Raw genomic sequence first — 46,425 nt, 5'->3', positions numbered from 1 at the left:
CGACAGCAAGCTTCGAGGCTGCGATTTGGTGAAAATCAAGATCGGCACACTCGTAGCTGGCCCCGCCATCCGCTCGCGATCGATGGTGATCCAGCAAAAACAAGCAGACCAGTCCAGTTCGAGATCACTGCTGACACAAGAGCCAGCCTGCTTGGCTGGCTCGAGCGACGCGGCGGTACGATCGATGACTACGCCTTCCCGAGTCGAGTCGTGGCCAATGGCCACCTGAGCACCCGCCAATACGCCAGGCTTGTGGACGAGTGGGTCACGGCCATTGGTTTGGCGCCAGAGGAGTATGGCACCCATTCTCTGCGTCGGACCAAGGCATCGCTCATCTACAAAGCAACAGGAAACCTGCGGGCCATCCAAATCCTGCTTGGCCATAGCAAGATCGAAACCACAGTGCGGTACCTTGGCGTAGACGTCGACGACGCTCTCTCGCTATCAGAGGCTACCGAGATCTGATCAAGCGACTTCGCCGACGGTCGCTTCTGCACCGTCGGCGAAGCGCCCCATTTCCGACGTCAGGGATCTTTCGCCGATCCCTAAAGAGCTGCCATCGCTCTCTGGCGCACTAGGCGAGGTCGAGCCAAGCTGCGTCGGAACATCTGTCAACTGTCGACGCCTTTGCCCGGCCTCGATCTTGCAAGGGAACTGGTCCGCCCGACCGGACGCGCTTCAGTGCGAGTTGAAGACAGCCTGATACTCGGCAACGGCGGCGATCGTTGCCTGCTTTTCGGCATCCGTCGGAGCGCTTGGGTCAGCGGCAATCGGCAAAGCGCCAAATTTCATGAGCGACGCCATAAGCAGGAGCCGTGCCTTGATAGCGGTCAGATTGGATCCGGCAATGACGAACGGGTAGGGGTCCGCGAATCCCTCCGGTGCTCCGCGACCGACACGCACTGTGGGAATGCCGCTGAACGTGGCTTTCAGGACCAGCGCTTCGCGGGATGCTGACGGCAACCTACCATAGGGGACCAGCCCTTCGGTGATGAAGCCGGATAGCCGGCCAAGCTGCAACTTGTGTTCCAAGTGCGCCACGAGCTCCGTCACATCATCGGGTTCAACGGTATAGTCTTCGTCGGAATAGCTGCCTTCTTTGAGAATGGAGACCGAAGGGATCGCGTTTTCGGTCAGTTTGCCGTCAGCGCCCTTGATGGTGACATCGATGTGCTGAAGTTGGCCGTCAATGCGCTGTGCCGCTTTGGTGGAGGTGGGCAGCTTGGTGATGTTCACGTCGGACAAGTAAGTATGCTTGTAGGCCGGAACGTACATCAGCGAGATGTCACCGTTGTGGCTCGTCTGTCCCAGAATGCCGCCATGCCCGCCGGTTGCAGCATACCCGCCGGGCCGGGCGTCGACCTTCGTAACTTCGCGTGCGGCAAAGTACTGCTGCTCCTGCACCACGACGGTCCCGCACCGATTGGCCCCACTCTCGTCTTTCCAGATGCCGGAGCGGATGAACGCGATCGAGTCTACAATGTTCTTTGGCCCGTCATTGCTAATCTGGCCTTGTGGTCGCTGCGCGGCGTTTCCACAGATCGGTAGCTTTGTGTCGATCAACAGGTTGAACCAGTAGGCGGTTTCTTCGACCTGAGGGCTGCCTTGCGTCCACACCAATCCGTCGTACTTGCCGCTATCGGCGATGGCTTGAGTGTCGTTGGTGATTTTTGCCAAAGCAGGACGGGCAGGGGCCGTCGATAAATGATGCGGTTTGTAGGCGTTGAAGTGCAGGCCGCGTTGCTCTGGGGGAATATCGCCCTCCCCAACATCTGTGCGTAGGTGTGCCGGTACGCCTTTCTTGAACCCTCCCGGCGGCATCACACGATAGAACTCGACCTCTGCCTGTTCTGAAATGGCGTTGGCCACCCCTTGAACGCCGATCGATAGCCGGTCGATTTCTTCGAAGCTGCGCGAGCCATCCGGGAAGAATCCCTGGCGTGCCTTTTCTTCAGGTCCGCCTGGGACCGCCATTTCTTCTTCCCAGGCGCTGCCGTCCGCCTGCCTGGCCATATAGGGCAGAGGATACAACCCGTCTTCGGGCAAAAGGTCGATCTTGTAGACCGGCCGATCGTCCGGCGACTGCCGCTCAGCATTCACGGCCCCAGAGGCATCCATAAAGCCATCCGGCGGCCCATATAGTTCGGCGGCATCGGCTTCAAGCGGATGCGCTGAATACTGCTCGACAAAGATCGTCGCCGGTGCGGCAAGGCGTTGCGCCCGCAGAGCATCGAACTTCATTTCGCTGCCATCCGGGTTTGTGCGTGCCGGCAATCCATGAGCCTTGCGAGCCTTGTTGGAAGTGACCAGCGGGGGGGTGTTTTGAATCGTGGCGGTGGGACCAGCCAGGTGAGCAATGCGCACTTTTGTATTTTTAGGGTAGTGGACAGTCATGCGGGCCTCCGTTGACAAGCAAATGCGGACTGCAGACATCAATTGTATACATCCAACTTTTGGACCCTTTTTCAGCGATCGCCGAGTTATAGCGAGGCGGAGTTTTGATGTCGCTCAACTATCTGGACATAGTCGAATTTATTCTGCAAGCCTAAAGAATGTGCATAAGTGTGAAACGATTAGCATTTAGACAAATGCTGAGGGCAGGGAAAACAGCGACTTAGATTGTATACTTTGACTGCGTAATGAGAGCTGTGTACGCAAAATTTCAGCAGTTTCCGGCATTTAGCTTGTAGACTGCTAGGCGAAACATCGCGGTGAGGGAGATTGGCACGCCGGTTGCACTGAGAATGCCAGCCACAGGCAATCAAGCAGCACAGTGGAGGCATGCACATGCGATTAACACAATCAACTCTTGGCCAGATGAAGGCGCTGGTCCTGGCAGGGGCGGCCGCCCTCATTACCACTATGTCGGCCAACGCTCAGTCGACTGTGACTGTGGCGATGACCGCCGGTGATATTCCCGACTGGTCGGGTCAACCCGACCAAGGGTTCGAGGGATACCGATTCGTCGGCTATTCGCTGTATGATGGCCTGCTTGCCTGGGATCTGTCCTCAACGGATGAAGAAGTTGATGTCGTTCCTGGCCTCGCTACTAGCTATGAGGTTGATCCGGACAACCCGAAGCGCTGGATTTTTGATCTGCGCCAGGGTGTTACATTCCATGACGGGTGCGAGTGGAACGCTGATGTCGCCGTGTGGAATATCGAGCGCTTGATCAACGAAGCGCATCCCGCCTTTAACCCGGCGCAATTCGCACGCGCCCGCTCTCGCACCAGCAATATCGCAGGCGCTGAAAAGATCGACGAGGCTACGTTCGCGATCACGACGAGCGATGAGGAATCACTGTTTCCCTACAATCTGCCTTACGTCTTCATGGTGTCGCAATGCGCCGTTGAGGAGGCGGGCAATGATTGGGCGGCATATTCGGACAATCCCTCAGGCACTGGGCCGTATGTGTTTGAAAGCGTAGTCCCTCACGAGCGGCTGGTATTGGCAAAGAACGAGAATTACTGGAACGAAGATCGCATTCCAAAACACGACAAGCTCGTGCTGATGCCGATGCCAGAAGCGACGACCCGCGCTTCGGCACTGCTCTCGGGACAGGTGAACTTCATCGAAGCGCCATCGCCGGATATGATTCCGGCTCTCGAAGGCGCCGGCATGAACGTTGTCACCAATGTTTACCCTCACACATGGCCCTATCTGTTCAACACTATGGAGGGCGCCTTTACCGACAAAAGGATCCGTCAGGCCGCCAACTATGCTGTTGACCGTGAGGCCATGCTAGCCATGCTCGGCGGCGTCGCAACCGAGAGTTACGGTGCCTATATCCCCGAGCAGGAAAACTATGGCGATGTGTTCGTGTACGAACACGATGTCGAGAAGGCTCGCAGCCTTCTCGAAGAAGCCGGATGCATGCCATGCGAGATCAAGGTCGCGATCTCGACTTCCGGCTCGGGCCAGATGCAGCCGCTGCCAATGAATGAGCTCGTCAAGGCGCAGCTTGAGGAGGCTGGCTTTGAGGTCAACTTCGAAGTCATCGACTGGAACACCATGATCACGATGTTCCAGCAGGGCGCTGTGGCCTACCCGGATTACGACGCCATCAACTTCTCGTCCGCCGTCATGGAGCCGTTCAGCTTTGTCCGTGGGTTCATGTCGCGCTACCAGTCGCCAAATGGCGGCAATTGGGGCGGCTACAGTAACCCCGAGGTCGATGACCTCCTCGAACAGGCGCTCACTACCTACAACATTGACGAACAGAACGAGCTGATCCGCGAAGCCCACGAGATGATCACCGAGGATGCGGCGCGTCTGTTCATCGTGTCGGACCTCAACCCGCGGGCCTTAGCTCCAAACCTCTCCGGGTTCGTTCAGGCCCAGAGCTGGTTCCAGGACATGACGCCGATCATCGTCGAGTGATCTCCCTGCCGCCGCGCCGTAGGCGCGGCGGTCCTCCCGGCACAATCGCAGCCATGCCGGCCTAGACCGAAAGGGGTACACGCCATGTGGATCTACGCAATACAGCGCACCCTCTACGCCATTCCGATCGCTGTCGGGGTTTCGATCATCTGCTTCGGGCTAGTTTATCTCGCCCCGGGTGATCCCATTCAGTCGCTGCTGCCACCTGACGCGACAGTCGAGGATGTGGCGATGATCCGGCGGCTCTACGGGCTCGATCAACCTTTGCCGATCCAATATCTGGAATGGCTGATGCGCGCGCTGACCGGTGACCTTGGCACATCGCTACAGACCAACCGACCGGTTTCATATGAAGTTTTCAACGCGCTTGGCAATACGCTGTCGATTGCCATTGGCGCGGTGCTTTTGGCCTTTATCCTGGCTTTCGCGCTCGGCACGCTTGCGGCCTACAATCGCGGCAAGCTCATAGACAAGTTCGCCACAGGCATTTCCGCCGTCGGCATTTCCATTCCTAATTACTGGCTGGCGATCGTTCTCGTCATCGTCTTTGCCGTCACCTTTCGAGTGCTGCCCGCCACCGGCATGGGCAGCGGCGGTTCGGAGACGTTCAATTGGTTCGATTGGAACCAGGTCAAATACGCCGTTCTGCCAATGCTGACGCTGGCCATGATCCCGCTTGGCGTCGTCACGCGCAGCACGCGCTCTGCGGTCGCTGACACGCTGGGCCAGGACTTCGTGCAAATGCTCAGGGCCAAGGGGCTCTCCAATGTTGCGATCCTGACGCACGCCGTTCGCAATGCTCTGCCGCAGATTCTCGCGGTGATGGGCTTGCAGCTTGGATATCTGATCGGCGGATCGATCCTGATCGAGACCATCTTCACCTGGCCAGGCACCGGCTTTCTTATGAGCAAGGCGATCCTCACCCGCGACATTCCGCTGTTGCAGGGCACTATTCTCGTTCTCGCGCTCAGCTTCGTTCTCATCAATCTCGTCGTCGATCTGCTGCAGACGCTGGTCGACCCGCGCATCAAGCGCGCTTGAGGAGGCTCGCCATGACAACCGAAATCGGTCCCGTTGCAGCCCGAAGGGCAGACGCGGTTACTCCTGCCTACAAGCCAAAGGGCTATTGGCACACCGTTGCTGAGCGCCTGAGCGACGATAAGGCGACCATTGTCTTTCTGACGATCATCATCCTGGCGATCCTTTCCGCAGTGTTCGCGCCGATCATCGCACCGCATGATCCCTACGCCACGAGCATGATCGCGCGCCTTAAGCCGATCGGAACAGAGAGTTACCTGCTGGGCACCGACGAACTCGGGCGCGATATGCTCAGCCGTCTGCTGTACGGCGGGCGCATGAGCCTTGCCATGGGGATCCTGCCGGTGCTGTTCGCAGTGGGAATTGGTGGATTGCTTGGCGTACTCGCGGGCTTTGCAGGCGGCGTCACCAATACGCTGATCATGCGCACCATGGACGTGTTCTATGCCTTCCCTTCCGTGTTGCTGGCCGTGGCTATTTCCGGAACCATGGGTGGGGGCGCCGCCAGCGGCCTTCTGGCTCTCACTCTGGTCTTCATTCCCTCGCTCTGCCGTATTGCCGAGACGGCAACGACACAAATTCGGTCGCTGGATTTCGTCGAGGCGGCGCGCGCAACCGGCGCGTCGAGTCTGTCGATCATCAGCCGGCACATCATCGGCAACGTTTTGCCACCGGTTTTTATCTACGCCTCCAGCCTCGTCTCGGTCTCGATACTGCTCGCCGCCGGCTTGTCATTCCTCGGGCTTGGCGTTGAGCCTCCGACGCCTGACTGGGGGCAAATGCTCTCTAATCTGCGTCAGGCCATCTACATCCAGCCGTTGGTTTGCGCGCTCCCCGGCATCGCCATCTTCATCGTTTCGCTGTCGTTCAATCTCGTCAGCGACGGGCTACGGCATGCCATGGACGTGAAGTCCTGAGGAGGACCGAAATGACATCTGTTTCAAACAGCAAGACCATTAAGCCGAATACCTTGAAGGCGGTCCCGCCCGGCGACCCGCGTGATCGTGGCGGGGCACTGCAGCCGCTGCTTCTGGTCGAGAACCTCAGGAAGCATTTCCCGATCAAAGGAGGGATTTTCAACCGCCGCGTCGCAAGCGTCAAAGCCGTCGATGATGTGTCGTTCGAGGTGCTCAAGGGCGAAACACTCGGTGTTGTCGGGGAGTCCGGTTGTGGAAAATCTACGCTCGCCCGGCTGTTGATGAACCTGATCGACCGAGACGAGGGGGCTCTCGTTTTCGATGGCGATCAGGTCGGCGATCAAGGCGGAATCAGCCTGCGACAGCTTCGTCGCAACATGCAGATGGTGTTTCAGGATTCGTCCTCCTCACTCAATCCACGTTTACCGATCATGGATAGTGTCGCGTATGGGCCTCAGGTTCATGGCACACCATCCAAAGTTGCGCAGCAGACGGCTCGTGAACTACTGGAAAAGGTTGGGCTAAGCCCGGACCTGTTCGCCTCGCGCTATCCGCATGAACTCTCCGGTGGTCAGAAACAGCGCGTGAACATTGCGCGGGCACTGGCGCTCGATCCGCGCCTGCTGATCCTTGATGAAGCGGTTTCGGCACTCGACAAATCTGTCGAGGCGCAGGTGCTCAATCTCCTGCGCTATCTCAAGACCCATCTCAGCCTGACCTATCTGTTCATCTCCCACGACCTGCACGTGGTGCAATACATCTCGGATCGAGTGCTGGTGATGTATCTCGGCGAGATCGTCGAGATTGGCCCGGTAGACGACATCTATTCCACTCCGAAACATCCCTATACCCAGGCGCTGCTAGCCTCGCAGCTCAGCATGGACCCGGCCGAGCGAGTCACTGAAGCTCCGCTGTCGGGTGACCCGCCAAACCCGGTCGATCCGCCGAGTGGCTGCCGGTTTCACACGCGCTGCCCTTTTGCCGAGACTGTGTGTTCGCAAAACACGCCATCTCTCGGAAAGCGGAACGATCCGCAGCGGCACTCGGTCGCCTGCCATATGCACGAGCCAGGCTCGGGTCACAGCCGAACACAGTCGCCGCCCGTCTACGTCCCCTCCCACGGTGCAGCGACCCCAAAGAATGAGCGGCGTCTCCAGGGAGCACTCTGATGTCCAGCACCGCGATCCGCGAACCCGGAACAAGCCTTTCGACCGACGAGCTTCTCAATGTCTCGGATCTGTCGGTCGAGTTTTCCACCCGCCGAGAGTCCGTCCAGGCGGTGAACGGCGTGTCCTTCTCTCTCCAGAAAGGAGAGGTGCTGTGCATCATCGGCGAGTCAGGGTCCGGCAAATCGGTGACGATGCGCTCGCTAATGCGGTTGCTGCCGGAAAGCCGCACGCACATTGGCGGGAATATCACGCTTGATGGTCAGGACGTCCTGGCGATGCGCAACCGTCAGTTGACCGCAATGCGCGGTTCCAAGGTTTCGATGATCTTTCAGGAGCCGATGACCGCTCTCGATCCCGTCTACAGCATTGGAGATCAGATTGCCGAAGGTGTCATGCGCCATCTCGGCAAAACCCGGAAAGAGGCGACGGCGCGCGCTCTCGAACTTCTCGAGCTGGTCCGGGTCCCATCGCCCGAGCGGCGACTGCGGGCGTATCCGCATGAGCTTTCCGGCGGTTTGCGTCAACGCGCGATGATTGCCGTGGCACTGTCCTGCGCCCCAAAACTGCTGCTAGCGGACGAACCCACCACCGCACTCGATGCCACCGTACAGATCCAAGTGCTCATCTTGCTCAAGAAATTGCAGGAAGAGATGGGCATGGGGATCATTTTCGTCACCCATGACCTCGGAGTCGCCGCGCAGATCGCTGACAAAGTGGCGGTCATGTATGCCGGTCGGCTTGTGGAATACGGGCTTGCCCGCGACATCCTGCTGAACCCACGCCACCCCTACACGATCGGCATGCTGAACTCGACCGTTCGCGGTCAGGATCGCAGCGTCGACATAGAAGCCATACCGGGCAACCCGCCCGATCTGCGCAACCTGCCGCCGGGATGCGCCTTCGCACCCCGCTGCGGCTTCGCCCTGGAGCAGTGTTCGGCTGCCCAGCCAGAGCCGGCGGCGAGACCCGATGCCGGCTATGCGCGATGCATTCGGCTCGACGAGACCGCCAAAGTTGCAGAGCGCCACCCAATCAAGGCCTAGGCCTCACAAGGAGAAGTCAAATGCATAAGGTTTCCATTCCCCAGCACATCGTCGACCGCGTAATCGAACGTCGTGGCGACGCACACATCCATGCCAATCTCGACCCATCGCGGACCGCACTGATCGTTGTGGATCTTCAAAACGCCTTCATGGTCGAAGAATACGCAGCCGCGTTCGTACCGGAAGCGGTTTCCGTCGTGCCGAACGTCAACAAGCTGGCTACGACCGTCCGCGAAACCGGCGGCAAGGTCTTCTGGATTCGCAATACCATCACCGATGAAAGCCGCGAGAGCTGGTCCCATTGGTACGACATGGTAGCCTTTGACAAGAGCCGCGCCGAAAAACGTCAGGCAAACATGGTGATGGGCGCGATCGGACATGAACTGCACCCTGATCTCATCGTCGAGCCGGAAGACGAAACCGTGTTTAAGCATCGCTTCAGCGCCCTCATCCAGGGATCATCCGACTTGCATGAGCGCCTTCAAGCTGCCGGTATCGATACCGTGTTGATTACGGGCACGGTCACCAATGTGTGCTGCGAGTCGACCGCACGCGACGCGATGATGCTGAATTACAAGACCATTATGGTGAGCGATGGCAATGCTGCATTGACTGACGAAGAGCACAACGCGTCGTTGATCAGCATTTACTCCACATTTGGCGATGTGATGGATACCGAGATGCTGGTCGGTTGCCTCTACGGCGCTTCCGAGCGCAAGGTTGCCGAATAATCACGTCCGTTCAGCGGCAAGGCGGATCGCCTTTAGGCGGTCCGCCGATGGAGGAGAGCCTTTCATGACCACACGCAGTCAAATGATCGTCAGGCGGCTTCGAGATGCGATTCTCGAAGGTGACTACCGCGGCGGCACCAGAATGAACGAGATCGACCTTGCGGAGAGTCTCGGCGTATCTCGCACCCCGGTGCGAGCTGCGCTTTCGATTCTCTCAGCGGAGGGTCTATTGATCTACACCCCGAACAGTGGCTTTGTGGTCCAGACCTACACCTCCAAGGATATTGAAGACATTTACGAACTTCGCTCGACGCTATCGGGCCACGCAGCACGGTTGGCTGCTGAAAAAGGCCTCGCGGACGAGCATATCCAACAGCTGCAACTCAACATTGCCAATACTGCCGAAATTGTCGAGTCGCACGAGTGGGGCCCCGAGAGTGTCAGGCGCTGGGAGCAAATGGCGCACGAATTTCATGACGTGATCTATGAAGCAGCGGACAATCCGCATCTTCGGGCTGCCATCCAGCGAACACGCGACATTCCGGTGATCAAGGACATCCGCTTTCGCTGGCTCAGTCCTGATTACATGCTGCGCAGCCACCAGGATCACGTCACGATCTTTGATGCTGTACGGCGCGGCCAGCAGGCAAGGGCAGAGGCACTCAGCCGCGAACTGATCTACCGAAACGGTCAGCGGATCGTTCAGCATTGGCGCAGGATCGAGAAAGTCACGTCCCCTGAATCCGAACTCTCGCGCGAACTTGAAGATCAAAGTCCGTCATCCATCGCGATTTGATTCCTTGATCGCAAGCTGCAGCAAGAAATCCTGACATCGAAAAAATCGAATGAGCGTTATTCCTGCCGCCGACGGCGATCTGACTCCAGCTGATGGTCTCCCAAAACCCAGAAGAACGTTTGCGTTCCTCACCATCGCGATAGCAGTCGTGATGGCCGTGCTCGACGGAAGCATCGTCAATGTAGCTTTGCCTGCAATCGCGGCCGATCAGAATGTTTCGCCGAACGACGCAATCTGGGTTGTCACCATCTACCAGCTTGCCGTTGTAGTCTCGCTGCTACCGTTTGCTGCGCTCGGTGAGGCGATCGGTTTCAGGCGAGTCTATCTTACGGGAATAGTGATTTTTTCCGGAGCATCTCTTCTTTGCGCCATGGCGACTGACCTCACGTGGCTTGCTGGAGCCAGAGCCGTCCAAGGCCTGGGTGCAGGCGCTTTGATGAGCATCAATGCAGCGTTAGTTCGGCATATTATGCCGGCCAACGAGCTAGGCAAGGGCATTAGCGGCATAGCTCTCGTCGTTGGGGTGTCGGCTGCTGCCGGGCCAACCATTGCGGCAGGAATTCTCGCCGTCTCATCATGGCATTGGCTGTTCCTCATCAATTTACCGCTATCGCTTGTTGTCATTGCAACTGGGCGATTGACCCTCCCGCGCACGCCTCTCAACGGCGCACGATTTGATTTTCTGAGCGCACTTCTCAACGCGGCGACCTTCGGCTTCTTGCTATCGGGCCTAAGCAGCATCGGAGACAACATTGCGCTTGCTCTCGTCGAGTTGGCAGTATCAGTTGTTGCAGCGGTGTTCTTGGCGCGCCGTCAGTTCAGTAGACCGTCGCCCATGCTACCTATCGACCTACTGCGCTTGCCGCGATTTCGCCTGTCAGTTCTGGCTTCGATATGCTCGTTCTGCGCCCAGTTTCTGGCTTTTGTTTCCCTTCCGTTCTACTTTCACGATGTTCTCGGCCGCAGCGAGGTCGAGACTGGGCTACTACTGACCCCGTGGCCCGTCGCGACAGCTTTGGTAGCTCCCATTGCCGGAAGGCTTGCTGACCGGAACGGCGCCGAGTTACTTGGCGCCGCAGGCATGGCGGTGTTCGCGCTCGGCCTGTTTGCCGTTTCGTTTGCCGAAAGTTCGATATCAATCTGGGCCACGATCCTGCCACTGCTAGTGTGCGGAGTAGGCTTTGGAATGTTTCAGGCGCCAAACAATCGCATCATGCTGATGAGTGCGCCGCGAGAGCGAAGTGGCGGGGCGAGTGGCATGCAGTCTACCGCCAGACTGCTTGGGCAGTCGATCGGTGCCGCGGCTGCTGCTCTTCTTATCGGATACAGCACCGGCTTCCATCTAGCTTCCCTCATGTGGGTGGCCGCCGGGTTTGCGGTACTGTCGGGGCTTTTCACGATAGCACGGGCAAGAGACTGAGCGACGCTCGGTGAGTTCAGAGTAAATTCGACTCCGGGCGGCGCACCAACTCGCGTGGTGAGCGATACTCGAGCTCAGCGTGCGCTGAGACATGTCTCATGCGTCCGTCGCCAGATTCCTGGCAATTTAGCTCACGTGGTCAGATTTCCCACCTTCCTACATATCTCGCCCACGTGCTTGTGGACTCAAACCGACCACTGCAACGTAGCCTTGCCAAGCGGCTGCTTTCCGTCATGCCGCAACCAAGAGCGGACAGTCCGGGATCGGCCTCGCCTCTGTCGCTTATCGACAATTAGCAACTGCCAGAAGCGGACAATCAGCCTCGTGACAAGTTGTGTCGGCAGAGCTTACATGACGGGAACCCGAAACTCTGCCTGATGCGACCGTCGCTGCGACGCCTCGACTTTTGTCTTGCTGATCGTGGGCTTGGTTGGACTGGCTCAAGCTTGTGTCTGATGTGCGCCTGCAACAACGACAGTGCCTAGGATTACATCATCCGCCGGCGTGGTTCCTGTCCTTGCGGCCATTCTAGTCGAAATCGTCCGCAGCCAAGGCGAAGTTGGTTTTGACGTCGTTGCCGCGAAATGAGCCAGCTCCTACCCCGCATATCGCGAACCGCTTATGGCCCGGCTTACCGATCGCTACTCGCTTCTGTTCTTGCGATACGCTAGTCGTAATTATCCAGAGATTTCGCCTTCACTTTTCGAAAGCGAAAAAAAGGTTTTCGACTGCCCCTCGAACACCCCCGTTACTCCTTCAGGTAATAACTTTTTCTCAGAGCCGTGTGGCAAAAATCCAGAATTATGTAACGGATTTCCAGACAACCGATGTTCTTGTTATGTTCCGTCGTCGCCATCGGACCAAAAGTCTGATGGATGACCCGCAGTTCCGTTTTTGAGCGCCATGGACGATGGAGGGAAACAACTCCAACGAAAGTCTCCCATTGAGATTCGCGTATCATATTCGTCAACTACGCAGCGCCACCGCCCATTAGTCGCTCAGCTCGACGATCGTGATGACTTGGCCTACCAATCTTACAACGACCGTCGATCACTATTCTTCCGCTTCAAGCTCGAGATGCGTGCTCTATTTGGGTGCAGTCGGATCAGAGCAGAGCAACGAGGACCATCGATGTCCGCGCAATCGTTAACCATGACAGTCGACAAGTTCGGGAGACGTCTTCTCAGGATCTTGACGGCTGCTTTTTCTTCACCAAGTGTTACCCAGCGACGCGGAGCCTCCGCGTCTCCGGTCAACCGCCTGAGATTTCCGTAGGGAAAGGCGGCCCCCGAAGGTGGTGGAACACGCTTCGAGGACCTGACCGCGAACCTGTACGAGAGGATCACGGCTATGAAGAGCCATACCAAGACCCGCGTGCTGCGGGAACTCCCCTTTTCGATCGTTTCGATGTTGTCCGATCACGTCGGCAGCAATTTCCGCGTGAACGACTGGCCCACCCAGTTCCAGATGGCGAGCGCCACGTTGAGCTGATTTTTGTCTTCGGCGGTATGCCGAAGCATGGATCGGTCGCGGGTGCGTTAGGTCGGCTCGGGTTTCTGATCGAGAGCTAAGGGTCACGTTTCTCCTTGATCTCGACAGGTGCTCGCAGACCGCAGCGGCTGCTGCAGAGGCGCAACCCGTATCATCGCATTTCAGTCGATCTGCCGGTAGCTCGTGCCCCGGTGAGGATGTCTGTGTGCCCGCGTCCCAGCTCGGATCCGCCTTTCAAGTATTCAATAGAAAGGCCCTTTCCATGTCGACTATTTCAAATGCGCCTATTCCGGTCCTGCCGGAGCGCTTCGCCGATCTCACAAGCAGCCTCGAGGCACTTGCACGCGACGGCGTCGAAGGCATCGTCATTGCTGCAGACCGCACCGATCCGACATTCGGGACCTTTGGCCCGATCACATCTTTCATACGGTCAGCTGTGAGTGTCGAAGGTGCAGTTCTCGAAGCTGGTCTGCGAACCATACTTGAGCACGACGGCGGTTTCACGCTGATGCCCGTCGACTTCAAATTGCCGATTATTGAGGCTGCTCAGGCTGCGGTTCGAAGCAATGAAAAGAACGCGCTTGTCGCTCTGCGGCTCGATCCAAGGGTATATGCAGTCGAGCATTACACGCCTGATCTCTTTGCCGTTCATCGAGAGAGCGGTGTGGGTTACCTCCTCGAACTGAAGAGGACAACGGGCAGCTACGGTCGCGCGGTTCTTGAACAACTCGAGCAGAAAATGCTCGCTGCAGGCCTCGTGGCACGCGATGCGCTTCTCATGGGCCGCAGGCGACTGCTGGTTTCGAGCGTCGAAATGGCGATCGTTGATTGTTCCGAGGACGACAGACGCGACCGTGTCATCGGCCTTGCGGCTCTCGATGAGTTGCTCGAATGCCCCGGTGTCGGGGACAGCCTGCGGCACCTCCGGGCTCGCTATGCCCATCACATCCAGATTGCCCTCAAAGGCATGGTCGAACCCGACGAAAGCCGGAGGGGGCCACAACGCGTCGCGACGTCGGAGCGTCAGGAGGACGTGCAGGTGAGCTTTGTCGATGACGAGGGTAGTGGCGCGAACGAGAGTCCGGTGGCGATCAGTTTCGCCCGCAAATGCCGTTTGGCAACAGCTTGAGGGATGATGGACATGATCAAGACCAGTTCGAGCGCGAACGAGGTGCACTTCCCTCAGCCTGCCAACGAGATGGGCTTTGCGCCCCTAGAGCGGGACTGCCCGCCGCACATGGACCCGGCTGCAATGGTCGCGCTGGGGATCCGCTTCGGCATCATGGGCCGGGTGTCTCGCCAGGGTGTCCCTGCACCGGTTCGTGAAGGTCTGCGCCACCATGCGAGAAATGGCGAACCAGCATGCGCTCTGGTTCTCGACTGGCTCGACGGTTTGCTGCTTTCCGATCTTGAAGCAGTTGCCCGCGCGTCGGGGCCGCGGCAGTAGCCCCTGCTCGAGGGCGCGCCTTTGGTGTCCTCTTCTTTTCCCAGTTTCGATTTTGACGTGGCCGAGCGCCGCGATGGAGAATTTGCATGTTTGAATCCCTCAATACGGCCAACGAAGACCCCTCCGATCGTCCCCGGGCCGCGATCGCGCTGCCTGTCGCCATTGCCCAGCATGCGCTGGGCAAGGACATTCTCGGGGTGATTGACGACCCTCGCCTTCCCGCGATGGCTCTGATCATCAAGGTACCGTCAGACAGCTGGTGTGATCCGCTCGAGCGCGCACTCGACCGGATGCTCAAAACTGTGGAAGTGCATTCCTACAAGCGTGGACGTCGGAGCAGCTCCCGAAAAGATGAATTCGACCTCCTCGGGTCACTTGGTAGCGGACTCTCAACGATTGCAATCAGTGCCACCCCCGAAGATACCATCGGCACGGAATACCACGCGGTGGCCGATCGTGTGATCGAGATCACAAAGCTAGATGTGAAAGTGGTTCGGAAAGTCATTCGGCAGGTGACTGGGGGCAGCTCCGGCAAGCTGACCCAGGCTGATCTAGTCGGGATCGGTCTCCATGAAGCCGTTGCCGCCATCGGTGCGGGCGGATCGGCCACAGATTGTATCGCACGTCTGGCCCGCATTCGCGCGCGCAAGTCCGCCCCTGCCGATCTCTCTCACATTGCCACTCTTGAAGCCCTTCCGCTGGTCGCGCCCGTGCGCGACTGGGCGGACAAGCTTGCTGCAGACCTCGCCCGCGTGGATACCGGGCAGTTGCCGCAATCGGCATTGCGCTTTTCCACGATGGAAGGCCCTCCGGGAACAGGGAAAACTGTACTGGCTGCTTCGATTGCCAAATCCTCAGGGTGGACGTTTCATCGAACCTCAATCCAGGACTGGTTCAATGCCGGAGACGGCCATCTCGGCGCTGTGACGAAGGCCTGTGCCGAATTCATCGACAGACTTTTGTCCGAGGATCGTGCCATCGGCTTTATCGATGAACTGCAGTCGATCCCCAATCGCGGCGCGCTTGACGCCCGGGGGCGAGACTGGTGGATGCCGGTGGTCGATGGCATTCTCGTTCAGATCGACCGAGTGCGTCAGTCCGGCAAGAAAATCCTGCTGCTCGGAGCATGCAACCATTATGACATGCTCGATCCGGCTCTCATCCGCCCCGGTCGCCTCGAAACACGCGTCTCGGTTCTGCCGCCGTCGACGGTGGAAGAAGCCGTTTCGGTTCTCCGTTTCTATCTCGGCGACCGGTTCTCTCTCGGCGAGATAGAAACGGTCGGCAATCTCGCAATCGGTGCGTCACCAGCCTTTATAGAGTCGACGGTGCGGCAGGCAGAAGGAATTGCCCGGCAGCACGAACGAGATATGACCGTTCTTGACCTCGTCAGCATTTTCGCTCCTGAGGAGACAAAAGACGCAGAAGACACCCTGCACCTCGCACTTCATGAAGCCGCGCATGCAGTCATCGCCTATCGACTTGGTGTTGGGGTCACTTCAGTAACAATCGTGCAATTGGCATCGAAGGCTGGTGTGACAGTGACCGAGAGTGCGAGCGGTAATCCGTTGCGAGAGGACATCGAGAACCTGATCACTATCGGTCTTGCGGGACGGGCGGCCGATGAGCTGCTTGGCAAGGGACCAGACGCGGGTTCAGCACACGATCTTGCCGCAGCAACCAGTTTGCTCGTGTCGGCCCGAGAATCGTGGGGGCTATACGGCAAGCTGTCGGTAACCTCGCAAATTCCGAGTGCGAATGCGGCCAGTCGGGCGGACCTGCACGAATGGGTCGAGAATCAGCTGTCGCGTTTGATGCAGCGTGCGCGAGAAATGGTCACTGAGAACGAGATGGCTATTCGCGCTCTGGCCAGCGAGCTTGTCAAACGGCGGGTGCTGCGCGGTGCAGCCATTACCGAAACAATCGAAAGCGCCACCACCTCGGCTCATGCACAAAGAGATGAGCCTGCGGTGGTTGAATTGGGACTGCTTCCGAAGAGACCGTCAACGGTCGACACAGGCGGCGGGTTGCCCACTTCTCGACCGTGAGGGGTTGTCGCGATGGAGCTTCCTTTTGAAAGAACTCTCACCTGGGGCCCGATCGCCATGTATTGGCGCTTGCACCCGGACGGCTTTCCAAGCGGACTCCGAAATCGAACTTGGACAAGACGCGGCCGGAATGGGGCCGATTCCGGACTGACCGGTTCTGGCCAAGAAGCGGCGAAAGCCGCCATTCCGCAGTCGACCCCATTGCGGCCCTTAACATAAGACCTGGCGAATGTCCGCTTTGAGGGTTGTATCTGGCAACGTGATAGCCATCATGCGGCCTCATGACCGACCTCACCATCAATGATGCTCTCTCTCGCCGCCGCACCATCAGAGAGTTCAGTGAAAAGCGAATTCCCCTGGATGCTTTGGAGCGATTAATTTGGGCAGCGCAAGGCATCACGTCTTTGGACGGCAAGAGGACGGCCCCTTCAGCCCATGCGATCCATCCACTTCAACTGTTTTGCCTTCCAAACCGCGTGGAGGGTCTTGAGCAAAGGCTCTATCGAGTTGAGGCGGACAATCTCGGCTTTAGGCACATCGATTCGAGGGATGATCTCCGAGAGGGGCTGAGGCAGGCTTGTATCGACGCTCCATCTTGGATTACCGAGGCTGCATGCATCATTGCGGTCTGTGGAGACATGGTCGCTCCAAGTCACGCCTTCGCCGAACAACGGCCCTTCGGAAGCCGCGGAATGCGCTATGTGTACTTGGAGGCTGGAGCGGCAGCCCAGAATCTTCATCTTCAAGCGGTGGCGGAGGGGCTCGGGTGCGTCTGGGTAGGGGGGTTCCACGATGAAGCAACCGCCGACATACTCGAACTCCGCAGTCCACTGACGCCCCTCATTCTGATCTGCGTTGGTTATCCCTTATCAGGTACAGAGTAGCCAAACCAGTCGGGCTCGAGTCCCGCAAAGCTGCCATTGTTCCGCTGCCTCGCGCATGACCTCTTTCCACCCCGTCCTCGCCATTGAGAAACAAGGAAGCGTTCGCCGAAAGGTCGTGGGCCGCTATCGACCCCCATTTCGGCCATTGGCGCCTCAACACTTTTTTCAGCGTCCCTAACCATTCGCACCGTTAAATCTTGGACGACGATATTTCTGCCGCTATGAGCACTATTCTACGGTCAGGAGGGGAATGTGGCATTTTATCTAGAGTTTATCCTTGGAATGCTCTTGTTGAGCCCGTTGTTCGTTTGGATATATTTCATTCGCAAAGACGGCAATGACCACTTATGCTTCACCTTGAAGATGCATCGTGACCGACAGCACGCGATCAAAGGCGACTATCACAAGATCGACCCAGACAACTAAGTTGAACACATGAGCTGAGGCCGCCCGCGCCAGAAGCAGACAATCCACCCCAAAATGTCGAGCCGCTGCCGGGCGCTCTGCCTCCATCGGCCCGGGGATGCGGTGCCGCATTCAACAGGACAAGCCGGATGTGCTTGGTCCTAGGCGCAGCTGCACGCCCAAAGGAGTACCCTCGGTCGCGATCGCCAGGTTCGCACATTGGTCGACGCAATTATCCATCCATTCGATTGTGGTGTGATGCTTCACTTCCAGTACCGGGATCTGTTTACGCGCCTGTTTCGCAGCGTTTGACCAAGGAGCGATCTCCAGGCGCTCAACCCAGGGGATGAGGTGAATTGGTTGGGGCCCCAGATGCCCCGTCAGAACCGGAAGTCTGGTGATCACATCGAGCTGGTTCTCGAGATCGATCGGATCGCAATAGCGATCCGCGGTTTCCGATCCTCTCAAGTGCCCAAGCAGGTTGGCTCGCTCCTCTTCAGCGGCCCGGGACTTCCGCAGGGTCTTCAAGCGCGTAGGCAGCCCTCGAGCTTGGTGAATATGCGATTTCCCGCGACGTCGTGCACCGATGCCTCGAGCAGTGTGACCTAAAGATGGCCCAAGGCTCCGCTGTGGCGCGCATATCGAGCGTTGTAGTTAAACCCGCGAGTTGACCTCAGTACTAAACAGCCACAATGAAACGTTCTCGAGAGCGTAAGATGTGTTCTCGCATTGCGTTCTCTGCGTCTTGTGGCGCCCTCCGCTTTAGCGCGCGAATGATCTCTTTATGCTCCGCGTTCGCGGTCGCAGTTGCGAGGGTGTGATAGTAGAGCCGAAACAGGTGCACGTGGATGTAAAGCCTGGCCAATGCCTCCTGAACCAGCTCGTTGCCGCTGCCCTCGGCAATCTTGTCGTGAAAAGCAGCATCGTTGCGGGCGAAGCGACTGTATGCGGTGCGAGGGTCCCCGTTGTCCTCCGGAGGCGTCTTCATGTCATTCGCCAGCTGTTCCAGATCGGCAAGCTCTTCCTCGCTCATGTTGATCGCGGCTCTTGCTGCGGCATGAGGCTCAAGCAGGAGCCGGAGTTCATAAAGCTGCTCGAGCTTCTTTCTGTCGATCTGGTTGGTGGCGCTGTAGCCGACCAGGTGGGTCTTGGTCACAAGACCTTGCGCTTCTAGGCGAGAGAGCGCCTCCCGGATCGGGGTTTGCGACACGCCGAGATCGCGCACCAGACTATCAACTGAAATGCGTCCCCCCGGCGGAATCTGCAAGGTCATCAACTGCGAGTAGATCGCGCTGTAAACCTCCTCGCCAAGACGCGGGGGACGTTGGATTGGACCCCGTTGCGCCTCGTTCCTTCGACTCGTCATATATCACCTCCAGTTGACAGCCCCCCGATACCACCCTACCGTTGCTCCAACAACAAAATATACGATCGGATAATATGTCGTGCTCATTTTGGGGCAGATCGCAGTTGAACAGGGGGCGGCGGACCCGCTGCTGGCCGATGCCGAAATGGTCGGTCTCTCCTCGCAGGGATTATCGTTGCCGCGCATAGTCGAGCAGATCGCAATCGGCGTGGCCTGTCCGTCGAACGCAGAGCACCGGCCCTGTGAGGCGCCCGGATTTGCAAGAGTTGATGGGCGTGAAGGTCTAGGCTCGAGGGGTGCGCCAGAGGCGCTAGAGGAGGTTGCGCTACGGGCTCAAGATTTGGGTGCTGTCGATGTTTTTAATCTCGAGTTCCACTCGTATCGGAGGACTCGGTTCCATGCCTAAGGACGCCGCTGAAGCGGCTGCATGAAGAGGCGGTAGCGTGAGGATGTTTGGAGTTTCAAGGTCACCCCGAAACATCATGTTCGGTGCCGGCCAGAGGTTTGCGGTGGCCAAGAGCGCCGCCTCCCTTGGCAAGAGGTTGTTTGTGGTAACCGATGCGCGGCTTGAGGCTGACCGGCAATTCGCCGAGCTGGTGGAGGCGATCCGAGCGGCGGGGGTCGAGCTCGCTCTCTATTCGGGTATCAAGCCGGAACTTCCCGCCGCCTGCCTGACCAAGGGCGTCGCCGAAGGAAAGGCCTTTGGGGCGGATGTCGTGCTGGGAATTGGTGGCGGCAGCTGTATCGATGCGGCAAAGGCCATTGCCATATTGCTCTCATATGGCGAACCGTTGTCCTCTTACTACGGTGAGTTCAAGGTGCCGGGGCCGACGTTGCCGGTGATCGCAATGCCGACAAGCTCGGGCACCGGGTCGGAGGTCACACCGGTGGCGGTGGTCGCCGATGCGGAGCGTGACCTGAAGGTTGGCATCGCGAGCCCCTATCTCATTCCGCACACTGCGATATGCGATCCTGAGCTAACGTATTCCTGTCCGCCAGAGTTGACGGCCATGTCGGGTGCCGATGCGCTGGTGCACGCCATTGAGGCCTTTACAACGGCCAAACGGACACCCACCGCCGAAACAGCGCACGAGCATGTGTTCCTGGGTAAGAACGAGCTCAGCGATCTGACGGCGTTGGCTGCTATCGAGCACATCGGGGCGAGCCTGGAGCGCGCCTGTACGAGTCCGAACGACGAGACAGCGCGATCACGGATGATGTTTGGCGCTCTGTTGGCGGGGCAGGCGTTCGGAGTAGCTGGGACGTCCGTGTGTCATGCGGCCCAGTATCCCATCGGTGCCAAGACCCACACGCCTCACGGACTGGGTGTGGCCGCCATGCTGCCTTTCGCGCTGGCTTTTAACCGTTCCCATGCCGGTGCGGACATTGTGCGTGTTGGCTGTGCGCTTGGCGCCGATGTGGCAGGGCGGGGCGAGGACGCAGCGGTTGAAGCGACGATCCAGCATGTCGAGCGTCTTTTGGGTGTAATCGGCGTGCCGGTTTCACTTGCAGCGATGGGACTCTCTGAAGCTGATCTCGACTGGACTGCGGAGCACGCCATGGCATCGGCCCGGCTGATCAAGAACAATCCAAGACCAATCGATCTCGAGGCGATGCGCTACCTGATCGGTGCCGCCCACGCGGGTGACCGCAGCAACCTCAACGCATTTCAATCTCAAACTTATGCCGTATGATCCCATGAATCACTATAGCCCGATCTCCGAAATCTCGTTCGATCAGAACCGTCTGCCGACAGACCTTTTCATCGGTGGCACGTGGCGGCCTGGCGGCTCCGGAGCACGGATCGACGTGATCGACCCATCAACCGGCAAGCCCATCGCCGCCGTCGCTGATGCCAGTGTCGAGGATGCACTCGATGCCGTGTCGGCCGCTTCGGAGGCCATGCCGGCCTGGGCCGCGACCCCGCCGCGCCAGCGTTCGGAGATCCTACGGCGTTGCTTTGAACTGATGATGGACAGGCAAACCATGCTGGCCGAGCTGATTTCGCTCGAGAACGGCAAGTCTCTGTCGGATGCGAAGGGAGAGGTGGCTTACGCCGCCGAATTCTTCCGGTGGTTTGCCGAAGAAGCCGTCCGGCTGAACGGTGAGCTCTATCACGCTCCGAGTGACGCCAACCGGATCATCGTTCAGTACCAGCCGATCGGCGTTTCTGTGCTGGTGACGCCATGGAACTTCCCCGCTGCGATGGCGACTCGCAAGATCGCTCCGGCCCTGGCTGCCGGCTGTACGGTCGTTCTCAAGCCAGCCACCGAAACGCCGCTCACGGCCTATGCGCTGGCAGAGATTTACCGCGAGGCAGGCGTGCCGGACGGCGTCGTGAACGTTTATACCACCTCGAAGTCCGGTGCGACGGTGAGCGCGATGCTGCACGATCCGCGCGTGCGCAAGCTGTCTTTCACAGGCTCTACCGAGGTCGGGCGCAAGCTGCTTCGGGAAGCAGCCGACACGGTCGTCTCGTGTTCGATGGAGCTGGGCGGCAACGCACCCTTCGTGGTGTTCGACGATGCCGATATCGAGGCGGCACTCGATGGGGCAATGATTGCCAAGATGCGCAATGGTGGCGAGGCCTGCACGGCCGCGAACCGCTTCTATGTGCAGCGCGGCGTTCACCAGGCGTTTGCCGACGGTCTTGCTGCGCGCATGGCCTCGCTGAAAGTCGGAAAGGGATATCTCGCCTCCACCCAATGCGGTCCGTTGATCAATCCGGATGCCGTTGAGCGGATCGGGGGATTGGTTGACGATGCCGTCGAGCGCGGCGCCACGGCGCTCACGGGCGGTAAGGCGCAACCCGGCGAGGGATTCTATTTTGCGCCGACAGTGTTGTCGCAGGTCGATGGCTCGGCGCGCATCATGAACGAGGAGATCTTCGGACCGGTCGCTCCAATCGCGATTTTCGACAGCGAAGACGAGGCGGTGCGGATGGCCAACGCTACCGAGTACGGACTGATGGCCTACGTCTACACAACCGATCTGGGGCGGGGGCTACGCGTCTCGGAGCGGATCGAAGCCGGCATGATCGGGCTTAATCGCGGACTGGTCTCCGACCCTGCGGCCCCGTTCGGCGGCGTAAAGCAATCGGGCCTCGGGCGCGAAGGCTCGCACCACGGCATTCGGGAATTCACTGAGGCAAAGTACATCGCGGCCAGCTGGTAGCGCGGGTCGAACAGGAGGAGTAGAGGGCGTGAAGATCACCAAGGTCGAGACATTCCAGTTGGAGTGGAACGGAAGTGGCTTGCCGGGAAACCAGGACCGTCCGGCCTCGTCAAAGAAAGGGCCGCTTAGCGCGTTTGTGCGCATCGAGACCGACGAGGGGATGTTCGGGCTCGGAGAGGCATCGCCCATGCAGGGCGGACTGGCATCTCTGGTGATCATCGCGCAGGACATGGCTCCGGCGTTGATCGGCGCTGATCCACTCGATCATGCCGTCCTGCTCGATACCCTGATGCACAAATGCATTAAACTCGGTCCGGACGGGGCAACCACAGGGGCGCTTGCGGCACTTGATATCGCACTGTGGGACCTCAAGGGCAAGATCCTCAATCTGCCCGTTTACAAGCTGCTCGGCGGGGCATGGCGGACGCAGATGCCGTGTTATGCATCGATCGGGGGCAATGCCTGGCGCAGCGTGGACGAGGTTGTCTCTGTCGTCGAAAGGCGCGTTGAAAAGGAGCAGCCGGCGGCCGTCAAGATTCGCTGGGACGGTGATCGCACCAAGCAAGATGTCGATATCATCGGTGACATCAAGAAGGCCGAGGCGGTGCGCAAGCTGCTTGGGGATGACTTCGTTCTCGGCTTCGACGCGAACAACGGCTACTCGGTCGGCGGTGCGATGCGCGTCGGCCGCGCACTGGAGGATTTGGGCTATACCTGGTTCGAGGAGCCAGTACAGCACTACCACGTCTCGACGATGGGCGAGGTAGCCCAGCGGCTCGATATTACCGTTTCGGCCGGTGAGCAAACTTATACCCTGCAAGGGCTCAAGGACCTGATCAATGCCGGCGTGCGCATGGTCCAGCCCGACATCACCAAGATGGGCGGTATCACCGGGCTCATGCAATGCGCCGCAATGGCGCATGCCCATGGCGTGGAACTGGTGCCGCACCAGACCCAGCCATCGATCGGCCATCTGGCCAATCTGCACGTCCTTTCGACCATCATGCACCTCAGCAAGCCAGTCGAACTGGCAGACGGCTGGGAGCGCGCAGGCGCGGTGTTCGACAATCCCTCTGAACCAAAGAACGGACTGTTTCACCTGCCGACCGCTCCAGGCCTGGGCATGACTTTCGATTCCGCCGAGATGCAAGAGCGCAGCATTCCGGTAACGACCCAGCGCTCATAGCGAGGAGAACACCACCATGGCACTGACCAGAAGACGGTTTCTGACGAATACCACCGCTGCGGGCGTCGCGACTTTCGCGACCTTGCAGTTCGGCGCACCCGGCGCCTATGCCCAGACAGAAGAGGGCACGATCAGTATCGCGCTGGCCGCCCGGGCCCCGTCAGGTATCAATCCCCAGCAATCCGGCCTGACCGGCGGCGATAACTGGGCCATCTATCAGGTGTTCAATGGCCTCGTGCAGTCCAGGCCCGGCACGTTCGCCGTCACGCCTGACGACTTCCAACCCGCTCTTGCCGAGAGTTGGGATGTATCCGAAGACGCGCGCACCTGGACCTACCATTTGCGCCAAGGCGTACAGTTCCACCATGGCTACGGCGAAATGACATCGCGGGACGTGATGTTTACCTACGGTCGACAGATCGATCCCGACGTTATCAGCGCAGGCAAGGTGCTGTTTAATAATATCGAGAGCATCGACGCGCCAGACGACTACACATTCGTGGTGACGCTCGTACGGCCAGATCCGCTGTTTAACGCTAGCACCGCAGTTACACTGGCAGCCAGCATTCTCAGCCAAGACGCGTTCGAAGAAAAAGGGGAGGACTTCAATTTCGACCCCGTTGGTACCGGCCCCTATTTCGTCGAAAGCACCGACGAAAGCAGCATATTGCTCACCGCCTTCCCCGATTATTGGGACGAGCCGGCGGCCACCGAGCACGTGCGCGTCTCCTTCATCGCCGACACCACCGCGCGCACGCTTGCGTTCGCGTCCGGCCAGGTCGACATGATCGAAGGGGTGCGTCAGCCGGGTTGGATCCCCACCATGCGCCAGCGCGACCCCGACACCATCTTCGATGCCACGGCGCCGGGGAGTTTCAATACGCTCCATCTCAACCTCGAATACGAGCCGCTGGACGATATCCGAGTCCGCAAGGCCTTCCGCTACGCCATCGACAGCGCCCAGATCGCCTCTGCCTTTGGCGAACTCTCAACCCCAATGGTCGGCATAATCGCACCCCAATTCGCGGGCTCGGTGACGCGCGAGGAACTGCCAGAGGAGTTGCAGTACGAGTACAGCCCCGAAAAGGCCATGGAACTGCTCGCCGAAGCCGGATACCCTGACGGGATAACCATTCCCGCCTATACCAGCCAGCGCGAAGACTACTCCACGATCATGCTGATCATCCAGGAGCAGTTGCGCGCCTCCAACATCAACCTCGATCTCGACATCATCGACCACGCCACCATGCATGCCGAGAATAACCTCGCTAAGAACTCTGTGGCGCTCAACTCATCGAGCTTCCCGCCGGTGCCGACCCTGCCGTTTCTGCAGCGTCTGGCGGCGCCCGCCGACGCCAAACCCGATGGCAGCGGACAGGGCAACTACAGCCACTACGGGGTTGCCATACCGGGGATCGACGATCTGCTGGACCAGGCCCAGGACGAGCCCGACTTCGACAAGCGTATCGAGGTGATCGAAGAAATCGAGCGCAAGGTCCTCGAAGATCTGCCGCTACTTGGCATCATCACGCTGTCCTACGTGATTGCGCGTAATCCGCGGATCGATCTCGGGTTCGACGTCGAGTCGGGCTACGCCTACTGGCCGCTAAATCAGGCGCGCATCGTCAGCTAGTCTATAGAAGGGTCACGAACATGGGACGAATGATCGGCTTACGCCTGATCGACGCCATCCCGACAATCCTGTTGGTGCTGACGCTCGTGTTCGTGGCCCTCCGCATCCTGCCCGGCGATCCGGCGCAGGTTGCATTGGGCGACATGGCCACGCCCGCCCAACTCGAGCTGTTCCGCGAGCAGATGGGACTGAACCTGCCACTTTGGCAGCAATATTTCATTTTTCTGTGGGACATGTTGACGCTCAACCTTGGCCGTTCGCTGGTCTCCAACGTGCCTGTCGCTAGTATCATCGCGGCCAACCTGCCCTATACGATCGAACTGACTCTGGTGGCTACGGGCATGGGCGTCATCATCGGGGTGCCGCTCGGTGTATTGGCGGCAACGAATAGAAACAAGTTGCCGGATAGTGGCGTGCGAGTGTTTTCACTGATCGGCTACGCTATTCCTGATTTCTATCTCGGCGCCCTAATGCTCATCGTCTTTTCGCTCAACCTCGGCTGGTTCCCAATCAATGGCGGGGGCACGGATTTTTTGAGCCGCCTGCATCACGTCTTTCTGCCGGCGTTGACACTTGCCATGGTCAAGTCGGCCTTTCTTGGTCGGTTGACCCGCACGTCGCTGCTCGAAGTGTTGGGTAAGGATTATGTGCGGACAGCTAGAGCCAAGGGTGCGCGTGAGAACCGCGTGATCTATCGCCACGGACTTCGCAACGCTCTGTTGCCCGTGACCACCGGCTTAGGGCTCAGCCTGCTGGCGACCCTCTCCGGTTCGGTCGCTATTGAGTTGGTGTTCAATCGGCCTGGGCTCGGCGAAACCCTGATCGGTGCCATCGCCGAGCGCGATTATCCAGTGATCCAGGCCGGGGCCGTGATCTTTGCCTTCTTTGTCGTTTTTATAAATCTTCTGATCGACATCGCCTATATCGCGATTGATCCTAGAATCCGGGTGCAGTCATGACCAGTCTCGATCAACCGGTCGAAGCCGTCCGTCCGACGCGAACTCTGCTCGAAAACGTGACAGCAACGTTTATCGGCCGCCCGTCGATGATCTTTGCCGCGGTGGTTATTCTTACCTTCATTGCCATAGCGCTGTTTGCGCCGCTGCTTGCTCCCTACGATCCGCTGGCGCAAAGCTATCTTGTAATTAATGCTTATCCTAGCGCCGAGCACTGGTTGGGTACCGACCAGTTCGGCCGCGACGTGCTGTCGCGATTGATCTACGGGTCGCGCAACTCGATGATCTTCGGGATCACCGCTCCAATCATCGCTGCGCTTGTCGGCACGACGCTGGGGGTCGTTGCGGGGTATTTCGGCGGCATTTTTGATCGCCTGGTGACGCGCATGATCGATCTGCTACTGGCATTTCCCGACCTGCTGCTCGCGATCATCATTTCGGCGGCACTCGGCGGTGGCTTCTGGAACATTCTGGCCGTTCTCAGCATCGCGTTCGTTCCCGGCTTCGCCCGTGTGGCGCGCGCCTCGACCCTGGCCGTGAAGCAGGAGCCCTACGTCGAAGCCTCGGTTGCCGTGGGGCTGCGCACCCCGCTGATCATCCTGCGCCACGTCGTGCCCAACATCGCTGCACCGGTGGTCGTCCTAATGACCCTATGGGTTGCATCAGCCATCCGGCTCGAAGCCGCGCTGAGCTTTCTGGGTCTCGGCACGCGACCTCCCTATCCGAGCTGGGGCAATATCATCCGTGATGGGCTCAACAACATCTTTGGGTCGCCTTGGCCGATCATCGGGGCCGGGTTCGCGATCACGCTGGTGGTCCTCAGCTTCAACATGATCGGCGATGCCGTTCGCGATCTACTCGATCCGGAAATCGGCCAATGACCCGGCCGCTCCTCAAAATTTCCGACGTCTCGGTCGAATTCGGTCCGAAGGCCAACGCAATTCGGGTGGTGGATTCCGTCAGCTTTTCAATCGGTGCCGGCGAAGCCGTTGGCCTAGTTGGCGAATCGGGTTCGGGCAAGTCGATCACCTCGCTTTCAATCTTGCGTCTCATTCCCGATCCGCCAGGGCGCATCGTTTCAGGCAGCATCGAATTCGAGGGGCAGGATCTGCTCAAGCTGCCTGCCAATCGCATGCCCGAAATCCGTGGCCGCGACATCGCCATGATCTTCCAGGAGCCGATGAGTTCGCTCAATCCGGTGATGACAATCGGTGACCAGATCGCCGAGGCGTTGATGCTGCATCAGGACCTCGATCGCGACGCCCGGTGGCAACGGGTGATTGAGGTGCTCTCGCTTGTCGGCATGCCGGATCCGGCTGCCCGCCTCGGCGCTTTTCCGCATGAATTTTCCGGCGGCATGCGCCAGCGCGTCATGATCGCCATGGCCGTTGCCTGCAATCCCAAGCTATTGATCGCCGACGAACCGACGACGGCACTCGACGTGACTATCCAGGCGCAAGTTCTCGAACTGATGAAATCGATCCGCGCGTCGGTCAACACTGCGATCCTGCTCATCTCGCATGATCTCGGCGTCATTGCCGACCTGTGTGAACGCGTGGTGGTGATGTATTCCGGCAGAATTGTTGAAGAAGGAAGCGTAGAGTCGATCTTCTCGAAGCCGGAACACCCCTATACGCGCGGACTGCTGCAATCGATCCCCCGCCTCGACGACGACCGCAAGCGCCTCTACCAGATTGCCGGTACAGTACCGATGGCCGGCTCGGTCAAGAAGGGATGCCCGTTCTATGCCCGTTGCGATCTCCGGGTCGACAAGTGCGCCGCCGAGATGCCGCCCATGTTTGAATTTTCCAAGCAGCACAAGGCCGCCTGCTGGGTCACCGGAGAGGCTGAGCAATGACCGAACTTCTGCGCGCAGACAACCTCGTCAAAGCCTTCGGCTCTGAGGGCGGTTTTCATATCGGCGCCCGAAAGCAGCCGGTTCGGGCAGTGAACGGCGTCAGCTTCTCAGTAACGACAGGCGAGACCTTGGCAGTGGTCGGCGAATCCGGCTGCGGAAAATCTACGCTCGGGCGTCTGCTGCTTCGCCTGATCGAGCCAACTGAAGGCCAAGTCCATATCGGCGGGGTAGACGTTACGCAGATGTCCGCAGCCGAGCTGCGGGCAGCCCGCCGGCAGATGCAGATGGTGTTTCAAGACCCCTACGGGTCGCTAAGTCCGCGTCGCACGGTCGCCGAGATCATCGCCGAGCCGCTGGAGGTCTTCGGTATCGTCAAGACGCGCCAGGAGCGGCGCGAGCGCGTGGCCGAACTGCTTGAACAGGTGGGCCTGCCGCCCACCCTGATGGACCGTCACCCCCGCCAGTTCTCGGGTGGGCAACGCCAGCGCATTGGCATTGCACGGGCGATTGCGCTCAACCCAGATTTTATCGTCGCTGACGAACCGGTTTCGGCCCTCGATGTATCGGTGCAGGCACAGATCGTCAATCTGCTGCAGGATCTGCAGGAGGCGAAGGGCTTTTCCTACTTCTTCATTGCCCACGATCTTGCCGTGGTGCGCCACATAGCGGACCGTGTGATGGTGATGTATCTCGGTCGCATCGTCGAGATCGGGCCGAAGCGGTCGATCTATACCGCGCCCCAGCACCCCTACACCCAGGCACTGCTCTCTGCGGCGCCAGAGCCGGATGTGAAAAAGCGCACCAAGCGTATCATTCTATCGGGCGACGTGCCCAGCCCTTCAAACGTCCCTCCGGGCTGTAGTTTTCATACCCGTTGCCCGCTGGCGCAGGAACAGTGTCGCCAAGTCCGTCCCGAACTGCGAGAGGTTGCGCCGGGACAGACTGCGGCGTGCCATTTCGCCGAGCCCAACCCCATAAAGTTACCGGTTAGCGCTCCCGCCTACGCTTCATAGGGTGCCGCCTCGCCTGGGCCCAGAATGCCGAAGCGCTAGGCGCAACCCGTCTGACGCTGTATTCAACTACCCCCTGCCGTTTGCTATGGCTTCGTTTGCGGCGATAGCGGACATGTTGACGATGCCGCGGCTGGTGACCGAGGGGGCAAGAATATGCGCCGGCTGGCGGGTGCCCATCAGGATCGGGCCGACGGGCAGGGCGTTGTTGAGCTCCTTCAGAAGCGTCAGCGACAGGTTGGCGGATTCAAGGTTGGGAAATATCAACAGGTTGGCTTCCCCGCTCAGTACAGTATCGGGGATGTAGCTCGAGCGCAGATCCTCGTTGATCGCGAGGTCGCCCTGCATCTCGCCATCGACCACCAGATCCGGCGCCACACGCTTGAGCGTTTCGTAGACCACGCGCATCTTTTCGCTCGTCGCCCCCGCGCGTGAGCCAAAGTTCGAGTAGCTCAGCAGCGCCGCCTTGGCCTCGACATTGAAGCGCTTGAGGTGGTCGCGTGCCTGGAGCGTGATCCGCACCAGCTCGTCCGCGCTCGGGGCGATGTTCACATAGGTGTCGGCGAGAAAGAAGACGCCGCGGCTCATGATCAGCATCGACAGGCTGGAGAGTTGCGCGGTGTCATCGGCGAGCCCGAGCACCGACTGGATGTCGCGGGCGTGCTTGATGAACCGGCCCTGCAGCCCGCAGATCAGCGCGTCGGCCTCGCCGCGCTTCACGGCGAGGGCGCCGATCACCGTGGTGTTGGTGCGCACGATGGTGCGGGCTGTATCGGGGGTCACGCCCTGCCGTCCGACCAGCGAATGGAACAGCGCCACATAGTCGCGATAGCGTGGATCGTCCTCGGGATTGATCACCTCGAAATCGACGCCGGGGCGCAGGGTCAGCCCGAAGCGTTCGATGCGGCTTTCGATCACCGAGGGGCGCCCAATCAGGATCGGGCGGGCGATATCGTCTTCCAGCAGCACCTGGGTGGCCCGCAGCACACGCTCCTCCTCGCCATCGGCAAAGGCGATGCGCTTAGCCTGGCCCTTGGCCCGCTCGACCAGCGGCTCCATCGCCATGCCGGAGCGGAACACGAACCGGCGTAGCTTGTCACGGTAGGCATCAAGATCGCCGATTGGGCGTATCGCAACCCCCGTGTCCATCGCCGCCCTGGCGACGGCCGGCGCGATCTTGAGGATCAGGCGCTGGTCGAACGGGTTGGGGATCAGATAATCGCGCCCGAAGATCGCCGGCGCACCGTGGCTCGTGGCCTCGAGTGCCGGCTCGTGCGCCAGTTGTGCAATGGCGTGGGCCGCCGCCGCCTTCATGTCCTCGTTGACGACGGTCGCGCCGCAATCGAGCGCGCCGCGAAACAGGAACGGGAAACACAGGACATTGTTGACCTGATTGGGATAGTCCGAGCGCCCGGTACAGACCAACGCATCGGGGCGCGTCTCTCTCGCCAGTTCCGGCATGATCTCGGGTGTCGGGTTGGACAGCGCCAGGATCAGCGGATGGTCCGCCATCTCCTTCATCATCTCGGGCTTGAGCGCGCCGGCCGCGGACAGCCCGACATAGATATCGGCGCCGGGCATGACTTCGGCCAGTTCGGTCTTGTCGGTGTCCTGCGCGAAGGCGCCGCGCCAGCGATCGACGGCATTGCCGCGCTTCGTCGTCACTAGGCCTTTGGAATCGGCAATCCAGATGTTCTCGCGTTTGGCGCCCACCGCGATCAGCATGTTCATGCAGGCGATCGCTGCGGCACCGGCCCCGGAGGTGCAGATTTTTGCCTTGGCGATATCCTTGCCCACCAGCCGCATGGCGTTGATCACCGCCGCCGCGACAATGATCGCCGTGCCGTGCTGGTCGTCGTGGAACACCGGAATGTTCATGCGCTCGCGCAACTGCTCCTCGATCTCGAAGCAGTCGGGCGCTTTGATGTCCTCGAGGTTGATGCCGCCAAAGCTCGGCTCGAGCGGCGCAACGATCTCGACGAATTTTTTCGGGTCGGTCTCCTTCACCTCGATGTCGATGCCATCGATGCCGGCGAACTTCTTGAACAGAACCGCCTTACCTTCCATCACCGGCTTCGAGGCTAGGGCCCCGATATTGCCAAGACCCAGCACCGCCGTGCCGTTCGAGACAACGGCCACAAGATTGCCCTTGGCTGTATACTGGAACACCTTCACCGGATCGGCGGAGATCTCCTCGCACGGCGCGGCGACGCCGGGCGAATAGGCCAGCGCCAGGTCTCGCGTATTGGCCAGCGGCTTGGTCGGCGTGATTTCAAGCTTGCCGGGCCTCGGAGATTCATGAAATTGCAGTGCCGCATCGCGCAGGCTCGCAGGCTTGTCGTCAGTCATGAAATCCCCCAGTTGAAATGAAGCGGGTGGTCATCCGCGCGTTTCTGCCACGAAGTGGTCGATGCCAGCCTGCGCAACCTCGCGGTCCTGCGCTGGTGTTCCGGAGCTAACGCCGATGCCACCCACCACCGCTTCATCGGCAATGACAGGCAGTCCGCCTCCCACGACCATAAGCCGCCCGCCAATGGCGCTGTTGATGCCATAGGCGGGCTTTCCAGGTTGGCTTACTTCGCCGTACTCGTGCGTCGCCCGCTTGGCGCCGGCGGCAGTGTAGGCCTTATCGATGGCGATGGTGGTGCTCGTCACCTTGCCGCCATTCATACGTTCGAAAGCGATCAGATTGCCGCTTTCATCAACGATGGCGATGCACATGGGTACACCGATCTCGTCCGCCTTTGCACGGGCCCCGTCGAGCAGGATTTTTGCATCGGCAAGGTCGAGACGCGTTATTTGCTGCATATTCCGGATTTCCTACTGCTTGTGAGCGGCCTTGGCTTCACGCCGGCGGCGATGAAGAACAGGCTCGGTATAGCCGTTGGGTTGGTGTGCCCCCTCGAGCACCAATTCAAGGGCGGTCTGGAAGGAGATGCTGGCCACCGGGTCCGTAGCCATCGGCCGATAGCTTGGATCTCCGGCATTCTGTTTGTCGACGACTGCTGCCATGCGCCTCATCGCCTCTTCAATCTCTTCAGATGAAAGTAGCCCGTGCTCGAGCCAGTTGGCGATGTGCTGGGCGGAGATGCGCAAGGTGGCTCGATCTTCCATCAGCGAGACATCGTCGATGTCGGGAACCTTCGAGCAACCGATGCCCTGGTCGATCCAGCGCACGACATAGCCGAGAATGGACTGACAGTTGTTGTCAAGTTCGCGCCGGATCGTTTCGTCGGGCAGGTTGCGGGCGCCCAGCAAAGGCGGCGTCAGCAGCGTGTCTAGCGCGATCGGCGGGCGCTGTCGCAAGTCAGCACGCACCGTGGCGACGTCGACTTGATGATAATGCGTAGCATGCAGCACGGCGGCGGTGGGCGAGGGCACCCATGCGGTATTGGCGCCGGAGCGGGCCTGCCCGATCTTGTCGGCCAGCATTTCCTTCATGCGGTCGGGTTTGGCCCACATACCCTTGCCGATCTGGGCACGGCCCTCGAATCCGCTGGCCAGCCCCTGATCGACATTGTTGTCTTCGTAGCTCGCGAGCCAGGCCGCATCCTTGATCTCGCCCTTGGGCACCACGGGACCAGCCTGCATGCTGGTGTGAATCTCGTCGCCGGTCCGGTCGAGAAAGCCGGTATTGATGAAGATCAGGCGATGGCGCGCGGCACGGATGCACTCCCTCAGATTGGCACTGGTGCGCCGCTCCTCGTCCATGACGCCCATCTTGATCGTGTGGCGCTCAAGGCCCAGTACGTCCTCGATGCGATCGAACAGAGTGTTTGCGAACGCCACTTCCTTTGGGCCGTGCATCTTCGGCTTGACGATATAGACGCTGCCGCTACGTGAGTTTCGGATACCCTCGATCTTACGCAGATCGTGCATCGCCGCGAGCACAGTTACGAGTCCGTCCAGCATTCCCTCTGGCGTCTCGTCGCCAGCGGCATCCAGCACCGCATCGGTCGTCATCAGATGCCCGACATTGCGCACGAGCATGAGACTGCGCCCCGGCAGCACCAACGGGTCACCACCGCTGCCAGTATATGTGCGATCTTCGGCAAGCCGGCGGTTTGTTTGCTGGCCGTTCTTCTCGAAACTGTCGACCAGATCGCCCTTCATCAGGCCTAGCCAGTTGCGATAGACCTTTACCTTATCTTCGGCATCAACGGCGGCGACAGAGTCCTCGCAATCCTGGATCGTGGTAACGGCCGCCTCGAGTATAACATCGGCGAGGCCAGAGGGGCTTTGCCTGCCAACTGGATGATTGCGGTCGACATGCAACTCAAAATGCAGCCCGTTATGAGCAAATAGCAGTCTGAAGCACTCGCCGTCTGCCACAAAGCCACGGAACTGATCGGGGTTGGCCAGCCGGACCGGCGTTTCATCAGCGAGGATTGCGGAGACCGTGTGCCCATTGTCACCTGACTCAACGGCATAGGCGGTAACATCGGCATGTAGCCCCCGTTCGAACGGCAGAACCGAATCCAGAAACTCGCTCGACCATGCGATGACCGCGCTGCCGCGAGCTTCGTCGTAGCCGGTGCCCTTGATTTCGGCCTTAGGCGCTATCACGTCGCTTCCGTAAAGCGCGTCGTAGAGACTTCCCCAACGCGCGTTCGCGGCGTTGAGAGCGAAGCGGGCATTCATTACCGGCACCACAAGCTGCGGTGCTGCGATGAGGCCGATCTCGGGATCGACATTATCCGTGTCGATTTCAAACGGCTCACCTTCAGGGACGAGATAGCCGATCGACTCGAGGAACTGCCGGTAGGCTGTACTGTCGTGCGGCTTGCTCCGTTCCTGGCGGTGCCATGAATCGATCGCTGCCTGCATGGCGTCGCGCTCGGCCAGCAATTCTCGATTGAGCGGGGCAAGATCTGTCATTAAGGCAGCGCAGCCAGACCAGAACTGGTCGGCCTCGAGGCCTGTACCAGGCAGCGCCTCGTTCTCGATGAAGTTGACAAGTTCGCCTGCGACCTTAAGAGCCTGCCGGTCGACATATTCAGGCATGTGTAATTCCGCATCCGTTGAAACAAGCGCAGTATGGCTTTGCATTCAGGCGGAAGCGATCAAACGTATCGAATTTCTCACGATGCGGAAAAATATAAGACGCGCATTCATATGTCGCGACCAAGTGCTAGATTGGCCACCATGGTAGACGATCTTCCTCGTATCCCAACAAAGACGCCACGCGCTGGTACCGTCCAGTCGGTAGAGCGCGCAATGGCAATCCTTCAAGCGCTGAGCGAGGAAGAGGAAGGGTGCCGTCTGACCGACCTTTCGCAGAAAACCAATCTTTCTGTATCCACGGTCCATAGGCTCTTGACGACCTTAGAGAGACAAAAATTCGCTCATTTCGACCCCTCGACCAATCTGTGGCACGTAGGCCGAATGGCCTTCACCGTCGGCTCGAGCTTCTTGCGCCAGCGTAGCTTCGTCGCTCCTGCGCTGCCATTCCTCAAACGGCTGCGTGATCTGACCAACGAGACCGCCAACCTTGGTGTCATTGAGGATGGCGAAGTCTTAGTTCTGAGTCAGGTTAAGAGCCGCGAGATCATGCGTGCTATTACACGTATCGGCGGACGGGTTCCGATGGGTCGCTCAGGGATGGGCAAGGCGATCTTGTCAACATATCCGCGCTTTGCGGTCGAAGCTGAGCAAGCGCAATTACATCGGAAACCTGCACATATGGCGAATGACGGGTATGCCGTAGACGATGAAGAGTTTATGCGGGGTCTCCGCTGCATTGCTGCGGCCGTATATGGTCCGCAGGGCGAAGTCCTATGTGCTATTTCTGTTTCAGGGCTATCGATACGAATTCCGCCTGCTCGTGTGCCCCGGTTGGGTGAGCTCCTTGTCAAAACTGCAGATGAGCTCACCCATGCTTTAGGAGGTTGCCGGCCAGAGGGATAAGGCTGGTGGCCGCAATGACCGCTGCGGGGGCGACGCCGCTGGGTTTGTGCTCACAGCAAGACCTCGTGTCCGGTTTACATGCGCTGGGCCCCTCAACTCCTGCCGGAATTTTCTCAAGACTGCGAATATGTGGAAGTTGGATAACCCCAGTGAGGCGACGAAGTTTTTGGGTGGTTGTTCGGCTAATGGAAGTAGGTGCTGAAGCGCGCGTAGGAGCGTTTGACGTGATTGCGCATGGCCCGCTCGGCGGCGCGGGCATCGCGGGCTTCAAGCGCGTTAATTATTTCAGCGTGTTCGGCGTTGGCCTTGGTGGTTGCCCCGGTGTGGGGAAATAACCGGAACAGATGAATATGCGTATGAAGGCTCGCCAGGCTTTGGCGTAGCACTCCGTTGCCGCATGCCGCGGCAATAATATCGTGGAACTCGCCGTCCAGATGCGCAAAATCGGAATAGCTCGCGACCTCACGCCCCCCTTCGCCGCGCATCTCGGCCGCCAATCGCTGCAGGGTGATCAGTTGACCAGGATCGATCAAGGCGGCGGCCTTGCGCGTGGCGAACGGCTCAAGCAAGAGCCGCATTTCGTATATTTGATCAAAGCGGGTGCGATCGATTTGGGGAGCGGCGCTAAAGCCGATCAAGTGGGTCTTGACGATCAGTCCCTGCGCTTCCAGTCGAGATAGCGCTTCGCGCACAGGAGTGTGCGACACACCCAATTCTCGAGCAAGATTGTCGATGGAAATCCGACTGCCTGGCTGGATCTTCTGACTCATCAGCCACGCATAAACTGAATTGTAGACCTCATCGCCCAGCCGGGTCGGACGCTTAATGGCGGTGGTCTTGAGGTCTTCCGCTCTGGCCATTTTCTACCTTCAGTGCCGTTTGCAGCGAGTGTGTTCCAGCTATCCTATAGTATTCCGCCTGGAATGTCGCTCCCGTGCAGAAAGGATTTGACATCGGTCAACCGTAAATCCTATATTATTGTCATAGAATAGTATAGGATATAGGGGAACCAGTGATGGCGGAAACCGCCGATAGAGACATTCCGGCATCCAAAGCGAGTTCCGTAAAAAGCGTAGAGCTGCGCCTATTTAGCTATCCAATGGAGGGCGTAGGGCCGGGCGGGGTAGATATGCCGGGCGCCAAGGGCAATCGCGTCCGCATTGCTGTGCGGATCGAAACCGTGGATGGGGCGGTGGGGGCGTATGTCGGAGGTCAGGCTAATTCGCTGGCGCAGGCGGCAACCTGCGCCAAGGCCATTATCGGCATGGACTGTTTTGCCCGCGAGCGCGCCTACGAAGTCATCCGCCGCAATTTGCGCAAGGAAGACCGCATGGGAGCCGGAGTGATCGACAACGCCTTGTGGGATCTGGCCGGTCAGCGGACGGGTGCGTCGGTAAGTCAACTGCTGGGCGGGGCGCGCAAATCGGTCAAGGCCTATGCCTCGACTTGGTTCGGCGGAGACGGCGGCGGCTTATCGACGCCGGAGGCGTTTTCGGATTTTGCCGAGGAATGCTATGCCCTTGGCTATCGCGCCTTCAAGATGCACGGTTGGGCCGATGGCGGCATCCAGCGTGATATCGAGGCCATTTTGGGTCTGGGTAAAAGCGTCGGCGGTCGCATGGCGCTGATGCACGACAGCGCATGTTCGTTCAAAACGTTCGCCGACGCCTTGGCGGTGGGGCGCGCCTGCGACGAAGCGGGCTTCTACTGGTACGAGGATCCCTACAGCGATGGTGGTCTCGCCGGCCATGCCCATCGCCGTTTACGCGAACTTATCAAGACGCCATTGCTTCTGGGTGAGCATATTCGCGGGCTTGAATCAATGGCCACCTTGGTTCTGGCAGACGGCACTGATTTTGTCCGCGCCGATCCGGATTTTGACATGGGCATAACCGGGACCATGAAGATTGCCCATTTTGCCGAGGCGCTGGGGCTCGATGTGGAACTACACGCTCCCGGCCCCGCGCATCGGCATTGTATGGCGGCGATCCGTAACACCAATTTTTACGAGCTGTCGATGGTGGGGCCATCGCGCGGCAACTTTAATGCCCCGGTCTATGCCTGCGGCTATTCGGACGCGCTGGACGATGTCCGCCCAGATGGCACTTTCCCGGTGCCGGAGGGACCAGGGCTTGGGGTCAGCTACGACTGGGACGCCATCGAGAAAATGACCAGCCAAACATTGACCATTCAATAGGGTAGCGCAATGGACACCTCCACGCCCGCACGCGGTTCGCAAATCCAACGCGTTGAGCTCTTCTTGTTCAAGCAGGACATCGAGAATGTCGCGTTCGACGTCAATCCCGGCGGCATCGATATGCCCGGCGTCCGAAATACCCGCACCCGCTTAGGCGTTGTGGTGGAAACCCGAGACGGCCACCGGGGCGAATATATCGGAGGTCGGTCGGACACTTACCTTCACGCCAAATTCCTCGCCAAGTGGATTTTGGGCATGGATGCATTCGGGCGCGAGCAGATCTATGAGATTGCACGGCGCTATCTGCGTAAGGAAGATCGTATAGGAGCTTGCCAGATCGACAATGCTCTGTGGGACCTTGCCGGCAAGAGCATCGGCGCCTCGGTAACGCATATACTCGGGGGGCAGAAGCGGCGGCTGCCTGCCTATGCCTCGACCTGGTTTGCTGGTCCCGGCGGAGGGTTGGCCTCGCCCGAGGCCTTCGCCGACTTCGCCGAAGAGTGCTATGGCCTCGGCTATCGGGCATTCAAGATGCATGGCTGGACCGATGGGGGCATCGAGAACGACATCAACGCTATCCTCGCCCTAGGCGAGCGCGTAGGCGGTCGCATGGCCTTGATGCACGATAGTGCCTGCCATCTCAAGACTTTCGGGGACGCCGTCCAAGTCGGCAAGGCGTGCGATAAGGCCGGATTTTTCTGGTACGAGGATCCTTACAGCGATGGTGGTCTCGCCGGCCATGCCCATCGCCGGCTGCGCGAGATGATCCGAACGCCGATCTTGCTGGGCGAGCATGTGCGCGGCGTCGAAGCTATGGCCAATTTAGTGCTGCTTGATGGCACGGACTTTGTTCGCGCCGATCCAGATCTCGATATCGGCATCACCGGGACTATGAAGATCGCGCATTTCGCTGAGGCTATGGGTCTCGACGTCGAGTTGCACGGCAACGGACCAGCGCATCGACACTGCATGGCGGCTATTCGGAACACTAATTTCTATGAACTGGCCATGGTTGGGCCCTCGCGTGGGCAGGCCGTCAATTCCATTTACGCTTCGGATTATTCCGACACACTCGACGCCGTGGGCGCGGATGGATGCTTCCCGGTGCCCGAAGGGCCCGGACTGGGCGTCGAATACGACTGGGACTTTGTCAAAAATAACCTAGTCGATCACATCGTTATTCAATGAACCCGTAGCAGGAGGAGACTACGATCATGAAACTCAACAGCAAGACACTGCTGATGGCGGCAGTTACCGCCATGACCTTGTCGGCCACGGCTCTTACTGGGGCGACGGTAGCACAGGAGACGCTGGATATTCGGCTGGGTGGGCGCGATGTCGGATCACTCGATCCTGCGCTGACCAAAACTGGCGACGACGAAACAGTTGTACTGCAAATATTCAATTCTCTTGTTGCACCGCCTCGCGGTACGCTGGATCTTGATCTTGACGATCTACAGCCGCAATTAGCGGAAAGCTGGGATATCTCAGAAGACAGGACCGAGTGGACTTTCTATCTGAGGCCAGGCGTCAAGTGGCAAAAGGGTTATGGCGAAGTCTCTGCGGAGGACGTCAAATTCTCCTACGAGCGGCAGATGGATCCAGAGCTCGGGGGCGTACATGGGGCCAGCTTTAAGGATATCGAGTCGATTGAGGTAATCGACCCGCTGACAGTCAAGTTCGTGCTCAAGAGTCCAAATGCTTTTTTCCACGGTGCTGCGCTGACCCCAGGCTTTGGCAGGTTCATAGTGCCGAAGGCGGCGGTCGAAGAAATGGGCGACGAGTTTAGCTTTGCGCCGGTAGGAAGTGGGCCCTATGAGTTCGTGGAATATCAGCCGCAGGATCGGGTGGTATTGGAAGCCTTCGATGATTATTTCATGGGCCGCCCTGAGATCGATGAGCTCAACCTCCGCTATATACCCGACAACAACGCCGCAACTATTGCCTTCATCGCTGGCGAGTTGGATGTGAGCGGCGGTGAACGAACGCCGGAATGGATTGCATCCATCGAAGAAGCGGTGCCCGACGCTCAGATAATCGCGATGACCCCAGGCTCCTTGCAGTTTCTCAGTTTCAACATGACTGTTGAGCCACTTGACGACGTTCGGGTGCGACAGGCTATCGCTTACGCTATTGATCAGAGCGTTTGGAAGGAGGCCTTTGGAGTAATCAGCGGTCCACTGCCGACGATCGTCCCTTCGCAGTTCTATGGCGCGATTCAGCCCGAAGATATCCCTGAAGCACTTCGATATGACTATGATCCGGACCGTGCGCGCGAGCTTCTGGCCGAGGCTGGGTATCCGGATGGGTTCAGCATGGACGTCATCATTTCGGAACGCGACGACTACCTGACCAACATGCTTATCGTCCAAGACATGTTACGCCAAGTGGGGATCAATCTTGATCTGCAGGTTCAGGACCATGCTTCGTATCATGCCAATATCCGCGAAGATAAAGGCACGATCGTCGAGCTCTCCACCGCTATCTCGCCAAGTGCACCTGCGGTTATCAACGAGTTCCTCAGCGAAGCTGCGGCGGTAGGCAAGCCGTCCTCGCTGCGTAACTTCTCGCACTATGGGGAAGTGGGCGGCAATGTTGATGATCTGGTGACTGAAGCTTCAGCGGAAACTGATACTGATCGTCAGATGGAGCTGCTGGAAGAAGCGCAGCTTCAGATCCTGCGCGATGTGCCGGTCTATCCAATGCATACCTCGGCATTGATATCGGTCATCCAGGGAGATATCGACCTTGGATATGAGCCAGTCAGTGGTTTCGGCCAGCATGAGTTCGGCACAGCACGCCGCGTGAGCGAGTAAGCAGGTTTCTGGTCGGGCTGCGACTAAGTAGCCCGACCAGCACTGCAATCTGGGGACTTTTTATGCTCCGCTTTGTGTTTAAGCGCACGCTCGATGCGATACTGACAGCGTTTCTCGTTTTCAGCTTTGTGTTTTTTGCGATGCGGCTGCTGCCCGGCGATCCGGTGATCGCCATGCTTGGTGATCGCGCAAGCGCAGAAACCATAGCTAATGTTCGCGCCTCGCTTGGGCTCGATAAGCCCATTATTGTGCAGTACGGCGAATTTTTGTGGGGCCTGGCGAATTTTGATCTGGGCCAAAGTCTCGTTAATCGTGCCTCGGTGACCGAGACGATGATGCGTAATCTGCCATACACCATCGCCCTCACGATCGCCTCCACGATTTTTGGGATAGTAATTGGAGTGCCGTTAGGAGTTCTCTCGGCCATGCGTGCCGGTAGGGCGACGGATCATGTCACTCGCATGGGTTCTCTCGTGGGTTCGGCTTTGCCGGATTTCTACCTCGGCGTTCTATTTCTGCTTCTGTTCGGTTTGACGCTGCGTTGGTTCCCACTCTTGGGAGGAGGCGATAGTGCATTTGATCTGCGCTATCTGGCGATGCCGGCGATGACGCTGGGACTATTGAAGGGGTTCGGCATGATCCGCTTGACCCGAACTGCCGTGCTGGATGTTGCCGGACGTGACTACGTGCGCACGGCTGAGGCCCTCGGCATGAGCCGACAAAACGTGATCTGGCGACATATCTTCCGGAACGCGTTGATCCCGGTCACCACACATCTGTCGTTGTCGGTGATCGCCACTCTAGGCGGCACCATCGCTATCGAGTTGGTTTTCAACCGACCTGGGGTAGGGCAACTCCTCGTCGGCGCCGTGACCTCACGCGATTACACTCTTATCCAAGGCGGCATTGTCATTCTGTCGGTGCTGGTGGTGACCATCAATTTTGTGACTGACCTCCTTTACGCGGTCATCGATCCAAGGGTGAGGGCGGCTTGATGCTGGACCGGATATTCCTGAACTTGGCACTGGGCTTTTTGAGCCTGATCGCAATCGTGGTTGTGTTCGGTGACTTTATTCAACCGCACGACCCTTTAGCGCAGAACTTTCTATCCCGAGATGAAGGGCCAAGTGCCGAATATTGGCTTGGGACTGATGACTTTGGGCGTGATGTCTTTTCCAGAATTCTCGAGGGTACGCGGCTGTCAATGACGATCGGCCTTGCCTCGCCTTTAATCGCGGCGGTGATCGGGATCGGTATGGGTACCACCGCGGCCTACTTCGGTGGTTGGGCTGAACGAGTAATTACCCGGATTACCGATATGATGATGTCATTTGATCCCCTACTGCTTGGGGTCTTAGTCGTAGCCCTGTTGGGGCCGGGAATTCTAAACCTAGCGGTTGCCATTTCTTTCGCGTTGATCCCGAGTTTCATCCGGCTATCACGCGCGTCGGCTCTTTCGGTTAGACAAGAAGGCTACGTGGATGCGGCTATTGCAATGGGGAGGCCATCATACTCTACCATCCTGCGCCACGTGCTTCCTAATATTTCGGGGCCACTAGTGGTTATGACCACTCTGTGGGTAGGAACTGCTATTCGTCTTGAGGCCACGTTAAGTTTTATTGGCCTTGGTGCGCAGCCGCCGGCCCCCTCATGGGGCAACATTGTACGCTATGGCGTGCAGAATATTTTTGGTTCGCCACTGCCGGCATTATTCGCCGGACTCGCCATCACTCTAACCGTGCTGTCGTTCAACATCCTTGGAGATGCCCTACGCGACCGCCTCGATCCGGATAGGGCCGCCAGATGACCCAGCAGCTTTTGACTATTTCAGATCTTCAAGTCGCTTTCGGCAGTGGAGAAAATGCTGTCCAAGCGCTGAGGGGAGTAGATCTCAGCGTCCACCGCGGCGAGTGTCTCGGGCTGGTGGGGGAGTCTGGTTCCGGCAAGAGTTTGACTGCGCTAGCTGCCATGCGGCTGTTGCCAAATGCCGCGCGGATAAACGCGGGGTCGGTGTCGTTTGACGGCGAGGAACTGACCAGCGCATCTCGCGGTAAACTCGAGTACCTTCGCGGGAACGACATTTCGATGATCTTTCAGGAGCCGATGTCAGCGCTCAATCCAGTGATGAAGGTAGGCGACCAGATCGCTGCACCGCTGCGCAAGCATATGGGACTTTCTCCGAAAGCGGCACGTGCACGGGCCATTGATCAGCTCGCTTCTGTGGGTATTCCAGACCCACAACGCCGGATCGATAATTATCCACATGAGATGAGCGGTGGTATGCTCCAACGGGTCATGATCGCTATGGCTCTATCATGTGAGCCCAAGCTGCTGATTGCCGATGAGCCCACGACGGCGCTGGACGTGACCATTCAGGCGCAGATTCTCGACCTGTTGCGGTCTAAACAGAAAGAACTGGATCTCGCCATCATCGTCATTACTCACGATTTCGGTGTGGTTGCTGAAATAGCCGACCGGGTGAACGTAATGTATGGCGGAAGAATTGTAGAAGAGGCTAGAGTTCGCGACCTTTTCGACAGCCCGCAGCACCCGTATTCGATCGGCCTACTGAATGCTACGCCGACGCTCGAAATGGCAGAGCAACGGCGCTTGCCAGCTATCGGTGGGGCAGTCCCGCACATATCGGAGATGCCATCGGGCTGCGCCTTTCATCCGCGTTGCCCAGAGCGGCGATCCAAGTGCGACAGCCAAGTGCCGAAACTTGACCCCGTTTCTCCCAACCAATCGGTTGCATGTTGGGCAAGGAGGCAAAGCGATGACCAAGCTGCTTGAAGCCAATGACCTTAGAAAGGTATTCGGCGGCGCCGTGCGGGCCGTGGATGGCGTAAGCTTTTCACTCGATGAGCGTGAAACGCTGGCGCTGGTGGGCGAGTCGGGTTGCGGTAAATCCACCGTATCTCGGCTGATTTTGCGGCTGACTGATCCTACGGAAGGCACTATCCGGTTTGAAGGACAGGACATGGGGCGCATGTCGCAGCGAGCGCTCAAGGAGGTTCGGAGGGAGATCCAGTTCGTTTTCCAAGATCCATTCTCTTCGCTTGATCCGCGAATGACCGCGGGGGATATTGTTACCGAACCCCTAGCAGTGCATGGCTTAATAAAAGGACGAGCGAAGCGTCGCGATACTGCGACCGATCTGCTAAAAACCGTTGGCTTGAGCGCCAAGCACGTTAACAATTGGCCGCGCCAATTTTCCGGTGGGCAACGCCAGCGACTGGGCATCATCCGCGCATTCGCGTTGGGGCCACGTCTAATTGTTGCCGACGAGCCCGTTTCAGCACTTGACGTTTCCGTACGCTCGCAAGTGATTAACATTCTGCAGGACATGCAGGAGGATAAGGGTACCGCCTATCTTTTTATCTCACATGACATGGCGACAGTGAAGCACATCGCTGATCGAGTTGCGGTGATGTATTTGGGCAAGATCGTCGAGTTGGCGCCCAAGTCGTCTTTCTTTTCGGCGCCGCAGCATCCCTATTCGGAAGCCCTGCTTTCTGCCGTGCCGGCGTCCCACCCAGATAAGCGGCGCGAGCGCATTTTGCTGCAAGGCGATCCGCCCAGCCCGGTCAACATCCCGTCGGGTTGCCGGTTCCATACCCGCTGCCCCTTGGCGCAGGAACTTTGCAAGCGTGAAGAGCCCCCGCTTGCGCAGGTCGCAGACAATCACGCAGCCGCATGCCATTTTGCCCAAGCTTGGCCGATGAGATCGCGCGTAGCCGACACGTCGGCAAGCGGACCCTAACCCGCCTTGACCAACTGAGAGCACTTCATGCCCACTATAGATCTTCTCGAGGCCCATGCCGTCGTGGATTGCGTCCTCGCCGGGGCTGGTGTGCCTCCGGCGCATGCCCGTCTGCAACGCGACCTCTTGTTCGATGCGGAGATGCGCGGCATCGCCTCGCATGGTCTATTGCGCTTGCCGCGGATCGTTGAGCGCATTGCCAACGGTGTTGCCGATCCGGAGACGCGTGGCCGGCATGAGTGGCGTTCGCCTGGCTTTCTCTTTGTCGACGGCGAGCGTGGGCTGGGGCCGGTGGTGGCGCAGGCCGCCATTGATGCATTGCTCGAGCGGGCTTCTACTCAAGGGGTCGCCATCGCCTCGATTGCGAACTCCAACCACATCGGCATGCTCGGCTTCTACGCCGACCGCGTGGCGGAAGCCGACCGCTGCCTGATCGCCTTTTCGACCAGTGAAGCTTTGGTCCATCCTTGGGGAGGCCGCCGGGCGATGATTGGCACGAATCCGATCGCCATCGGCCTGCCAACCGGCAACGGGCCATTCATGATGGACACCGCGACCAGCGTAGTCTCCATGGGCGAGGTGCACGATCATGCCAATCGCGGTGCTCCGATTCCCCTGGGCTGGGCGGTGGACGGGGCGGGCAATCCCACTACCGACGCGCAAGCGGCGCGGCGCGGCGCCATCGCCCCGTTCGGCCAGGCCAAGGGGTATGCGTTGGGATTGGCATTCGAATTGCTGGTCACGAGCCTGGCGGGAGCGGCCATCGGGCGGGACGTCAAGGGCACACTCGATTCGTCCGATGTTGCCAACAAGGCCGATCTTTTTATCGTCATCGACCAGGATTTGTCGCCGGTCTATGGCTTTCTCGAGCAGTTGCGGGCCGAAGCGCCCGCAGATGGCTTCGAGGAAGTCCGCATTCCGGGCGAGCGTGGGCGCGAGCTGCGCCAGAGGGCGATTACGGAGGGGGTCCAGATTGCCGACGTGACTTGGAATATACTACGCGATTTGGCCGGCGAACAGGCCACGAGCAACTAAAGGAACGAGCTATGTTTGGGGCTTTGCGTTCACCGCGAAATATCGTGTTCGGCAATGGGCATCGTTTCGCGTTGGGCCGGTATGTGGCCAAGCTTGGGGCGCGTGCCCTGGTGGTCACCGACGCGCGTATGGCCGGTGATGCTAACTTCGCGGCCATGGTCGCAACGATCCGCTCGGCCGGTGTTGCCGTCAGGGTGTATGACGGGGTAGCCGCCGAATTGCCCGCCGAATGCATCGAGGCGGGGGTCGAGGCCGGTCGTGACGCTGCTACCGACGTGATTGTGGGCATCGGCGGTGGCAGCTGTATCGACGCTGCAAAGGTCATTGCGCTCTTGTTGACCCACGGCGGAGCCATGGACGATTATTATGGCGAATTGAGAATCCCCGGCCCGATCCTGCCGGTGGTTGCCGTGCCCACCACTGCCGGCACTGGCTCTGAGGTTACGCCTGTTGCCGTGGTTGCCGATCCCGGGCGCGCGGTCAAGGTAGGGATCGCCAGTCCCTATCTCATCCCTGAGACCGCGATCTGCGACCCTGAGTTGACACTTAGCTGCCCGCCCGGGCTGACCGCAGCGTCTGGCGCTGATGCCTTGGTGCACGCCATCGAGGCCTTCACCAATGTACGGCGCACGGACACGGCCGCAATGACGCTTGAGCATGTGTTTGTGGGAAAGAACGCGCTGACCGATCAGCACGCTCTTGGCGCGATCACGAGCATCGGGCGCTCCCTGGTTGCGGCGGTGAGAACGGGCGATGATCTGGCAGCACGCTCCGACGTTATGATGGGTTCCATGCTGGCGGGCCTGGCGTTCGGCTCTGCCGGCACTTCGGTCTGCCACGCCGTCCAATATCCGGTCGGAGCGCTGAGCCATACAGCGCATGGACTTGGAGTAGCCCTGATGCTGCCTTATGCCTTGCAGTTCAACCGGCGCTACGTGGCCGAGGAGATCGCGACTGTGGGCCAGTTGATGGGGTTTGCCAATCCCAACGACCAAACGGACGCGGCCGTCGATCGGGCCATCGACGGCATCGCAGCGGTAATTGCCGAAATTGGCATTCCGACCAGTCTTGAAGAGATCGGGATTGAGTCCAAGAACCTGCCGTGGATCGCCGAGCAGGCGCTGGGTGCTCATCGTTTGATCAAGAATAATCCCCGACCCGTCGACCGAGCGGGTATGGACCAACTGGTTGCAGCTGCTTTTTCAGGCGAGCGCTGTTCTATTTCGTTTCCCGTTCAACCTGCTGCCAAAGCAAGCTGATGACACATTCTATCTTTTCCTTCGCACAGCAGCATCGGTGCCGGCCGATCTTCCGATTGGCGGACAATAGCTGCCCGGCAGCACCGGCGAGCGCATCCACGTGATTGACCTCCTCGATCAAAGCCATCATCCAAGCCGCCGACACTAACTTCGATGCTGCCTATGCCGCTGCGCCCTATTGGGCCGCGACCGCCCGCGTCGCTCACCCAATCGGCTGCAACAACCGCCCAAATCTCCACCGCGCTGGATATAAGGTAGGGGCAACGTTCTTCCGCCCTCTGGCTTGAAGACTTGTCTGCCTGGTAGTTCTGTGACAGAGATACGTATCCGGGTTTCACTGCCACACTTGGGAAGCCTAGGATTTTCAGCCTTTCCGCCGCCATTGGTAGCGCGTCCCTCCTCCGCTACCAAATTTTTACTTGGCCTTACGGTGGTTTAGCCCTTGCTTGCTATGCAAGATGATGGCGCCCTAGAGGATCTAGGTAGCACCCAGGCA

General features: G+C 59.1%; 38 protein-coding genes and 1 pseudogene. 32 read left to right on the top strand and 7 right to left on the bottom strand.

The features are described from left to right. Nucleotides 1-465: pseudogene (locus IE127_RS06670) on the top strand (tyrosine-type recombinase/integrase); the annotation flags it as partial. A gap of 213 nt (nt 466-678) precedes the next feature. Here the strand turns inward: IE127_RS06670 and IE127_RS06665 are convergent. After that, nucleotides 679-2,241 carry an asparaginase domain-containing protein gene (locus tag IE127_RS06665; protein ID WP_210310429.1) on the bottom strand — a complete coding sequence of 521 codons (1,563 nt, stop codon included), beginning with the start codon at nt 2,239-2,241 and terminating at the stop codon, nt 679-681. Between the two features lie 546 nt (nt 2,242-2,787). On the opposite strand from IE127_RS06665, the gene IE127_RS06660 reads away from it, so the two are divergent. The 13 genes from IE127_RS06660 to IE127_RS06600 all read left to right on the top strand — a co-directional run bounded on the left by IE127_RS06660 (nt 2,788) and on the right by IE127_RS06600 (nt 17,364). Further along, entirely contained in the window at nt 2,788-4,380 is a 1,593-nt protein-coding gene (locus IE127_RS06660) for an ABC transporter substrate-binding protein (protein ID WP_189424477.1), read from the top strand. Nucleotides 4,381-4,464: 84 nt separating this feature from the next. Next, the gene (locus tag IE127_RS06655) at nt 4,465-5,421 is read left to right on the top strand and encodes an ABC transporter permease (protein ID WP_189424475.1); all 957 of its coding nucleotides are present in this window, start codon (nt 4,465-4,467) and stop codon (nt 5,419-5,421) included. An 11-nt stretch (nt 5,422-5,432) separates the two neighbouring features. After that, entirely contained in the window at nt 5,433-6,335 is a 903-nt protein-coding gene (locus IE127_RS06650; RefSeq protein WP_189424473.1) for an ABC transporter permease, read from the top strand. Between the two features lie 11 nt (nt 6,336-6,346). Continuing rightward, a complete protein-coding gene (locus IE127_RS06645; protein ID WP_189424471.1) occupies nt 6,347-7,504 on the top strand; it encodes an ABC transporter ATP-binding protein in 1,158 nt (385 codons plus the stop codon). Then, complete coding sequence (locus IE127_RS06640; RefSeq protein ID WP_189424469.1) at nt 7,504-8,547, top strand: ABC transporter ATP-binding protein; 1,044 nt, start codon at nt 7,504-7,506, stop codon at nt 8,545-8,547. The genes IE127_RS06645 and IE127_RS06640 overlap by 1 nt, the downstream gene beginning before the upstream one ends. Before the next feature lie 20 nt (nt 8,548-8,567). Continuing rightward, on the top strand, nt 8,568-9,278 hold the full coding sequence (locus IE127_RS06635; RefSeq protein ID WP_189424467.1) for an isochorismatase family protein: 711 nt from the start codon (nt 8,568-8,570) through the stop codon (nt 9,276-9,278). A 64-nt stretch (nt 9,279-9,342) separates the two neighbouring features. Continuing rightward, on the top strand, nt 9,343-10,074 hold the full coding sequence (locus IE127_RS06630) for a GntR family transcriptional regulator (RefSeq protein WP_189424466.1): 732 nt from the start codon (nt 9,343-9,345) through the stop codon (nt 10,072-10,074). 49 nt (nt 10,075-10,123) lie between these two features. Continuing rightward, nucleotides 10,124-11,494: an MFS transporter gene (locus IE127_RS06625; RefSeq protein ID WP_189424465.1), complete on the top strand. Its 1,371-nt coding sequence runs from the start codon at nt 10,124-10,126 to the stop codon at nt 11,492-11,494. A gap of 1,350 nt (nt 11,495-12,844) precedes the next feature. Beyond that, on the top strand, nt 12,845-12,985 hold the full coding sequence (locus IE127_RS06620) for a hypothetical protein (RefSeq protein WP_189424464.1): 141 nt from the start codon (nt 12,845-12,847) through the stop codon (nt 12,983-12,985). A gap of 262 nt (nt 12,986-13,247) precedes the next feature. Beyond that, nucleotides 13,248-14,114, top strand: coding sequence for a hypothetical protein (locus IE127_RS06615; protein WP_189424463.1), 867 nt, complete (start codon nt 13,248-13,250; stop codon nt 14,112-14,114). A gap of 12 nt (nt 14,115-14,126) precedes the next feature. Continuing rightward, nucleotides 14,127-14,432: a hypothetical protein gene (locus IE127_RS06610; RefSeq protein WP_189424462.1), complete on the top strand. Its 306-nt coding sequence runs from the start codon at nt 14,127-14,129 to the stop codon at nt 14,430-14,432. 86 nt (nt 14,433-14,518) lie between these two features. Next, nucleotides 14,519-16,480, top strand: coding sequence for an AAA family ATPase (locus IE127_RS06605; protein WP_189424460.1), 1,962 nt, complete (start codon nt 14,519-14,521; stop codon nt 16,478-16,480). Nucleotides 16,481-16,761: 281 nt separating this feature from the next. Beyond that, nucleotides 16,762-17,364 (top strand): nitroreductase family protein, encoded by a 603-nt coding sequence (locus IE127_RS06600; RefSeq protein WP_189424459.1) that lies wholly within the window; start codon nt 16,762-16,764, stop codon nt 17,362-17,364. A gap of 537 nt (nt 17,365-17,901) precedes the next feature. Here IE127_RS06600 and IE127_RS06595 read toward each other — a convergent pair. After that, nucleotides 17,902-18,297, bottom strand: coding sequence for a hypothetical protein (locus tag IE127_RS06595; RefSeq protein WP_189424457.1), 396 nt, complete (start codon nt 18,295-18,297; stop codon nt 17,902-17,904). A 151-nt stretch (nt 18,298-18,448) separates the two neighbouring features. Continuing rightward, nucleotides 18,449-19,135 (bottom strand): GntR family transcriptional regulator, encoded by a 687-nt coding sequence (locus tag IE127_RS06590; RefSeq protein WP_189424455.1) that lies wholly within the window; start codon nt 19,133-19,135, stop codon nt 18,449-18,451. 443 nt (nt 19,136-19,578) lie between these two features. On the opposite strand from IE127_RS06590, the gene IE127_RS06585 reads away from it, so the two are divergent. From IE127_RS06585 to IE127_RS06550, 8 genes are read left to right on the top strand one after another with little or no spacing between them, the layout of a single operon-like run. Then, the gene (locus IE127_RS06585; RefSeq protein WP_373297286.1) at nt 19,579-20,829 is read left to right on the top strand and encodes an iron-containing alcohol dehydrogenase; all 1,251 of its coding nucleotides are present in this window, start codon (nt 19,579-19,581) and stop codon (nt 20,827-20,829) included. A 4-nt stretch (nt 20,830-20,833) separates the two neighbouring features. Next, nucleotides 20,834-22,309 carry an NAD-dependent succinate-semialdehyde dehydrogenase gene (locus IE127_RS06580; RefSeq protein ID WP_189424453.1) on the top strand — a complete coding sequence of 492 codons (1,476 nt, stop codon included), beginning with the start codon at nt 20,834-20,836 and terminating at the stop codon, nt 22,307-22,309. A 28-nt stretch (nt 22,310-22,337) separates the two neighbouring features. Beyond that, entirely contained in the window at nt 22,338-23,495 is a 1,158-nt protein-coding gene (locus IE127_RS06575) for a mandelate racemase/muconate lactonizing enzyme family protein (protein ID WP_189424451.1), read from the top strand. A gap of 16 nt (nt 23,496-23,511) precedes the next feature. Further along, nucleotides 23,512-25,128, top strand: a complete 1,617-nt coding sequence (locus IE127_RS06570) for an ABC transporter substrate-binding protein (RefSeq protein ID WP_189424449.1) — start codon at nt 23,512-23,514, stop codon at nt 25,126-25,128. Between the two features lie 20 nt (nt 25,129-25,148). After that, nucleotides 25,149-26,087, top strand: a complete 939-nt coding sequence (locus tag IE127_RS06565; RefSeq protein WP_189424447.1) for an ABC transporter permease — start codon at nt 25,149-25,151, stop codon at nt 26,085-26,087. Next, the gene (locus IE127_RS06560) at nt 26,084-26,965 is read left to right on the top strand and encodes an ABC transporter permease (RefSeq protein WP_189424445.1); all 882 of its coding nucleotides are present in this window, start codon (nt 26,084-26,086) and stop codon (nt 26,963-26,965) included. Before IE127_RS06565 ends, IE127_RS06560 begins: the two co-directional genes overlap by 4 nt. Then, nucleotides 26,962-27,942, top strand: coding sequence for an ABC transporter ATP-binding protein (locus IE127_RS06555; protein ID WP_189424444.1), 981 nt, complete (start codon nt 26,962-26,964; stop codon nt 27,940-27,942). The genes IE127_RS06560 and IE127_RS06555 overlap by 4 nt, the downstream gene beginning before the upstream one ends. Continuing rightward, nucleotides 27,939-28,955 carry an ABC transporter ATP-binding protein gene (locus IE127_RS06550; RefSeq protein ID WP_189424443.1) on the top strand — a complete coding sequence of 339 codons (1,017 nt, stop codon included), beginning with the start codon at nt 27,939-27,941 and terminating at the stop codon, nt 28,953-28,955. The genes IE127_RS06555 and IE127_RS06550 overlap by 4 nt, the downstream gene beginning before the upstream one ends. Nucleotides 28,956-29,021: 66 nt before the next feature. Here the strand turns inward: IE127_RS06550 and IE127_RS06545 are convergent, their stop codons facing one another. From IE127_RS06545 to IE127_RS06535, 3 genes are read right to left on the bottom strand one after another with little or no spacing between them, the layout of a single operon-like run. Next, nucleotides 29,022-31,301 carry an NADP-dependent malic enzyme gene (locus tag IE127_RS06545; protein WP_189424442.1) on the bottom strand — a complete coding sequence of 760 codons (2,280 nt, stop codon included), beginning with the start codon at nt 31,299-31,301 and terminating at the stop codon, nt 29,022-29,024. A 30-nt stretch (nt 31,302-31,331) separates the two neighbouring features. Beyond that, nucleotides 31,332-31,760 (bottom strand): GlcG/HbpS family heme-binding protein, encoded by a 429-nt coding sequence (locus IE127_RS06540; protein WP_189424441.1) that lies wholly within the window; start codon nt 31,758-31,760, stop codon nt 31,332-31,334. Nucleotides 31,761-31,772: 12 nt separating this feature from the next. Beyond that, complete coding sequence (locus tag IE127_RS06535) at nt 31,773-33,956, bottom strand: malate synthase G (RefSeq protein ID WP_189424440.1); 2,184 nt, start codon at nt 33,954-33,956, stop codon at nt 31,773-31,775. Nucleotides 33,957-33,989: 33 nt separating this feature from the next. Here IE127_RS06535 and IE127_RS06530 point away from each other — a divergent pair, with 33 nt between their 5' ends. Continuing rightward, nucleotides 33,990-34,859, top strand: coding sequence for an IclR family transcriptional regulator (locus IE127_RS06530; RefSeq protein ID WP_244639960.1), 870 nt, complete (start codon nt 33,990-33,992; stop codon nt 34,857-34,859). A 182-nt stretch (nt 34,860-35,041) separates the two neighbouring features. Here the strand turns inward: IE127_RS06530 and IE127_RS06525 are convergent, their stop codons facing one another. Beyond that, nucleotides 35,042-35,719: a GntR family transcriptional regulator gene (locus IE127_RS06525; protein ID WP_189424439.1), complete on the bottom strand. Its 678-nt coding sequence runs from the start codon at nt 35,717-35,719 to the stop codon at nt 35,042-35,044. Nucleotides 35,720-35,874: 155 nt separating this feature from the next. On the opposite strand from IE127_RS06525, the gene IE127_RS06520 reads away from it, so the two are divergent. From IE127_RS06520 to IE127_RS06480, 9 genes are all read left to right on the top strand, one after another. Continuing rightward, nucleotides 35,875-37,056: an enolase C-terminal domain-like protein gene (locus IE127_RS06520; RefSeq protein ID WP_189424438.1), complete on the top strand. Its 1,182-nt coding sequence runs from the start codon at nt 35,875-35,877 to the stop codon at nt 37,054-37,056. Between the two features lie 9 nt (nt 37,057-37,065). Next, complete coding sequence (locus IE127_RS06515; protein WP_189424437.1) at nt 37,066-38,244, top strand: enolase C-terminal domain-like protein; 1,179 nt, start codon at nt 37,066-37,068, stop codon at nt 38,242-38,244. A gap of 26 nt (nt 38,245-38,270) precedes the next feature. Beyond that, nucleotides 38,271-39,872 (top strand): ABC transporter substrate-binding protein, encoded by a 1,602-nt coding sequence (locus IE127_RS06510; RefSeq protein ID WP_189424435.1) that lies wholly within the window; start codon nt 38,271-38,273, stop codon nt 39,870-39,872. 62 nt (nt 39,873-39,934) lie between these two features. Next, nucleotides 39,935-40,867: an ABC transporter permease gene (locus IE127_RS06505; protein ID WP_189424433.1), complete on the top strand. Its 933-nt coding sequence runs from the start codon at nt 39,935-39,937 to the stop codon at nt 40,865-40,867. Continuing rightward, a complete protein-coding gene (locus IE127_RS06500) occupies nt 40,867-41,679 on the top strand; it encodes an ABC transporter permease (RefSeq protein WP_189424431.1) in 813 nt (270 codons plus the stop codon). The genes IE127_RS06505 and IE127_RS06500 overlap by 1 nt, the downstream gene beginning before the upstream one ends. After that, nucleotides 41,676-42,665 carry an ABC transporter ATP-binding protein gene (locus tag IE127_RS06495; protein ID WP_189424429.1) on the top strand — a complete coding sequence of 330 codons (990 nt, stop codon included), beginning with the start codon at nt 41,676-41,678 and terminating at the stop codon, nt 42,663-42,665. Before IE127_RS06500 ends, IE127_RS06495 begins: the two co-directional genes overlap by 4 nt. After that, nucleotides 42,649-43,635, top strand: a complete 987-nt coding sequence (locus tag IE127_RS06490) for an ABC transporter ATP-binding protein (RefSeq protein ID WP_189424427.1) — start codon at nt 42,649-42,651, stop codon at nt 43,633-43,635. Before IE127_RS06495 ends, IE127_RS06490 begins: the two co-directional genes overlap by 17 nt. A 27-nt stretch (nt 43,636-43,662) precedes the next feature. Next, nucleotides 43,663-44,670, top strand: a complete 1,008-nt coding sequence (locus IE127_RS06485; RefSeq protein ID WP_189424425.1) for an Ldh family oxidoreductase — start codon at nt 43,663-43,665, stop codon at nt 44,668-44,670. Nucleotides 44,671-44,681: 11 nt separating this feature from the next. Continuing rightward, the gene (locus tag IE127_RS06480; RefSeq protein WP_189424423.1) at nt 44,682-45,929 is read left to right on the top strand and encodes an iron-containing alcohol dehydrogenase; all 1,248 of its coding nucleotides are present in this window, start codon (nt 44,682-44,684) and stop codon (nt 45,927-45,929) included. Nucleotides 45,930-46,425 lie beyond the last annotated feature (496 nt).

This window comes from Devosia pacifica (genome assembly GCF_014652635.1).
Classification (GTDB): Bacteria; Pseudomonadota; Alphaproteobacteria; order Rhizobiales; family Devosiaceae; genus Devosia; species Devosia pacifica.
Note: the sequence above shows the minus strand (reverse complement) of the source record. Positions and strands in the feature narration are given on the sequence as shown.

Excerpts from the sequence above, each read along its gene's own strand:
- IE127_RS06665 (WP_210310429.1), bottom strand. The coding sequence starts at position 2,241 with ATGAAGTTCGATGCTCTGCGGGCGCAACGCCTTGCCGCACCGGCGACG.
- IE127_RS06660 (WP_189424477.1), top strand. The coding sequence starts at position 2,788 with ATGCGATTAACACAATCAACTCTTGGCCAGATGAAGGCGCTGGTCCTG.
- IE127_RS06655 (WP_189424475.1), top strand. The coding sequence starts at position 4,465 with ATGTGGATCTACGCAATACAGCGCACCCTCTACGCCATTCCGATCGCT.
- IE127_RS06650 (WP_189424473.1), top strand. The coding sequence starts at position 5,433 with ATGACAACCGAAATCGGTCCCGTTGCAGCCCGAAGGGCAGACGCGGTT.
- IE127_RS06645 (WP_189424471.1), top strand. The coding sequence starts at position 6,347 with ATGACATCTGTTTCAAACAGCAAGACCATTAAGCCGAATACCTTGAAG.
- IE127_RS06640 (WP_189424469.1), top strand. The coding sequence starts at position 7,504 with ATGTCCAGCACCGCGATCCGCGAACCCGGAACAAGCCTTTCGACCGAC.
- IE127_RS06635 (WP_189424467.1), top strand. The coding sequence starts at position 8,568 with ATGCATAAGGTTTCCATTCCCCAGCACATCGTCGACCGCGTAATCGAA.
- IE127_RS06630 (WP_189424466.1), top strand. The coding sequence starts at position 9,343 with ATGACCACACGCAGTCAAATGATCGTCAGGCGGCTTCGAGATGCGATT.
- IE127_RS06625 (WP_189424465.1), top strand. The coding sequence starts at position 10,124 with ATGAGCGTTATTCCTGCCGCCGACGGCGATCTGACTCCAGCTGATGGT.
- IE127_RS06620 (WP_189424464.1), top strand. The coding sequence starts at position 12,845 with ATGAAGAGCCATACCAAGACCCGCGTGCTGCGGGAACTCCCCTTTTCG.
- IE127_RS06615 (WP_189424463.1), top strand. The coding sequence starts at position 13,248 with ATGTCGACTATTTCAAATGCGCCTATTCCGGTCCTGCCGGAGCGCTTC.
- IE127_RS06610 (WP_189424462.1), top strand. The coding sequence starts at position 14,127 with ATGATCAAGACCAGTTCGAGCGCGAACGAGGTGCACTTCCCTCAGCCT.
- IE127_RS06605 (WP_189424460.1), top strand. The coding sequence starts at position 14,519 with ATGTTTGAATCCCTCAATACGGCCAACGAAGACCCCTCCGATCGTCCC.
- IE127_RS06600 (WP_189424459.1), top strand. The coding sequence starts at position 16,762 with ATGACCGACCTCACCATCAATGATGCTCTCTCTCGCCGCCGCACCATC.
- IE127_RS06590 (WP_189424455.1), bottom strand. The coding sequence starts at position 19,135 with ATGACGAGTCGAAGGAACGAGGCGCAACGGGGTCCAATCCAACGTCCC.
- IE127_RS06580 (WP_189424453.1), top strand. The coding sequence starts at position 20,834 with ATGAATCACTATAGCCCGATCTCCGAAATCTCGTTCGATCAGAACCGT.
- IE127_RS06570 (WP_189424449.1), top strand. The coding sequence starts at position 23,512 with ATGGCACTGACCAGAAGACGGTTTCTGACGAATACCACCGCTGCGGGC.
- IE127_RS06565 (WP_189424447.1), top strand. The coding sequence starts at position 25,149 with ATGGGACGAATGATCGGCTTACGCCTGATCGACGCCATCCCGACAATC.
- IE127_RS06560 (WP_189424445.1), top strand. The coding sequence starts at position 26,084 with ATGACCAGTCTCGATCAACCGGTCGAAGCCGTCCGTCCGACGCGAACT.
- IE127_RS06555 (WP_189424444.1), top strand. The coding sequence starts at position 26,962 with ATGACCCGGCCGCTCCTCAAAATTTCCGACGTCTCGGTCGAATTCGGT.
- IE127_RS06550 (WP_189424443.1), top strand. The coding sequence starts at position 27,939 with ATGACCGAACTTCTGCGCGCAGACAACCTCGTCAAAGCCTTCGGCTCT.
- IE127_RS06545 (WP_189424442.1), bottom strand. The coding sequence starts at position 31,301 with ATGACTGACGACAAGCCTGCGAGCCTGCGCGATGCGGCACTGCAATTT.
- IE127_RS06540 (WP_189424441.1), bottom strand. The coding sequence starts at position 31,760 with ATGCAGCAAATAACGCGTCTCGACCTTGCCGATGCAAAAATCCTGCTC.
- IE127_RS06535 (WP_189424440.1), bottom strand. The coding sequence starts at position 33,956 with ATGCCTGAATATGTCGACCGGCAGGCTCTTAAGGTCGCAGGCGAACTT.
- IE127_RS06530 (WP_244639960.1), top strand. The coding sequence starts at position 33,990 with ATGGCTTTGCATTCAGGCGGAAGCGATCAAACGTATCGAATTTCTCAC.
- IE127_RS06525 (WP_189424439.1), bottom strand. The coding sequence starts at position 35,719 with ATGGCCAGAGCGGAAGACCTCAAGACCACCGCCATTAAGCGTCCGACC.
- IE127_RS06520 (WP_189424438.1), top strand. The coding sequence starts at position 35,875 with ATGGCGGAAACCGCCGATAGAGACATTCCGGCATCCAAAGCGAGTTCC.
- IE127_RS06515 (WP_189424437.1), top strand. The coding sequence starts at position 37,066 with ATGGACACCTCCACGCCCGCACGCGGTTCGCAAATCCAACGCGTTGAG.
- IE127_RS06510 (WP_189424435.1), top strand. The coding sequence starts at position 38,271 with ATGAAACTCAACAGCAAGACACTGCTGATGGCGGCAGTTACCGCCATG.
- IE127_RS06505 (WP_189424433.1), top strand. The coding sequence starts at position 39,935 with ATGCTCCGCTTTGTGTTTAAGCGCACGCTCGATGCGATACTGACAGCG.
- IE127_RS06500 (WP_189424431.1), top strand. The coding sequence starts at position 40,867 with ATGCTGGACCGGATATTCCTGAACTTGGCACTGGGCTTTTTGAGCCTG.
- IE127_RS06495 (WP_189424429.1), top strand. The coding sequence starts at position 41,676 with ATGACCCAGCAGCTTTTGACTATTTCAGATCTTCAAGTCGCTTTCGGC.
- IE127_RS06490 (WP_189424427.1), top strand. The coding sequence starts at position 42,649 with ATGACCAAGCTGCTTGAAGCCAATGACCTTAGAAAGGTATTCGGCGGC.
- IE127_RS06485 (WP_189424425.1), top strand. The coding sequence starts at position 43,663 with ATGCCCACTATAGATCTTCTCGAGGCCCATGCCGTCGTGGATTGCGTC.
- IE127_RS06480 (WP_189424423.1), top strand. The coding sequence starts at position 44,682 with ATGTTTGGGGCTTTGCGTTCACCGCGAAATATCGTGTTCGGCAATGGG.